General features: G+C 70.9%; 21 protein-coding genes (2 of these 21 only partly in view). 3 read left to right on the top strand and 18 right to left on the bottom strand.

What is annotated here, in order from left to right; translation table 11 throughout:
- From RWE79_RS01540 to RWE79_RS01565, 6 genes are all read right to left on the bottom strand, one after another.
- A protein-coding gene (locus RWE79_RS01540) for a LuxR C-terminal-related transcriptional regulator (protein WP_475938172.1) crosses the window boundary here: on the bottom strand, positions 1-2,422 show its 5' portion. Its footprint begins 236 nt before the window's first position; 2,422 of the gene's 2,658 nt are visible here — the first part of the coding sequence; its start codon is at positions 2,420-2,422; its stop codon lies beyond the left edge, outside the window.
- 458 nt (positions 2,423-2,880) lie between these two features.
- The gene (locus RWE79_RS01545) at positions 2,881-3,885 is read right to left on the bottom strand and encodes a threonine ammonia-lyase (protein ID WP_475938173.1); all 1,005 of its coding nucleotides are present in this window, start codon (positions 3,883-3,885) and stop codon (positions 2,881-2,883) included.
- A gap of 484 nt (positions 3,886-4,369) precedes the next feature.
- Entirely contained in the window at positions 4,370-5,173 is an 804-nt protein-coding gene (locus tag RWE79_RS01550) for a GNAT family N-acetyltransferase (RefSeq protein WP_475938174.1), read from the bottom strand.
- 88 nt (positions 5,174-5,261) lie between these two features.
- Positions 5,262-6,842, bottom strand: a complete 1,581-nt coding sequence (locus tag RWE79_RS01555; protein WP_475938175.1) for an MFS transporter — start codon at positions 6,840-6,842, stop codon at positions 5,262-5,264.
- Between the two features lie 398 nt (positions 6,843-7,240).
- Positions 7,241-7,621: an ATP-binding protein gene (locus RWE79_RS01560; protein WP_475938176.1), complete on the bottom strand. Its 381-nt coding sequence runs from the start codon at positions 7,619-7,621 to the stop codon at positions 7,241-7,243.
- A gap of 293 nt (positions 7,622-7,914) precedes the next feature.
- Positions 7,915-8,748, bottom strand: a complete 834-nt coding sequence (locus RWE79_RS01565; protein ID WP_475938177.1) for a LysR family transcriptional regulator — start codon at positions 8,746-8,748, stop codon at positions 7,915-7,917.
- Positions 8,749-8,978: 230 nt separating this feature from the next.
- Between RWE79_RS01565 and RWE79_RS01570 the strand changes: the two genes are divergently transcribed.
- Complete coding sequence (locus RWE79_RS01570) at positions 8,979-9,485, top strand: DinB family protein (RefSeq protein ID WP_475938178.1); 507 nt, start codon at positions 8,979-8,981, stop codon at positions 9,483-9,485.
- A gap of 712 nt (positions 9,486-10,197) precedes the next feature.
- On the opposite strand, the gene RWE79_RS01575 is transcribed toward RWE79_RS01570, so the two are convergent.
- The 11 genes from RWE79_RS01575 to RWE79_RS01625 all read right to left on the bottom strand — a co-directional run bounded on the left by RWE79_RS01575 (position 10,198) and on the right by RWE79_RS01625 (position 54,243).
- A complete protein-coding gene (locus RWE79_RS01575; RefSeq protein ID WP_475938179.1) occupies positions 10,198-11,373 on the bottom strand; it encodes a branched-chain amino acid aminotransferase in 1,176 nt (391 codons plus the stop codon).
- 33 nt (positions 11,374-11,406) lie between these two features.
- Positions 11,407-11,760, bottom strand: coding sequence for a nuclear transport factor 2 family protein (locus RWE79_RS01580; RefSeq protein ID WP_475938180.1), 354 nt, complete (start codon positions 11,758-11,760; stop codon positions 11,407-11,409).
- A gap of 82 nt (positions 11,761-11,842) precedes the next feature.
- On the bottom strand, positions 11,843-13,006 hold the full coding sequence (gene ispG, locus RWE79_RS01585) for a flavodoxin-dependent (E)-4-hydroxy-3-methylbut-2-enyl-diphosphate synthase (protein ID WP_475938181.1): 1,164 nt from the start codon (positions 13,004-13,006) through the stop codon (positions 11,843-11,845).
- A 45-nt stretch (positions 13,007-13,051) separates the two neighbouring features.
- A complete protein-coding gene (locus RWE79_RS01590) occupies positions 13,052-14,887 on the bottom strand; it encodes a 1-deoxy-D-xylulose-5-phosphate synthase (protein ID WP_475938182.1) in 1,836 nt (611 codons plus the stop codon).
- 17 nt (positions 14,888-14,904) lie between these two features.
- Positions 14,905-15,939, bottom strand: a complete 1,035-nt coding sequence (gene ispH, locus RWE79_RS01595) for a 4-hydroxy-3-methylbut-2-enyl diphosphate reductase (protein ID WP_475938183.1) — start codon at positions 15,937-15,939, stop codon at positions 14,905-14,907.
- A complete protein-coding gene (locus tag RWE79_RS01600) occupies positions 15,936-19,649 on the bottom strand; it encodes an ABC transporter ATP-binding protein (RefSeq protein ID WP_475938184.1) in 3,714 nt (1,237 codons plus the stop codon). The genes ispH and RWE79_RS01600 overlap by 4 nt, the downstream gene beginning before the upstream one ends.
- 43 nt (positions 19,650-19,692) lie before the next feature.
- A complete protein-coding gene (locus tag RWE79_RS01605; RefSeq protein ID WP_475938185.1) occupies positions 19,693-20,304 on the bottom strand; it encodes a 4'-phosphopantetheinyl transferase family protein in 612 nt (203 codons plus the stop codon).
- Positions 20,305-20,333: 29 nt separating this feature from the next.
- The gene (locus tag RWE79_RS01610; protein WP_475938186.1) at positions 20,334-20,543 is read right to left on the bottom strand and encodes an MbtH family protein; all 210 of its coding nucleotides are present in this window, start codon (positions 20,541-20,543) and stop codon (positions 20,334-20,336) included.
- A gap of 84 nt (positions 20,544-20,627) precedes the next feature.
- The gene (gene ccrA / locus RWE79_RS01615; protein ID WP_475938187.1) at positions 20,628-21,872 is read right to left on the bottom strand and encodes a crotonyl-CoA carboxylase/reductase; all 1,245 of its coding nucleotides are present in this window, start codon (positions 21,870-21,872) and stop codon (positions 20,628-20,630) included.
- The gene (locus tag RWE79_RS01620) at positions 21,872-40,018 is read right to left on the bottom strand and encodes an amino acid adenylation domain-containing protein (protein WP_475938188.1); all 18,147 of its coding nucleotides are present in this window, start codon (positions 40,016-40,018) and stop codon (positions 21,872-21,874) included. The genes ccrA and RWE79_RS01620 overlap by 1 nt, the downstream gene beginning before the upstream one ends.
- The gene (locus tag RWE79_RS01625) at positions 40,015-54,243 is read right to left on the bottom strand and encodes an amino acid adenylation domain-containing protein (protein WP_475938189.1); all 14,229 of its coding nucleotides are present in this window, start codon (positions 54,241-54,243) and stop codon (positions 40,015-40,017) included. Before RWE79_RS01625 ends, RWE79_RS01620 begins: the two co-directional genes overlap by 4 nt.
- A gap of 207 nt (positions 54,244-54,450) precedes the next feature.
- Here RWE79_RS01625 and RWE79_RS01630 point away from each other — a divergent pair, with 207 nt between their 5' ends.
- Entirely contained in the window at positions 54,451-55,518 is a 1,068-nt protein-coding gene (locus tag RWE79_RS01630) for a polyprenyl synthetase family protein (protein ID WP_475938190.1), read from the top strand.
- Between the two features lie 129 nt (positions 55,519-55,647).
- Positions 55,648-56,751, top strand: a complete 1,104-nt coding sequence (locus RWE79_RS01635; RefSeq protein ID WP_475938191.1) for a glycosyltransferase — start codon at positions 55,648-55,650, stop codon at positions 56,749-56,751.
- Between the two features lie 83 nt (positions 56,752-56,834).
- Here the strand turns inward: RWE79_RS01635 and RWE79_RS01640 are convergent, their stop codons facing one another.
- On the bottom strand, positions 56,835-57,671 hold the 3' portion of the coding sequence (locus tag RWE79_RS01640; protein WP_475938192.1) for a TauD/TfdA family dioxygenase. It continues 144 nt past the right edge of the window; only the last 837 of its 981 coding nucleotides appear in the window; its start codon lies beyond the right edge, outside the window; its stop codon occupies positions 56,835-56,837.

The following is a 57,671-nucleotide window of genomic DNA, read 5'->3' on the forward strand; positions in this document are numbered from 1 at the left end:
GGACAGCAAGCCGGGCGGTCCGGTTGGCGCCGGCGGTGGACTTGCGGGACTCGCCCGCGCGCTTCCACGCCGCAGCAGCCGCCGCGGACGCCTCCGCTGCGAGCAGGTCTGCCCCCATCTTCTCGAACGAGGCAGACGCAACTTCCAGGGCGGACGGGTCGTTTGCCGCCAGCGCTCCGGCATAACCTGCCCGAGCACGGGTGAATGCCGAGTCGCAGACGTCTGCGAGTTCGCCGAGTCTTCTCACTACCTGCCGTGCGTCGCCCAGTCGGGCGACATCGGTCAGGAGCGCGGCTTCAGAACTCAGAACTCCCGATGCGCGTGCTGAAGCCGCGGCAGCCTCGAGTACCTCGCGAGCGGCGGCGAGCTTCCCATCGGCGACGTGGAGCCAGGCTGTGGCGAGGTCGTCTTCTCCGACGAACAGGCCGACGTGGGGGTACTGCGCTGCTTCGTCAATGGCCTTCCGCGCACTGACAGTGTCATTCACCTGCGCGGCGGCCGCCGCGAGGCCGCACAGGGCGGGTCGCATGGCCAGCGTCTGGCCATGCGACCTGGCAAGGGCGACCGACTCCGCGTACCAGTGCCTGGCGGATCTCGGATGACCTGAAAGCCATTCAGCACGTGCCATCTGCAGTGCCGTCCACACGTGGGGCACCTGGGCTCGCGCGGCCATGAGCTCCCCCAGAGCGAGGTTCCCCATGGCCCGGGCTTCTGACAGGCGACCGGCCTCGGCAAGCGCGAAGATCAGGCCATTGCGCTGAGCGGAAGGGTGCAGGTACAGCGCCTGATCGTGGTACTTGAGGTTGATTTTGTACGCGTCTTCGGCGGTACTGATGGCCTCGGCCGTACGGCCGGTCATGGTCAGTCCCGGGGACTGGTACATGAGACTGAGCAGCAGCACGTTGATCTCTGCTGGACCCTCGACGTCGTAGTCGATCTCGCCAAGGGCGTCCAGGCCGGCCTGCGGATCGCCGCAGGCGATGCGGATGGTGGCCTCGGCGGAACGCGTCCGGAACAGCGCCGATGAACTGCGGGCATGCCGGCCGGCCTCGGCTATCACCTCCAATGCCTCAGCCTTGCCGCCCTGGACCCAGAACAGGTTCTGCACCCGGGCAAAGGCGACGTCGAGGATCTCGTCCTCGCCGACAGCCAGCCTCTGAGCCTGAACGAGCACGTCCTCGACCTCTTCTGTCCTGCCGGCCTGAGCAAGGCAGTGCCCCAGAAGGAGGAGACAGGCGGCATTTCTCTCCGGCTGCGGCACGGCCTCCAGAAGTTGTACGGCTCGGGTGTAGCTGTGAGCGTCCCGGGCGAGTCTGGCGGCCGAGACAAGATGATCCGTCTCTGCCGATCCAGTCGCCTCGACACGCCAGGCGACAGACCGGAAGAAATCGTCACGACGCCGAAGCCCATGAGCTTCCAGCGAGGCGACCTGATTGAGGTACACGCGTCTCCTTTTGAAGGGAGGCATGTTCCTTTGGAGCACCTCACCATAGATGGGGTGCTCCAGGTCGATGCGAGTGCGCCGCCCATCGAGAGAAATGTTCACCAGGCCCTCGGACTCGAGTTCTATCAGCACGCCGTCCTGCTTTTCCCGGGATACGACACCATCGAGTGAGGCTTCGCCGCATACAGAGATCACCTCAAGAAGAGCGCGCCCCTCGGCCGAGATGGCCGAGAGCCTGGACTCGACCAGATCGGTGAGTTGCGGTGTGGTCGTAGCGGATTCTGCAGCCGGTTCCAGCTCCCAGACCTCGCCGTCATTCTTCATGAACCGAGAATCGAGTGCGGCAAAGACAAGTTCACGGAGAAACAGCGGGTTCCCTGCGCTCTTCAAGTACAACTCGTACGAGGTCCGACGGCTCACAGCTCCCTCAAGAGTGGACTCCAGCAAGCGGTGAATCGAGTCCTGGTTGAGATTCTTGAGGTTTACTCGCCGGAAGCCGTATCCCACAGTAAGGGAATCCGAGTCCGGATTTTCACGCTCTCCGTCGCGCATGGTCGATATCAGAAATATCTTCCCTGCATCGGAAAGCCGTTGAACGATGATGAGAGAGGACTGGTCCAGCAGGGGAATATCTTCCACGAGAAGCAGAGTCCCTTTTCTCTTCTTCTCATCGAGACTGGACGCAACTCCGGTGAACACCGCGGCAATATCGGTAGCGGCCACTCCGACTGGAATCAGGTGCGCGATAGCGCCGAAGGGGACAGTCGAGGCTCCCCTCGTGGCAGTTACCCGGAGCGTTTTCCATCCCTCCGCTGCGCCTACTTTGAGGAATTCATCAGCCAGTCTCGACTTTCCGACGCCTTGCGGTCCGAAGATCACGAAACCTCTGCACTCCGGGTCGGCCAGCGCAGCTCGACAGAGGCGAAGTTCTGCATCGCGCCCCGCCAGCGGACGCTGTCCGACGCCGATCTTCTTCATCCTCGACCCTTCCTTGCCGGCGGCCCGCAGAGCCGTCCCATGCAGGGCAGATAAGCACTTGCTCAGTGCCACCTCGGGGCGCACCCAGCATACGTATCCCGCTCTGCCTCGTTTCGTCATCTTTTGGTCCATGTTCCGGCAAAACATCATGGCCTTGCCGTCCCAGGGCCCGCATCCGCACCTTCGTGGCACGACGGGCGATCAGCGCGCAGCCGGTCGGCTCCCGGATCCCCGCCACGGTCTCCTCGCTCACCTCCCCCAGCCCCTGGGACCTTCACGAAAGCGCGTCGGGATCCAGAGCGCCCGGCCCAGGCCTTTGCCGGATTCCGCCCATCCGCAATCAGCTGCTGTTCGTCCCAGGTCCCAGCCACGTAGGCAGGCCACTTTGGCGCCCGGCATCCGCTTACATGATCACGGCCTACGGCCGGAGCTCTGGGCTCACCTCGGCTGCGCCCCGGCTAATGGCAACAACCCATGAACGGGAGAGGGGGTTCTTTGAGCAGCAATTCAAGGAGGTCGGAATTGACATTTCCACCACTGACTACCGCTACGTGTGCAGCACCGGCCGGAAGGTCGCGCTCGTGATACAGATATGCTGCCGTTGTGACTGCCCCGGAAGGCTCGGCGATCATGTCGGCATGACGTGCCAAGATTGCTACGCTCGAACAGATCTCCTCCTCGGTGACGGTGATGATGTCGTCAACAAGTACTTGCATGTGCTCAAAGGGGTGCACGCCCACGGTACTCATCTGCATCCCGTCAGCCAGGGTTCTACTGACGCGCTGAGTCGGCCAGGTCACTCGCCTGCCGGTGCGCAGGCTTTCCCGCGCGTCGGCCGCCAGCTCCGGCTCGACGCCCACTACTCGTACTCCGGGCCTCGTGAGCTTCAGTGCCGCCGCAACACCGGAAATCAGGCCGCCTCCGCTGACCGGCACCAGCACCGTGTCAACGTCCAGTCCCCGAGCAACCGCCTCCTCGGCGATTTCCAGGCCTACCGTTCCCTGGCCAGCGATGATGTCGAGGTCGTCGAAAGGCGGGACGATGACGAAGCCATGCTTTTCGGCCAGCTCCTCGGTCACCTTGGCGCACTCTTCGAGAGGGGCGAACTTCACCTCGGCTCCGTATTCGAGAACGCCGTCGATTTTGGCCTTGGCGGCAGTAGCAGGCATAACGATCGTGACCTTCACGCCCTCTTGGCGCGCCACGTAGGCGAGAGCCTTGCCATGGTTTCCGCTTGACCGCGCGACAACCCCTCGGGCTTTCTGGGCTTCGGACAGCCTCGACATGCGGTTGTAAGTGCCGCGGATCTTGAACGAACCTGTGATCTGCAGGTTCTCGGGCTTCAGGAGCAGGGAACGGTGGGCGCACGAGGCCCAGGGCGCCGTAAGCAACGGTGTATGGGACACCGCGTGCGCCAGGCGCTGACTGGCCGCATAGATGTCATTGAAAGTGACAAGAGCCATTAGCCGGCCTCAATTCGATGGTTGCTCATGATTTTCACTGTGGCCCGGAATCGTCGGCTATTGATCAGTAGTACGTACTCGGCCACGGGCCACGGAGAGCATTTGGGCGTCCTTGATGATGCCGCCGAGCCGGTCAAAGCTGATGCGGACCCGCACGTCTGCGCTCAGAGCTCGTGAAACGATCTCGTCGAGGTGTCCTGGTCGGGCAGGGCCGATGGGACGCTTCGCACGTTCGGGAGGGTGTGAGTGCTCTGCGGTAGGGGGAGCCGACATCGGTCCGTCGCCGGTCGGCCGGTGGAAGACGGCCGGCAGACGCCACTTGACCTGCGACGCGGCACCCCGATCAAGGCCGTCACCACCGCGGCCGACGTCAACGACGGCATCCCAACGGCAGCCGGGCGTCCCAAACGTCCACGCCGCCGCCCCGATTCGCCGCTTGGCGGCAAGGGCCACGGCTCCGACCCCGACCGCCGCGGTCCGAGGACTATGCGACGGATTCCGCATGTTGCCGGGTGAGTCGGAACTGAGCCATGCGCAGGTTGGGTGCGGGTTCGGTGGTGCCCACGCGGGAGAAGCCATGGCGCTCGTAAAGGGCGATGGCGGGAAGATTGTCGGCGCCTGTACTCACCAGCACGTGCCCGCCGGGGGCCATGTCGGCCAAGAGGCGCCCCAGCAGGCGTGATGCCAGGCCGTGCCGGAACCATGCGGGATCGACGCACACGCGGGCAATGTCAGTGCCGTCTTCCCCGGCCAGGTGCTGCCAGGCGACGAAAGCGACGATCTGTCCGCCGTCCGTCCTCGCCCCAAGCCAACGCAAAGGCTGTGCCTGCATCTCCTCCAGGCTCTCTCGCAGGGCCGGAATACGGTCGAAGCCGATCAGGTCGGCTTCGACCGCATACGCACGGCGACCGATCCGGTGCACCGCTGCCGCCGTCGTCTCGTCCGCCAGATCCAACTCGCTCACTACGAAGTCAGGACGGCTGTGTTCACCGCGCTCGGGGAGTTCGCAGGATGGCGTCCCCTTCGCAGTGATGTGGTCCCGCGCCCACACCGTCAGGGCGGCCAGGGGGATGAGAGAGGCCGCGCCAGGGGAGGAGAGTGTGCAGTGGGTGCGCGGTGACGCCCCCGGCTTGACAGCGCCGGCCACGTGGGCGAAGCCGGCCGGGCCTTTGGCCAGGGCCGCGATGATCAGGCCGCTCCAGCGTCTGCCCAGCAGAGCGAAGGCCGAGGCGAGGGCCGGAAGGGGCTCGGGCAGTCGCGGTGGCTGGGAGCGGTGCGGAGTGGTCACGGTGGGTCCTTTCTCCGTACGGCGGGAGGCGTCGCGGTACGACCCCTCGCGCCGTACGGCGTGTGGCATGCCGTCGGTCGGCTTCCGGCTACCGAACCGACCCGGCCATCTGGTGACTCGTCCCGCTGTCCGGTATCTCGCCGGCAACCGTGCCGGTCTTGCCTGCACGGCGAAGCAGGAGGGTGACGACGACGGCGGCCAGGACGGTGGCTCCGGCGCCGCTGATGAGGGCAAGGTGCATTCCGGAGGCGAAGGCGTCGCGGGCCTTGTCGATCAGTGCCGGGTTGCCCGTGGCGTGGCCCACGTGGTTGGCCGCGGCGAGGGAGGAGCGCGCCGCGTCGGCGACCTGGGCAGGAAGACCCTGGACGTCGATCTCGTCGCGGTACTGGGCGCTCAGGAGGCTGCCGAGAACGGCGATGCCCAGGGCGCCGCCGAGTTCGCGTGACAGGTCGTTCACGGCGGAGCCCACGTTCTGCAGGCGGGGCGGCAGGGCGTCGGTGATGGCGGCGGTGGCCGGGGTCGTGGCCAGACCCATGCCCGCACCGAGCGGCAGGAGCCCACCAAGGACCAGCCAGTACGAACTGCCGGCGTCGAGTTGGGCCAGCACGAGCAGGCCCGCGGCGACCAGGAGGAGGCCCACGGTCCAGGGGCCGCGGGCGCCTCGCCGGGCGACCAGTCGCGGGCTGAGCCGGGCACTGGGGATCATCGCCGCGGACATCGGCAGCACGCTCACGGCGGCCAGCAGGGCGCTGTCACCGCGCACCAGTTGGAGGTACTGCATGACGACGAAGATGAATCCGAAGAACGCGAAGAACTGCAGTGTGGTCGAAATCGATCCGGCCGCGAACGGCTTGTGGCGGAACAGCCTCGGGTCGAGCAGCGGGTGCGGGTGCTTCAACTCCCAGACGACGAAGGCGACCAGGACAGTCAGCCCGACGGCTAGGCCCGCCAGGGTGCGCGTGCTGCCCCAGCCGTGCTCGGGCGCCTCGATGACCGAGTAGACCAGCACCCCCAGGCCCGCCACCGTGAGAGCCGCTCCGGTCACGTCCACACGCTGCTTGCCCGGCTGCGCGGACTCCGGCACGAAGACGTAGGTGCCGATGAACGCCACCCCCGCCATCACTGTGTTCAGCCAGAACACCGATCGCCACGACCCCACCTCCAGCAGCGCTCCGGAGGCGAGCAGTCCCAGCGCGGCGCTGGCACCCGCGACCGCCGCCCAGATGCTGACGGCACGCGCCTGCTGGGTTCGAGGGAACGTGCTGGTGATCGTCGACAGTGTGGCGGGCATGACGAACGCGGCTGCCACGCCCAGCACTGTACGAAGGACGATCAGTGCGCCCGGCTCGCTCGTGAAGGTCGCGGCAAGCGACACTCCCGCGAACAGTCCCAGCCCGCCCAGCAGCGCCCTGCGACGGCCGAAGCGGTCGCCGAGGGTTGCCGCGAACAGCAGGAACGAAGCGAAGATCAGGCTGTAGGAATCGATGATCCACGACAACTGGGTCTGGTTGGCGTGGGTCTCACGGGCGATGTCGGGCAACGCCACGCTCAGCGATGCCATCGCCGATACAACGGTCGCCAGTGCCAGGCAGGTCACGGCGAGAACCGCACCGTGGCGCACCGCGCGTACCGGTGCGCCGGCCTGGTCTGGAATGGTGAGGCCATTCACAGGAATATCCTTAGATCGAAAACTGGTAAATAGACGGTCGCTCCGGCCGGTCCTAAGAACAGTGCTCGGCGCTCTATCTATTCGAGAGCTTTTTGCTCGCGAGGTGGTCCTCTGGACTCAGCGTGAGTGAAGCTTTTCTTTCGGCTGCCGTCCTGAGGCTCGCCCCGGTAGAGATAGTCCGCCTAACCAGGCTTACCGCTAGGGTCGCAAGGGGCTCGGCGGTTGAAATGAGTAACGGGTACTTATCTGGAGCCGGGCTGCGGTATTCACCGCCCGGACCATCGCTGGATGGGTGTTTGCCCAGGTCACCAGGTCGCCTCTGCCCGGAACAACTGCCTCTGATCGTCGGCTTGCCGCTGACGGCCGCGGAAACAGGTGAGGGACGGGCCGGCGCAGATCTACCGCCGCGGTATCAGGACCGGTTGGTCGTCCGGTGACTCCACGGCGGCCCACCGGTGGACAGACCCGTCATGCTGGTCGATCTCACCGGCACCCGCGGTCAGGGCGGCGACGATAACGCCCCCGCGCCCGTGTTCGTCGGCAGGGCGGTCTGCGGCCCACCCGTCGTCGATGAGGGAAGGGCCGCCGTCGGTCACCTCGACGCGCAGGGCCTGATCGCTGGAGAGGTGGAGAGACAGGCTGATGGGCGGCTGGGCATACTGCACCGCGTTGGTGACCGGCTCTGAGACGACCAGCAGGGTGTCATCCAGAATCTCACCTTCGAGCCCCCAGGAATGCATCACCTTGCGGGCCTCGCGGCGGGCGGTCGAGGCGGACAAAGGACTACGTTCCAGCGGCAGACCCCATTCCAGGACGGTCCGAGCTGCCGTGGACAGCCTGGGCTCCGCCATGGCGGATGAAACTCCGGCAGAGGTGCCGGCTGCAGCGTACGTGGTGGGACTCATCGTGATCACGACCGAAGGGAGTGGGTTCCGACCACTCCAGGAGACGGCCACGCACCACCGTGGCGATTGAGCAAGCAGTACTCAATCTGGCGATTTCCACCGGACTGGACACGCATGGCGCGGCGAGTCGACACCGAGTCGAGAGAGGTCATCTCCTGGGCGGGGTGTCAGATCAGGCTTTTCAGGAGTTCTTCGACCGCGTCGACCAGGGGATCGCCCTCGGTGCCCGGGCGCCGGACCAATCCGAGTTCCACGTCGGGCAATTCTGGCAGGCCGCGCACCGCCATCCCGGGCTCGACCTGGGCGGGAAGAACGGCCGCCACGCCCAGCCCGGCACGGACCGCGTTCTGCACACCGGCCAGGCTGGTGCTCTCGAAGGCGATACGCCAGGCGTATCCGCTGTCCTTGAGGGTGTCGAGCACCGGCATGCGCCAGCGGCACGGCTGCGAGAACAGCACGAGCGGCAGGGGGTCCGGACCGAGATCCACCTCGGGGCCGGCAGCCCACACCAGTGGCAGCCGTACGGTCCAGCGTGGAGGTTCGGGGAGATGGGACGGGTCGCACAGCGCCAAGTGGATGCGGTTGCTCGTGAAAGCCCTTCTCATCGCCGGCCCGTGACCGCTGACCAGCTCCAGCGTCGCTTGCGGGTGCATGCGGGCGAAGTCGGCCAGGGCCTGCGCGAGGGGCGCGGCCGTGAGGTCCTCGATCAGGCCTACGCCGCAGTGCCCGACCACGGTCTGCCCGGTGGCGGCCACGGCCTGCGCCGACAGCGCCAGGATGCGTTCCGCGTACGGCAGCAGAGTCTCCCCGGCCCTGGTCAGTGACACGCCGGTGGCAGACCGGTGCAGCAGCGGGTCCCCGATGGAGCGTTCGAGTTTCCTGAGCTGCTGGCTGAGTGCCGGCTGGCTGTGCCCCAGTGCGGCCGCGGCTCTGCTGATGCTTCCCGACCGGGCGCAGGTGACGAAGGCACGTAGCAGCGACGTCTCCAGATCCAAGCCCATAACCGCAGCCTATATCCACCCCTCAAAGGTCGCCGGTCCCTTCCGCCTGCGGCAGCCCGTACCGTCCGGAACATGCGCTATCCCCATGTCGATGTCTTCAGCCCCAGCCCTACAGCGGCAACAGTCCGGCGGTCTTCCCCGACGCCGCAGAGTTCAGTGAGAACAGATGACCTTGGGCCCGTCGATAAATACCTCGACATCGGTCGCGGTGATCGGGGACGCTTCGCGCGATGACCAGAATCGACGACACGCCGCCCGCGTGGGACGAGCGCACCCAGCTCACCACGTTCCTCGACTACACACGTGACACCGCCCGCGCCAAGTGCCAGGGCATCTCCGCGGAGAACGCACGTAAGGCCCTCCTGCCGGGCTCACCGCTGATGACCATGAGCGGAGTGATCAACCACCTCCGCTGGGTCGAGTACTACTGGTTCCAGGTGGTCTTCCTCGGCGAGGAAGACCGGGGCCCCTGGACCGAGGAGGACCCCGACCGCGAGATGCGTATCGCCGTCGACTTCCCACTCACGCAGTTGCTCGACGAATACGCCGAACAGAGTGCCCGCTACCGCGAACTGGTCGCCGCGAATGGCCTGGACGGCCAGGCCGGGCGAGCCGTCCGCAACGGCCACCACGTCGACCTCCGCTGGATCCTCCTTCACCTCACCGAGGAGACAGCCCGCCACAACGGCCACCTGGACATCCTGCGCGAGATGCTCGACGGCACGACCGGCAACTGAGTGACGCCCCGTAACTGATCGTTTCAGATGCCGTCCGCCGGAGACGTTGGCGGCCCCATGGAACAATCCCTTCGACTACGGGCCCAGAGGGGATGACGCCGTATGGAACGGGCTGAGGCTGCGCGAGAACTCGTACTCTCTTACGTGTCCATGGGGCAGGGTGCCGCGTCGTCAGTGGCAACGGCACTGAGGTCGATGTGGACTTCGCAACCGACGGGAGGGAACAACTGATCGTCTCAGGGTGAGGTTCGTAGGCTACGGAGACCTGTGAGGCGCAGGCCAGTTCGAGTGGAACTGGTGCAGCCAGGCGAAGGCGCCGCGGTTTGCGGCGGGGGCGTCCCCGCAGTCCCCGCATCGACGGGATGGCGTTCAGCAGCGGCAGGAGCCGGGTGACGTCGTACCGGTTGCCGCAGCACGTACATGACGCCGGCGAGTGCCACTCGGTCGGGAACACACAGCCGCCCGGGGTAGCGACGGCGCCGCTCGGGAGCAGGCGGCAGCACTGGGGCTACCCGCCCCCACAGGTCGTCAGGAACAAGTTCAGCGCGCACTGCGGTGTTGCAACGACCCCTTGCACCTGAGCAGTACACCTCGATCGTCTTCACCGAACGCCTGGCCCAGGCCGGCATCGCGCCCTCCATCGGCAGCGTCGCCGACGCCTAGGACAACACACTGGCGGAGTCCACGATCGGGCTGTTCAAGACCGAGCTGATCAAACCCCACGGCCCCCCCAACAAATCCGGCCGCTGTCCGAGCGAGGGGTGACCGCAGCGGCTGTGGGCGGGGCGGTCACCTGGGCGCTGCGTGCGGAGAGCAGCCCATCGCCGAGGGGTGCGTCGTCACCCCCGCCCACCGCACAGGTGCGCAGCCATCCATGCGGGTCCACGGCACGTCCCCGATGGAGATCGCTGAGCGCGTCACGCAGCTCCATGGTCACCTGTCCCGGTTTCCCACACCCGATCAGCCATCGGTCGTCACCGTCGTGCACCTCACCGACCGGTGTCACGAGCGCCGCCGTTCCGCACGCGAACGTCTCCGTGATGACGCCGGACTCGCTCTGCGACCGCCACTGATCGACGGAGATCCGCTCCTCGCGGACGGTATGCCCGCGCTGTGCGGCCAGCGTGAGCAGCGTGTCGCGGGTGACACCGGGGAGCAGTGTTCCGGTGAGCTGCGGGGTCACCACTTCGGCGGCCGGGCCCGTTCCGCGTACGAAGAAGAGGTTCATGCCGCCCATCTCCTCGATCCAGCGGCGCTCCACCGGGTCGAGCCACACCACCTGCTGGCACCCCGCTTCGACCGCTGCCTGCTGCGCCAGGAACGCTCCCGCGTAGTTCCCCGCGCACTTGGCCTGACCTGTGCCGCCGGGTGCGGCCCGGGAGAAGTCCCGGGTGATCAACACCGAAACCGGGTCCGGGCGATCGGAGAAGAAGCCGCCCGTGACAAAGCCCATCAGCAGGAACGTGTACTCGCGCGCGGGCCGCAGCGCCAGGCACGGCTCGCTGGCGAACAGCACCGGCCGCAGGTACAGGCTCAGGGTCGGGTCGCCGTCGGGCAGCAGATCGCCGTCGCGGCCGACGAACGCGTCCACGGCCTCCAGGAACAGTTCATCGGGCAGCTCGGGCATGGCGAGCCGGCGGGCGGACTGCCGGAAACGGCGTGCGTGGGCATCCGGCCGGAACGTGGCGAGCGTCCCGTCCCCTCGCCGGTGGGCCTTGAGGCCCTCGAACACCACCTGACCGTAGTGCAACCCCGCCATCGCCGGGCTGAACGCCAGGTCGCCGTAGGGCAGTAGTCGCGGACGGCCCTCCCAGCCGTGGTCGGCGGTCCACTCCAGCATCACCATGTGGTCGGTGAATCGCTCCCCGAAGCCGTGCCTGGGCGTCACAGCGCATTCCTCTCGTCGGGCTCTTCGGATCCGTCAGACCAGCGGGGCGTAGAAAAAGGTGTCACGGCTTCGGAACGTCCCGGTCTCGGAGAACGTGAAGAAGTCAGCGAAACGCAGCGAGACCGACCGGCCGTCGTGCAGTGTCCCCTCGAACGTGCCGTGCACCGCCGCGCCGTCCTCGTGCACCAGCGTGGTGGAGAGCGTGTGCCGGCCCTCCTTGATCACGCGCTCCTCAAGATAGAAGCGCTCCAGTTCCGCCCTGCCGACCAACGGGTCGTAGCCTGGACGGCAGTAGACGGCCTCCTCGTCGAAGAGCTCGACGAGAGCGGGCACGTCGCCCACGTCCACCAGCTCGTAGTAACGGCGAATGCGCTGTTCGGTGTCCACCGGTGGCCTCCTCGGGCTCATGACGTCATCGGACTGGCATGCGTGCGGTTGCAGGGAGTCGCTGCGAGCTGTGCGGGCCGGTTCAGCCGGCCGCGAGCACCGCGACCTGAGGGGCGCCCTGGCCGGTCCCGGCCGGGTCGTATGCCTCGGCCAGACGCAGTGCCTCCTCGATCAGCGTTTCGACGATCTTCGATTCCGGTACGGTGCGGACCACTTCGCCCTTGACGAAGATCTGGCCTTTGCCGTTGCCGGAGGCCACACCGAGGTCGGCTTCCCGGGCCTCGCCGGGACCGTTGACCACGCAGCCCATCACAGCGACGCGCAGCGGGACCTCCATCCCCTCCAGGCCGGCGCCGACCTCGGCCGCGAGCTTGTAGACGTCCACCTGGGCGCGGCCGCAGGAGGGGCAGGAGACGATGTCGAGCTTGCGGGGGCGCAGGTTGAGCGACTGCAGGATCAGGTTGGCGACCTTGACCTCCTCCAGCGGAGGCGCGGACAGCGAGACGCGGACGGTGTCGCCGATGCCCTGGCGCAGTAGCGCCCCGAAGGCGACCGCGGACTTGACCGTGCCCTGGAAGGCCGGGCCGGCCTCGGTGACGCCCAGGTGGAGGGGGTAGTCGCAGGATTCGGCGAGCAGCTCGTACGCGCGGACCATGACGACCGGGTCGTTGTGCTTCACGGAGATCTTGATGTCGTGGAAGTCGTGTTCGGCGAACAGGCTCGCCTCCCACAGGGCCGACTCCACCAGGGCCTCCGGGGTGGCCTTGCCGTACTTGGCCAGCAGCCGGGCGTCCAGCGAGCCGGCGTTGACGCCGATCCGGATGGGCGTGCCGTGGTCCTTGGCGGCACGGGCGATGTCCTTGACCCGATCGTCGAACTTCTTGATGTTGCCGGGGTTGACCCGGACCGCGGCACATCCCGCCTCGATCGCGGCGAAGACGTAGCGCGGCTGGAAGTGGATGTCGGCGATCACGGGGATCTGCGACTTGGCGGCGATCAGCGGGAGGGCGTCCGCGTCGTCCTGCGAGGGGCAGGCCACCCGCACGATGTCGCAGCCGGCCGTCGTCAGTTCGGCGATCTGCTGAAGGGTGGCGTCGACGTCGGCGGTGAGAGTGGTCGTCATGGACTGTACGGAGATCGGGGACTCGCTGCCCACCCCCACTTTGCCGACCCGCAACTGGCGGGTCGGGCGGCGCGGCGCGAGGACCGGCGCGGGCACCGGCGGTATTCCGAGCGAGACGGTCATGGTCGTTCTCCTGGTCTGGTGGGAGCGCGGGATGGTTCTGCCGGACTACTGGTCCGCCCAGACGGGCTGCGGGGCCAGCTCGTCGATGCGTACGGCGTCGTCGCGCCGGGCGAGCGCCTCGACGACGACCCGCGCGATGCCGCGTCCCGTCAGACCGCACTCGGCGAGGATGTCGGCGCGCCGGCCGTGGTCCAGGAAGCGCTGGGGCAACCCGAACGTGCGCACCGGGGTGCGCGCGCCCGCGTCGGCGAGCGCCTGGGCGACCGCGGATCCGGCTCCGCCGGCGCGTCCGCTGTCCTCGACGGTGGCGACCAGGCCGTGGTCCAGTCCCATGTCCACCAGGGCCGCGGGCACCGGGGTGAGCCAGCGCGGGTCGACGACGGTGACGCCGAAGCCGTGCTCGGCCAGCCGGTCGGCCGCTTCCAGGCAGACTCCGGCCATCGTGCCGACGGACACGAGCAGCACGGCGCGTTCCCCGGTCTCGGCGCGGCGCAGCACGTCCATGCCGGCGACGGTGTCGACCGCCGGGATGTCGTGTCCCGTGGTGCCCTTGGGGAACCGCAGCGCGGTGGGTCCGTCCTGGACGGCAACGGCCTCACGCAGCGCCCGGCGCAGTGTGGCGCCGTCGCGCGGGGCCGCCACCCGCAGGCCGGGCACCATCTGGCACAGCGACAGGTCCCACATGCCGTTGTGGGACGCGCCGTCGTCCCCGGTCACCCCTGCCCGGTCCAGCACGAAGGTGACCGGTGCACGGTGCAGGGCGACGTCGAGCAGCATCTGGTCGAAGGCGCGGTTGAGGAAGGTGGCGTAGATCGCCACCACGGGGTGCAGGCCGCCGAGGGCGAGGCCCGCCGCCGAGGTGACGGCGTGCTGTTCGGCTATGCCCACATCGAACGTGCGCTCCGGGAAGCGGTCGGCGAACCGGGACAGGCCGGTGGGCGCGAGCATGGCCGCCGTGATGGCGACGAGGTCTGGGTGCTGTGCGCCGAGGTCGGCCAGTTCCTCACCGAACACCGCGGTCCAAGCGGGCGAGGCGGGCGAGGCGGGCCCGTCGGTCCGCGGAATGGCGGGGGTGGCGGGCCGGGGGCGCACGGCGTGGAAGCGGTCGGCCTCGTCCTGTTCGGCGGGGGCGTGGCCGCGGCCCTTCTCCGTCAGGCAGTGGACGACGACCGGTCCGCCGAGGCGTGCCGCGTGGTTCAGGGCCCGCTCCAGGGCGGCGATGTCGTGTCCGTCGACGGGGCCGACGTAGGCCAGCCCCATGTTCTCGAACACGCTGTGCGGAGGGCGTTCCCCGGTGCGCAGCCGGGCGAGGTGCTCGGGGATACCGCCAACCGTGGGGGTGTAGGAACGGGTGTTGTCGTTGAGGACGACGACCACCGGGCGCCGGCGCGCCGCCGCCAGGTTGTTCAGGCCCTCCCAGGCCATGCCGCCGGTCAGTGCGCCGTCGCCGATGACCGCCACGACCGCGCGGTCGGTGATGCCTTGGATCTCGTACGCCTTGGCCAGTCCGTCGGCGTAGGACAGGACCGTCGAGGCGTGGGAGTTCTCGATGATGTCGTGCTCGGACTCGGTCCGGGAAGGGTATCCGGAGAGGCCGCCCGGCTGCCGGAGCGTCCCGAAGGCTCCGGCGCGGCCGGTGATGATCTTGTGGGCGTAGGTCTGGTGCCCGGTGTCCCACATGATCCGGTCGCGTGGGGACTCGAAGACCCGGTGCAGGGCGATGGTCAGCTCGACGACTCCGAGGCTCGGCCCGAGGTGCCCGCCGGTGCGGGTCACCTCCTCCACCAGCAGCCGCCGGATGTCGGCGGCGAGCTGCTCGGTCTGCCGCAGGGAAAGGGCACGCAGGTCGTCCGGTCCGTGGACCGACTCAATCGACGTCATGACGGATCCTGTTCTGGTCACAGGGCTTCATCGGCCAGTGGGGTGCGCGGTACGCGATCCGTGCCCGGGGCGGCGAGCCGGGCGGGCATGGAGAAGACGACGTCCTCGGGGGTTCCCTCGTCCACCTCGACATCGGTGTGGCCGAGGGAGGCCAGCCGGTCGACGAGTTGGCGGACGAGGACTTCCGGGGCGCTGGCGCCGGAGCTGATGCCGATACGCGACACCGAGGTGAGCCAGGACTCGTCCAGGTGACCGGCGTCCGGTACCAGGTGTGCGGCGGCGCCGTGCTCCCGGGCGACCTCCACCATGCGGGTGGAGTTGCTGGAGTTGCGCGAGCCGACCACGAGGACGAGGTCGTTGCTCCGGGCCAGCGCCTTGACGGCGTTCTGACGGTTCTGGCTGGCATAGCAGATGTCGCTGCCGGCCGGGCCGACGATGTCGGTGAACCTGCGGCGCAGCGCCTCGACGACCCGCTCGGTCTCGTCGAACGACAGGGTGGTCTGGGTGAGGAACGCCACCGGCGCGTCGGCCGGAAGGTCGAGCTGCTCGACGTCCTTCTCGGTCTCGACGACGAGGGTGCGTTCGGGGGCCTCGCCGCGTACGCCCTCGACCTCCTCATGGTCGGCGTGGCCGACCAGCAGGATGGTCCGTTCCTCGCGGGCGTGGCGCAGAGCCGCCTGGTGCACCTTGGCGACCAGCGGGCAGGTCGCGTCGATCACGTCGAGCCGGCGGTGCGCCGCTCCCGTCCGTACCGCCGGGGACACTCCGTGGGCGGAGAAGATGCAGACCGCGCCCTCGGGCACCTCCTCCTCACTGTCCACGAAGCGCGCTCCGCGCTTTTCCAGTTCGGCGACGATGTGGTGGTTGTGCACGATCTCCTTGCGGACGTACACCGGCGCGCCGTGGAGGTCGAGGGCCCGCTCCACGATGCCGATGGCGCGGCGTACGCCGGCGCAGAAGCCGCGCGGCTGGGCCAGGGCGATGCGCTTGGCCGGCGCGTCGGGAGCACCGTCGGCGGCTACTCCTGGGATCGGCGGGCTGGTGGTGCTCATGGCGCGCTCCGTTCGTGGGAGAGGGAGAGGATGCGGGATGCGGGGGCCGCGGGCGGGTGTCCTTGGGACGCGCGCCAGAGTCCGGCGTACTTCCCGTCCAGGGCGAGCAGTTCTTCGTGCGTGCCGTCCTCCAGGACCCGTCCCTGGTCGATGACGACGATCCGGTCGGCGCGGGAGGCGACGGACAGACGGTGGGCGACGACGAGAGTCGTACGGCCGGCGGTGAGCCGCTCGGTGGCCCGGTTGACCAGCGCCTCGGTGGCCAGGTCCAGGGCGGCGGTGGCCTCGTCGAGCAGGAGGACGTCCGGTCGGACGAGTTCGGCCCGGGCCAGTGAGATCAGCTGCCGCTGTCCGGCTGAGAGGTTGCGTCCGCCTTCGCCGACGGGGTGGTCGTAGCCGCCGTCGAGTGCGGTGATCGCGTCGTGGGCACCGACCCGCCGCGCCGTCTCGATCACCTCGGCCCCGGTCGCGTCCGGCCGTCCGTAGGCGATCGCCTCGCGGACGGTGCCGGCGAACAGGTACGGGTCCTGCGGTACGACGCCGAGCCGCTGCCGGAAGGAAGTGAGGTCCAGTTCGCGCAGGTCGGTGCCGTCGATACGGACGGCACCGTCCGTCGGGTCGTAGAACCGGGCGACGAGCTTGATCAGCGTCGACTTGCCGGCCCCCGTCTCGCCGACGAACGCGACCGTCTGTCCCTGCCGGATGCGCAGCCGTACTCCCGTCAGCGCAGCCCCGCCGGTGCGGTAGTGGAAGTGCACGTCGTCGAAGACGATGTCGCCACGCAGGGACCGTACGGGCAGCGACCCGGCGGTGGCGGGCGTGGAACTGGGCACCCGCAGCAGGTCCCGGATGCGCAGCAGGGACACGCGGGCCTGCTGGTAGCCGTCGAAGAGCTGGGAGAGCTGCTGGACGGGGACGAAGAACAGGTCGAGGTAGAGGAGGTACGCGACGAGAGTGCCTACCGTCATCGTGCCGGCGCCGACCCGGGCCGCGCCGGCCCACAGGATCACGGCGGTGGCGAAGGTGGCGAGGAGCTGGATGAACGGGAAGTACACGGCCATCAGGAACTGTCCGCGGACGCGGACGCGCCGGTAGTCGTCGCTGTGCCGGGCGAAGCGGCGCACGACGGACTCCTCACGGCGGAACGCCTGGGTGGTCCGCATCCCCGCGGCGCCCTCCTGGAGCGCGCTGTTGACGAGGGCCATCCGCTCCCGTGCCTCGGTGTAGGACCGCGCCGACTGTCTGCGGAACAGCGCCGTGGCGAGGACCACCACCGGCACGATCGCCAGGACGACGAGCATCATCCCCGCGTCGGCGACGCAGAGGGCCACGAGGACGCCCACCAGGGTCAGCGCGCTGACCAGCACACTGACCAGACCGGTCTGGAGGAACGAGGACAGCGCGTCGACGTCGGTCGTCATCCGCGTCATGGTGCGGCCCGCCGCCTCGTTCTCGAAGTGGTCGAGCCCGAGTCTGTGCAGGTGCGCGAAGACGCGCACGCGCAGCGCGTACAACAGCCGTTCCCCGGTGCGGCCGGTGACCCTGATGGCAGCCCGCTGGACGATGTACTGCGTCACGACCAGGGCGAGGCACACAAGAGAGGCCGTCCACACGGCGTCGAGGGCGAGGCGGCGTGTTCCGCCGTCGATCCCGTTCCGCATGACGAAGGGCAGGGCCAGGCCGGCGAGCGCGTCGGCGACGACCAACGCCAGTCCGAGGACGAGCGGCAGGCGGAACCCGCGCAGCAGGTGGCGCAGGCCGAACGGGCGCCCGGCCGTGCCCGTCAGATCCCGTGCGGCCGCGTCCTCATCGACAGCGGGCAGGTCGGTGGCCGGTGGGAGGGCCGCGATCCGGGCCCGCATGCGGGCGGCAGACGCGGACTGCGGGGCGGGCGCGGACCGTTGGGCCGGAACGGCGGCCCGCTTCGTTCCGGTGGGGCCGGAGACGGGGGCGCAGGGCTGCGCCGTACCGTCGGCGGGGTGGTCCTGGACGACGGTGCGGTAGTGGGCGCAGCGTGCCCGGAGTTCGTTGTGGGTGCCGATGTCGACGATGCGGCCGCGGTCGAGGACAGCGATGCGGTCGGCGAGGGCCAGGGTCGACCTGCGGCGGGCGACGAGGAGTGTGGTGCATCGCTCGACACGGTCGCGCAGCGCGTCGTGGATGTCCCGCTCGACCTGGGCATCGACGGCGGAGGTGGCGTCGTCGAGGACGAGGATGCGGGGCGCGGTGACGACGGCCCTGGCGAGTGCGAGGCGCTGCCGCTGTCCTCCGGAGAGGGCGCCACCGCCTTCCCCGACCTCGGTGTCGTAGCCGTCCGGGAGTGCCGAGACGAAGTCGTGGGCCCGGGCCGTGCGGGCGGCGGTCTGGATCTCCGCCTCCGTCGCGTCGGGTCTGCCGTAGCCGATGTTGTCGCGCACGGTGCCGGTGAAGAGCACCGTTTCCTCGGGCACGGTGGCCACGGCGCCCCGCAGGGAGTCGAATTCGAGGTCGCGTACGTCGGTGCCGCCGATGCGGACCGCTCCGGCCGAGACGTCGTGGAACCGCGACAGCAGCTGGGCGAGCGTGGACTTGCCCGCTCCGGGGGCGCCGACGACGGCGACCGTCTCGCCGGGGGCGATGCGCAGGGACACATCGGTCAGTACCGGCCGTCCCGTCCCGTAGGCGAAGGTGACCCGGTCGAACTCGACGTCGAAGGGCACCTGGTGGGGCAGGCGTGCGGAGCCCTCCGTCAGCACGGGCCGGGTGTCGATCATTTCGAGCACCCGCTCGATGCCCGCCCCGGCCTGTTGGCCCACGGTGAGCAGTGCGGCCAAAACCTTGATCGGGCCGACGAGTTGGGCCAGATAGGCCGAGAAGGCGACGAAGGTACCGAGGGTCATCTGGCCGCGGACGGCCAGCCAGCCGCCGAGGGCCAGCACCCCTACCTGCCCGAGGGAGGGCACGGCCTGGAGGGCGGGGGCGTAGCGCGCGTTGAGCCGTACGGCCCGCATCCGGCCTGCGAACAGCCGCCGGGCGGCCGCCGTCAGTCTGGCCATCTCCTGGCGTTCCTGACCGAAGCCCTTGACGACGCGGATGCCCGCGGTGGAGCTCGCGACGACGCCGGCGACGGCGGCCGCCTCGTTCTGGGCGTACCACGTCGCGGGGTAGAGCCAGGTGCGGCTGCGCCGCCCGATGAACCACAGCGCCGGTACCAGTACGAGCGCGACGAGCGCGAGCAGGGGGGACAGCACGGCCATCAGGGCCAGGGAGACCAGGAGCATGCCGGCGCCGGCGATCGCCGTGGGAACGGTCGAGACGAGGCCGAAGACCATGTTGAGGTCGCCGGATGCGCGGCCGAGCAACTGCCCGGTGTTCAGCTCCTCCTGGCGGACGCCGTCCAGCGCCGACAGTGAGCGCAGGAGATCGACGCGCAGCTCGTGCTGGACGTCGGCGGCGAGCCGGCCGGCGTACAGGCGCCTGAGGAAGGCGGCGAGATATCCGGCCGCGGCGGCGGCCAGGAGCAGTCCCGTCCACAGCGCGGCCGAGCGGGTGTGGCGGATGACGACGTCGTCGACGATCACCTTCGTCGCGATGGGGACGAGCGCGCTCACCGCCGTCCCCGCGCCCGCGGCGAGGACCGACACCAGCACGCTGCGGCGGTGGCGCAGGCAGCGACGGGTCAGCCGCCGGGCCCAGGAGCCCTGGTGCGTACGGTCGTGCTTGGTGGTCATCCCGGGTCTCCTCTCGTGGTGTTGGGTGGGTGAGGTGATGCGGTCAGCGCTCGCACCGCCGCAGGTCTATCCGGATGTCGGCGCCGTCGAGGCAGGCGACCGCCAGAACGTGGGGCCCGCGCCCGGTCGGGAGTACCGCGCAGGCGGTTCCCGTCCCGTCCGGCAGCGGGTTGAGCGCGGGCAGCGTGCCGGGGCCGCCGGGCCGGGGGTGCGGCGGCCAGTGCGCGGGGGCCGGCAGGCGCTGGGTGAGGCCGCCGTCGGCCAGTCCGTGACCGCGGGCCTTGCCGACCGCTTCCTTTTGGGTCCAGAGCCAGTAGAACGCCCGGACCCGTTCCGGGTGTGGCAGCCGGGTCAGCCAGTCGGCGTCCGCGGGGGCGAGCCAGCGCCGCGCCATCCGCAGCGCCGGGAGCGGCCGTACCGTCTCGACGTCCACCCCCACCGGTGCGTGGGTGCTGAGCGCCACCGCCCGCGCTCCCCGGCTGTGGCTCACGCTCACGTGGAGTCCCGCGGCCGGGCCGGTCAGCCGGGGCCGGCCCCCGGCTTCGTAGTCCATCCCGATCCTGTGCGGCGGGCTGCCGGACAGCTCCGCGGCGGCGCGCAGCAAGGTGGCGTGGGCGGCGCGCCGTTCGCCCGAGGCGACGGGGCCCCAGAGCACCGTGACGACGTGGGGGCCGGTCCTGGCGGTCAGGCCGCCATCTCGCGGACGAGGCTCTTGGGCCGCATGTCGGTCCAGTTGGCCTCGATGTAGTCGAGGCAGGACTGGCGGTCGTTCTCGGGGTACGCGACGTCCCAGCCGGCCGGCACCTCGGCGAAGTCGGGCCACAGGGAGTGCTGCCCCTCGTCGTTGACCAGCACGACGTAACGGCCCTCGGCGTTCTCGAACGGGTTTGTCATTTCTTTCACCTTTCCTTTTTGCATTTCTACTGAGCTATTTCTACCCAACCGGCGCAAGGGTCGGCAACCTTTTTCGAAAAGATTTCATGGAACATCCCTGAGTCCCAGCTCGGGAGAATTCACAAGGATCGCCACATTGCCCGGCGGCTGTTTGCCGTCGTAAACAATCTGATGCGCCTGCCCGATGTCCGTGAAAGGCATGGTCAGACTCAGGCAGGGATCGACGTGCCCTGCCGCGACGAGATCGACGATGGCTGCGGTCTGGCGCACGTTCGCGGCGTGGGAACCCTGGAGGCGCTTCTGGAACATCCAGAGGAAGCGCAGGTCGAGGGTCCCGTCGTAGCCGCTGGTGCCAGCGCAGGTCACGACCATGCCGGCCCGGTCGCAGACATAGACCGAGGTCGGCAGGGTGGCCCGCCCCGGATGCTCCAGGACGATGCTCGGGGATCTGCGCTCACCGAGCGTGTCCCAGAAGGCGCGGCCGAATTCACGGACGCCCGACATAAGTTCCCGATAGGCGACCGCATCGTCCGGATCCGGCAGTCGACCCCAGTGGTCAAAATTGCTCCGATTGATGACCCCGCGGGCTCCCAGACGCTTACAGTAGTCGAATTTGTCGTCGTCCGAAACCACGGCGACAGGAATTCCGCCGAAATACTTTGTGATCTGGATCGCCATGGAACCCAGGCCGCCGGCGCCGCCCCAGACGAGCACGGGGTCTCCCGGCCGCACGGTGTGGGGGTGCCAGCCCAGCAGCATGCGGTAGGACGTGGAACCGCCCCCCAGGAAACAGCCGGCCTCCTCCCACGTCAGGTGCGGGGGCTTGCGGTGGCACTGGTACTCGTCGGCCACGGTGAACTGCGCGAACGATCCGAAGTTCGACTCGTAACCCCAGGCCCGTTGGGACCGGGAGGCGGTCGGGTCGACACCGAGGCGGATGTCCGGGGCCGACTCGTCCCAGGCGACGCCGCCGACGATGACGTGGTCGCCCACCCGCAGCCACTTGACCCCCTCGCCCACGGCCCAGACCACACCCGCGCCCTCGGAGCCCGCGATGTGGAAGTCGTGCGGGTCGCCGGCGCGCTGCCGGTCCGCGATGACGTCGGCCGGGGTGCCCAGCCCCGCCCAGATGCCGTTGTAGTTGATCCCGGCCGCCATCACCATGATGAGCACCTGGCCGCGGCCGACCTCGGGCACCTCGACCGTCTCGACCTGCATGGACCGCGCGGGCGGGCCGTACCGATCCTGCCGGATCACTCCGGCGTACATGTAGCGCGGCACTTCACCGAGCGGCGGTATCTCGCCCAGCTCGTACAACTCCCGAGCCATCAGTCGTCCTTCCGTGTGTCACAGACCTTCAGGTGCGCCGCGATCGCCGTGCCGATCGCGGTCAGCGGGACGGGCCGCAGCATGTCCTCGTGGCGGCAGTCGACCGGGTGGACCTCGATCCCGCCGCCCACGTACGGGCGCCACCGGCCCGCCTTCGCATCGGCCGCATCGGCGTCGCCGCCCGCCACGAACAGCAGCAGGTCCCCGCGGAGTTCGCGCGGCACGTACCGCGAGCGCAGTTCGATCCCGGAGCGGAAGGAGTCCACGACCGTCTCCACCCGGTCGGCCAGCAGCGCCGCGAGCGGTCCTCCACGGCCGCGCAGCAGTGCCGCGCCGGCCTCGGGGGTCAGCTCGGCATCGCCCCGGTCAGGACCGACACCGGCCGCGTCGAGCAGCGCGCCCAGAACCTGCACGGTCGGCGGGACCACGGCCCGCTCGCCCGGCGTCGCGGGGTAGGAGTCGAGGACCGCGACCATGGCGACCTCATCACCGTCCTCTTCCAGCAGCACGGCCGCCGCCTGGGCCACCAGCCCGCCGAACGACCAGCCCACCAGGTGGTAGGGGCCGGACGGCTGCACGCTCCGGATCCGCTCCACGTAGTCGGCGGCCATCTCCTCCACGCTCGCCGGCCGGTGGCCGGGTGAGCTGAAGGCGCGGGCCTGCAGTCCGTAGACCGGGTGACCGGCCGGCAGGTACCGCAGCAGTGCCGCGTACCGCCAGCTCAGGCCGCCCGCGGCATGGACGCAGAACACCGGCGGCAGGTCGCCCTGCAGGCGCAGCGGCACCAGGACGTCCAGGCCGTTGTGGGCGTCCTGGCCGGTGCTCTCGTCGACGGCGGTGACGACTCCGGCTACCGTCGGGGCCAGGAACAGGGCCTGGATGCCCAGTTCGACACCAAGGACCTTACGGATCCGGCTGACCAGCCCCGCCGCGAGCAGCGAGTTCCCCCCGAGGGCGAAGAAGTCGTCGTCGAGGCCGACCTCGGGGACCCCCAGGGCCTGCGCGAACAGCGCGCAGACCAGCTCCTCCTGCGGAGTGCGCGGGCCCCGGGACAAGCCGGCCACCCCCGCCACCGGGCCGGGCAGCGCCGCCCGGTCCACCTTGCCGTTCCTGGTCAGCGGCAGGGCGTCGAGCACCACGAGCGCGGACGGCACGAGGTAGTCCGGGAGCGTGCCGGCCAGCAGACCCCGCAGCTCCCCCTCGTCCGGCGCCGGACGGCTCGGCGCCGGCACCACATAGCCGACGAGCCGCTTGTCACCCGGCCGGTCCTCCCTGATCAGGGAGACGGCGTGGGCCACCCCCGGAAGGGCCATGAGCGCGGCGTCGACCTCGCTCAGCTCGATCCGGAAGCCGCGCAGCTTCACCTGGTCGTCCACGCGGCCGGCGAACTCCAGGGAACCGTCGGGGAGCCGTCGGGCCAGGTCGCCCGAACGGTACATCCGGGAACCGGCCGGGCCGAAGGGGTCGGCGACGAAGGAGGCCGCCGTGCTCCCCGGGGCGTTCTCGTAGCCGCGGGCCAGTCCGGAGCCCGCCAGGTACAGCTCGCCGACGACGCCGGGCCCGACGGGTTCCAGCCACGGGGACAGTACGTACGCGGCGGTGCCCGCGAGGGGAACACCGATCGGCACGTTGTCCGGCACCGGGTCGCCCGACCGGATCATGTTGTGCACGGCGAAGACAGTGGCCTCCGTGGGACCGTAGCCGTTGGTGACGAGCGTGTCGGGGCAGGCCGCCAGCACCTTGCGCACCGCGTCGGCCGGCACGACGTCGCCACCGGTCCGCACCTCGCGCAGCCCGGCGAAGCAGCCGGGCTCCTCCTCCGCCAGCCAGCGGAACAGGCCGGCCGACAGCCACAGTCCCGTGATGCGTTCCTCCACCAGGAGCCTCGCCATGGCCCTGAGGTCCACCTCTCCGGGCGGGGCGACGACCACCGTGCCGTGGTTGAGCAGGGGCACCCACAGCTCCAGGGTCGAGGCGTCCCAGGCGTGCGGCGAGTGGAACAGCACCCGCTCCTGGCTGCCGCCGCCCCAGCATGGGTCGGCGGCCAGCTCCATCACGTCGCGGTGGGTCACCGCGACGCCCTTGGGCAGGCCGGAGGAGCCGGAGGTGAACATCACGTACGCCAGCCTGTCCGGCTGCACGGCCACGTCGGGTGCCGTCGGCTCCTGCCGTGCCAGACGCGGATCGGTGTCCACCGCCACAGTTCGCCACGCGTCGCCCGGGGCGGCCGACCCGCCGCCCGCCCGAGCCGCTTCGGTGAGCAGCACCGTCGCGCCCGCGAGTCCGAGGACGGTCCGCTGCCGCTGCTCGGGGTGCCCGGGATCCAGCGGCACGTACACCGCACCGGCCTTCAGCACGGCCAGGAAGGCGACGCCGAGGTCGAACGACCGGTCGAACAGGAGGCCCACCCGGTCCTCCTGGCCGACACCGAGTTCGAGCAGCAGCCGGGCCAGCCGGTTCGCCCGCTCGTCCAGCTCCCGCCAGGTCATCCGCTCACTGCCGAGGCTGAGCGCCACGGCGTCCGGAGTGCGCGCGGCGAGGGCCGCGAGCCGGCCGTGCACGGTGGCGGGCGCCTCCTTGCCGTCAGGGGCGGCCCCGGGAAGCACCGCCCGCGCACCACCGTCCGCCAGGTCCGCCAGCTGCCCCCGGGGCAAAAGGGGGATGCGTCCCACCGGCTGGTGCGGGTCGGTCGCGACCGACTCCAGGAGCCGGGTCAGGCGCTCCAGCAGGACCGCGGCGAGCGGTCCGCCGAGCACGTCGGGCCGGTGGTCCAGCCGGAAGCGCAGCCCCCGGTCGCGCAGCGACGCGACGAGGACCAGCGGATAGTGCGCCGCGTCCCGGCCGTGCACCGCCGTCGCACGCAGCTGCGAGGGAGCCCTCCCGGTGCTCTCGGGCAGCGGGTAGTTCTCGTACACGAAGGCCGTGTCGAAGAGCGTCCTGTGGCCCGCGATCCGCTGCACGTCTGCCAGACCCAGGTACTGGTGCCCCTGGAGTGCGGCCTGTTCGCCCTGGACCCGGGCCAGGGCGGCGCTCCACCCCTCCGAGGGGTCGAGCCGCACCCGGACCGGCAGGGTGTTGATGAACAGCCCGATCATGCTCTCCGCACCTGGCAGCTCCGGCGGGCGCCCGGATACCGTGGTACCGAACAGCACGTCGTCGCGGCCGAGGTGACGGCCCAGCACCAGCGCCCAGGCCGTCTGGACCACGGTGTTCATGGTGACGCCTGCGCGCGCCGCGTGCCGCCGGAGCTCCGCGGTGAGTCCGGGCGACAGGTCGTGGACGATCTGCTCGGGCAGGGCCGGGCCGGTCGGCGTCCGGGCCGGAGCCAGCAGGGTGGGCTCCTCCACTCCGGCGAGGGCCTCACGCCAGATCGACTCGCTCACCGCGCGGTCCTGCTCGGCCAGCCAGGAGACGTACGAACGGAACGGAACGGGATCGGGCAGCGCCGACGTGTCACCGCCGTTCTCGTACAGGGTCACCAGTTCGCGCAGGAACAACGGCATCGACCAGCCGTCGAGCAGGATGTGGTGCTTGGTGATGACCAGCCGGTGCCGCTGCTCGCCAAGACGGATCAGCAGGAACCGGACCAGCGGGGGCCGGCCGAGGTCGAACCGCCGCGCACGGGCGGCCTCCGTGAGCGAGGCCAGGCGCTCCTGCCGCACGTCCTCGGACAGTCCGCTCAGGTCGGTCTCGTCCCAGGGAAGTGTCACGGCGCGCGGCACGATCTGGACCGCCGGTCCGGCGACTCGGTGGCGGAAGCTCGCCCGCAGGTTGGGGTGACGCTCCAGCACGGCCTGGCCGGCCCCGCGCAGGGACTCGGCGTCCAGCGGTCCTTCGAGGTCGAGGACAAGCTGGACGGTGTACACGTCGGGCCCGTCGTCCGCTTCCAGGGCGTGGAAGAGCAGCCCTTCCTGGAGCGGGGTGAGCGCGAACGCGTCCGCCAGCCCCTCCGGAGCCGCCGCCAGCTCGTCGATCTCGGGCTGCGTCAGCCCCGACGACGGCAGGTCGTCCGGCGTCAGCGCGGAGCCCACACCGCCGTTGCCAGGGTCGGCCAGCGCGCGCAACGCCTCGAACCACAGGTCGGCCAGCTCCTGGATGTCGGCGCGGCCGAAGATACCGGCCGGCCAGGAGTACGTCACGTTCAGACTCGGGCCGTCGGCCTGCTCCCGGGTGACCGCGTTCATCTCCAGGGAGTGCCCGAAAGGCATCCCTGGGTCGGCGGGCAGCAGCGGGATCCTCAGGTTGGACGCGCTCAACCAGCCCGAGGACGATCCGTCGTCGCCGAGCTCCCCGGCCCCGGCGCCGACCCGCCCCAGGTAGTTGAAGCCGATCTGCGGGGTGGCAGCGCCGGCCAGGGCCGCGGCCGTGTCGGCGTTGAGGTGGCGCAGCAGGCCGTAGCCCAGTCCGTTGTCGGGCAGTGCCCGCAACTGCTCCTTGATCCGCCTTAGGGCGGCGACCGTCGCGGCGCCGCCGGCGAACGCGTCGTCCAGGTCGACCTGGCCCGGGTCGAGCCGGACCGGGAAGCGGCTGGTGAACCAGCCGACGGTCCGGGACAGGTCGATGCTCTCGTCGAACTCCTCGCGGCCGTGGCCCTCCATGTCGACCAGGAGGGCGGGCGAACCGTCCTGGGTCCGGCGCTCGCGCCAACGGGCGACGGCGAGCACCAGGCCGGTGAGCAGCACCTCGTTGATCTGCACGTGGTGGCGCGCCGGGACTCCGGTCAGCAGGGCCGCGGTCACGTCCGCCGGGAGCGCCGCCGTCAGGTGCTGCGCCGTCTCCCGGGTGTCGACCGCGGGGTCGAGCCTGCGGGCGCCGAGCAGCGGATCGGCCTGCTGCGTCTGCGCTCGCCAGAGCGGGAGTTCGGCAAGGCGGACCGGGTTCTGGGCCTCCATGACGAGTGCCTGGGCCCAGCGGCGGAACGACGTGCCGACCGGCGCGGGCGCCGGCTCGCGGCCGTCACGGACCGCCTGCCAGGCCGAGACGAGGTCGGGCAGCAGGATCCGCCAGGACACGCCGTCCACCACGAGGTGGTGGAGTACCACCAGCAGCAGGCCCCGCTCCTGCGGTCCCGCGTCGAACCACACGACCTGGAGCATCACGCCGTTGCGCGGGTCCAGACGGCGCCTGGCCGCCTCACCGTGTTCCGCCACCGCGGCGGCCACGTCGGCGTCGGCCGGCAGCTCCACCCGCGTGACGCAGTCGGCCGCGGCCACGCTGCCGCGGGCGGTGGTCTCCAGGTTCCAGGGCAGCCCCGGTTCGGTACCCGTCAGCCGGGCCCGGAGCACATCGTGGTGGTCGAGCACGGACTGGACGGCGCGGGTCAGCGTCGCGCCGCCGGCACCGCCGGGAACCCGCAGCAGCACCGACTGGTTGAGGCCCTCGAAGGGGCCGCCCAGTTGGTGGAGCCAGCGGACCACGGGGGTGCCCGGAACGGCTCCCACGCCGTCGTGCACGGCGGACCGGGCGGTGCCGGTGGCCGGCACCGGCCGGATCGCGGGAACCAGTTCCGCGACGGTCTGGTTCCGGAAGATGTCCCGGGGGGTGAGGACGAGACCGGCCTGCCGGGCGCGGCTCGCCACCTGGATAGCGTTGATGCTGTCACCGCCGATGCCGAAGAAGTTGTCGTGGGCGGCGACCTCGGCGAGGCCCAGCACGTCGGCGACGATCCGGCACAGCAGCGCCTGCACGTTCTCCCCGGCGGACGGGACCGCGGACGGCGCGCCGGTGCCGGACCCCGGGCGGGCCGCCGGGGCACTGTCCTGCTGCTTGGGCGCGGGCAGCGCGGCCTTGTCGACCTTGCCGTTGACAGTCAGCGGAACGCGCTTGAGCTCCATGAGCACCGACGGCAGCATGTGCGCCGGCAGTGTGGAGCGCAGGTGCGTCCGGACGGCGACGAGATCCAGTTCCGTGCCGGCAGCGGGCACCAGGTAGCCCACGAGCTGCCGTACGCCGGGGCGGTCCTCGCGCACGGTAGCGACCGCGTGGCCGACACCGGGTGCGGCTGTCAGGGCCCCCTCGACCTCGCCGAGTTCGATACGGAACCCGCGCAGCTTCACCTGTCCGTCGGCGCGGCCGACGAACCGCAGTCGGCCGTCCCGGAGGCGGCGGACCACATCACCGGTGCGATACATGCGGGAACCGTCGGGCCCGAAGGGGTCGGCGACGAAGCGCTCGGCGGTCAGGCCGTGCCTTCCGAGGTAGCCGCGCGCCACGCCGATGCCGGCGACGTACAGCTCGCCCGGGACGCCGACAGGGACCGGCCGCAGCCGGTCGTCCAGCACATAGGCGCGCATGTTGGGCAGCGGACCGCCAATGGGGGGCACACCCGCCTCGGGCGCCAGCGGGCCCGCCATGGTGCAGGACACCGTGGTCTCGGTGGGGCCATAGGCGTTGAACATCCGCCGTCCGCCCGCCCACTTGGCGACCAGACCGGCCGGGGCCGCCTCTCCGGCCGTCACCAGGGTGCGTATTGTGCGCAGGCTCCCCTGTGGTAGCTGGGCCAGCACGGCGGGCGGCAGCGTCGCGTGTGTCACGCCTCGCTCGCGCAGCAGTTCGGGCAGTTCGGCGACCTGGAGCAACATGTCGGCCGGGCCGAGGACCAGGCACGCACCGGCGGACAGCGGCGTGCAGATCTCGGACATCGCGGCGTCGAAGCTGAGCGAGGCGAACTGGAGCGCACGGCTGCCGGGGCCCATCGCGTACGGTCCGGTCCTGGCCAGGACCAGGTTCGGGATGCCTGCGTGCTCGACCACCACGCCCTTGGGGCGGCCGGTGGAGCCGGAGGTGTAGATGACGTACGCGGGAGTGCGAGGCATCAGCGGGCCCGTGCGGTCCGCGTCGGTCAGGTCGGCGGCCGGCACGGCGGCCAGATCGGCCGCCGTCGCGGGAGCGTCCAAGACGACCCGGCCCGCGGTCACCGAGCCGGGGAGGCTCGCCTCGGCCGCGCGGGTCGTCACGACGAGCCGCGGACGGGCGTCCTCGAACATGTAGGCGATGCGGTCGGCGGGGTACTCGGTGTCGATCGGCAGATAGGCGGCACCGGACTTCAGCACCGCGAGGACCGCGACGACCATCTCCGGGGAACGCGGCACGGCGATCGCCACGATCGACTCCGGACCCGCACCCCGACCCACCAGCAGCCTGGCCAACCGGTTCGCCCGCTCGTTCAACTCCCGGTACGACAACACCACATCGCCACCGGACACCGCCGGCGCATCCGGCGTACGCACCACCTGCGCCTCGACCATCCCCGGCACCAACAGCCCCGGAAGCTCCCGAGCCGTCTCGTTCCACCCGAACAGCAACTGCTCACGCTCACCCGGCGCCAGGATCTCCAGATCCTCCACCCGCCGGTCCGCATCCGCCACCACCGCCCGCAGCACCGCCACCAACCGACCCACCATCGACTCCACTGTCACCCGGTCGAACAGATCCGTGGCGAAGGCGGCGGTTCCGTTGAGACCCGCCGGAGCGCCCTCGGGAGAGAAGCGCTCGGAAAGCCTCACCGAGAAGTCGAACTTGGCGCGCCCCGAACCGTCGCCCGCGGGCTCGCCCACCTCCCCGCCGGCCAGCCCGGGGAGGGCCACGTCGGCCCGGCTGACGTTGTCGAGGGACAGCATAATCTGGAAGAGCGGGTGGTACGCGGCCGACCTGCGCGGGCTCACCGCGTCCACGACGCGCTCGAAGGGGACGTCCTGGTGGGCGTAGGCGGCCAGGTCGGCCTCCCGGACCCGGTCCAGCAACTCACGGAACGTGGGGTCCCCTGACGTGTCGGTGCGCAGCACCAGCGTGTTGACGAAGAAACCGACCAGGTCGTCGAGCGCCTCGTCACCCCGCCCGGCCACCGGCGTGCCGATCGGGATGTCGGTGCCGGCGCCCAGCCTCGTCAGCATGGTGGCCAGCGCCGCCTGCAGGACCATGAAGACCGTGGTCCTGCTGGAGCGCGCGAGGTCCAGCAGACCCGCGTGCAGTTCGGTGTCCAGCTCGACCGGCACCAGACCGCCCTCGTGTCCGGCCTCTTCCGGCCGCGGCCTGTCGGTCGGCAGCATCAGCTCGTCGGGCAGGCCGGCGAGGGCCCGCGTCCAGTGGGCGAGCTGCCGCGAGATCTCGCTGGCCGGGTCGGTCTCGTCACCCAGCAGCTCACGCTGCCACAGCGCGTAGTCGGCGTACTGCACCGGCAACGGAACCCACCGCGGCTCGGACCCCTCGCAACGGGCCGCGTAGGCCGCCGCCAGGTCACGGACGAGCGGCCGCATCGACGAGGCGTCGCCCGCGATGTGATGCAGGACGAGGACGAGGACATGCTCGTCCGGACCCATGACCAGCAGCTGGGCGCGCAGGGGCAGATCCGTGGCCAGCGCGAAGTCGGCCCGCCGTGCGGCGGTGACCGCCTCGTCGACACCGTCCTCCGTCACCTGCACGACGTGCAGGTAGGGACGTGCCTCGGCAGGGTCGAGGACCATCTGGCGGGGGTTGCCGTCGGTGGCGGGGAAGACCGTGCGCAGGCTCTCGTGGCGGGACACCACATCGGCGAGCGCCGCCTCCAGCGCGGCCGCGTCCAGCGGACCGCTGAGCCTGGTAACGAGCGGGATGTTGTACGTACCGGCCGGGGCGCCCAGCTGGCTCAGCACCCACAGGCGGCGTTGGGCGAAGGACAGCGGGATCTCCGCCGGCCGCTCCTGCGGGACCAGTGGCGTACGCGCCGCCGCACCACCGTCGAGACGCCAGGCCAGACCCGCCACCGTCGGGGTCTCGAACAGCGCCCGAATCGGGAGCTCGACACCCAGCACGGACCGCGCCCGCGACACCAGACGCGTCGCCAGCAGCGAATGACCACCCAACTCGAAGAAACCGTCGTCGACACCGACCCGGGCAACACCCAGAACCTCCGCGAACAAACCGCACAGGAGATCCTCCTGCACCGTCCGCGCCTCACGACGCACACCCCCCACCACAGCCGGCGCCGGCAACGCCCCGCGGTCCGTCTTCCCGTTCGGCGTCAAAGGAACGGAATCGAGAGCCACGACGGCGGACGGAACCATGTACTCCGGCAGCAGCTCCCCCACCACACGCCGCACGGCCTCCCCGTCCACGTCGAGCCCCTCAGCGGGAACGACGTAACCGACCAGACGGCGATCGCCGGGTGTGTCCTCCCGCACCGCCGCGACCGCACGAACGACCCCCGGCACCAAAACCAGCGCGGACTCGACCTCACCCAACTCGATCCGGTGCCCCCGCACCTTCACCTGATCATCGACACGCCCCACAAACTCCAGCGTTCCTTCCAAGGTCCACCGCACCACATCACCGGTGCGATACATCCGGGACCCACCAGGACCAAAGGGAACAGCGACAAACCGCTCGGCCGTCAGACCAGGCCGGCCCAGATAGCCACGAGCCACACCCTCACCCGCGATATACAACTCACCACGAACACCGACAGGAACCGGGTTCAACCGGCCGTCCAGCACATACACCCGGGTGTTCGCGATCGGAGCACCGATCGACACACGCCCATCACCCGCCAGCAGCGCACTCGTCGACCAGACCGTCGTCTCCGTCGGCCCGTACATGTTCCACACCGACACACCCGCACCCGCCAGCACCCCAGCAAGCCCACTGTCCAGCGCCTCACCACCCACCAGAATCCGCAGCCCCTCGACCGCCCCCGCATCCGCCTCCACCAACGCACGCCACAAACCAGGCGTCGCCTGCATCACCGACACACCCTCAGCACGCACCAACCGGCCCAACTCCACCGGATCACGCACCACATCACGATCGGCAACCACCACCACCCCACCCGACACCAGCGGCAGGAACACCTCCAGCAACGAAATATCGAACCCGAACGTCGTCACCGCCAGCCACCGCTCCCCCGCGGCCAACCCCACCCGCGAACCCATCGACCACAAAAAATTCCGCAGCGCACCATGCGGCACCACCACACCCTTGGGCCGACCCGTCGAACCCGACGTATACAACACATACGCCGCATCATCAGGCGACACCTCGCAGGCGCTCAGCAACTCGGCGGCCGGCTCAATGTCATCGAGGAAGGCCACTGGGGCGGCGACGCCCTCCGGGAGGGCATCGGCGCAGTCACGCGTCGACAGCACCACCGCCGGGGCGGCGTCCGACAGGATGTAACCAATCCGATCCGCAGGGAAATCGAGATCCACCGGCAAGAACGCCCCACCCGCAAGACCCACACCCAGCATCGCCACCACCGCATCCACCGAACGCGGCACCGCCAACGCCACCACCGAACCACGACCCACACCCACACCCACCAGCTCATTCGCCACACCCACCGCACGCGACCACAACTGCGCATACGACAGCGACACACCACCCCCCACCACAGCCACCGCATCCGGAGAAACACCAACCCGCTCCCCGAACCACACCGGCAACACACCCACCGGCACCACAACACCCGTCGCATTCCAACCACTCAACAACCGACCACGCTCAACCCCGTCAAGGATCTCGATATCCCCGACCAACCGCTCAGGGTCAACCACGACAGCACGCAACACCCGCTCCAGGCGGGCGACGACGAGTTCGACGGTGTCGCGGTCGAAGAGGTCCGCGGAGTAGTCCGCGACGCCCTCCAGTCCGTTCGGAACGCCGTTGGCGGTGTGCCGCTCGCCGAGGCCGAGGGACAGGTCGAACCTGGCCCACGGCGACTCGTCGGCCTCGGCGCTGACGGCCAGGTCCGGCATTTCGAGGGACGCGTCCCCCGTGTTCTGCACGGTCAGTGTCACCTGGAAGAGCGGATGGCGGGCCAGGGACCGCTGCGGGTTGAGCGCCTCGACGAGCCGCTCGAACGGCAGTTCCTGGTTGGTGTAGGCGGCGAGGTCGGTCTCCCGCACGCGGCCCAGCAGTTCTCGGAACGTAGGGTCGCCCGACGTGTCGGTGCGCAGCACCAGGGTGTTGAGGAAGAAGCCGACCATGTGGTCGAGGGCGTCGTCGGTCCGGCCGGCGATGGGAGCGCCGATCGGGATGTCGGTGCCGGCGCCCAGCCGCGTGAGGACGGTGGCAAGGCCGGCCTGGAGCACCATGAACAGGCTGGTGCCCGTGGAGGTGGCCAGCGACAGCAACTGGCGGTGCAGCTGCGCGTCGAAGGAGAACCGATGCTTCGCCCCGCGCTGGGCACCGGCCGGCGGCCGCGGCCGGTCGGTGGGCAGTGCCAGTTCCTCGGGCAGGCCGGCGAGGGCCTGCGTCCAGTGGGCGAGCTGCCGCGAGATCTCGCTGGCCGGGTCGGTCTCGTCGCCCAGCAGCTCACGCTGCCAAAGGGCGTAGTCGGCGTACTGCACCGGCAACGGAACCCACCGCGGCTCGGCGCCCTCGCAACGGGCCGCGTAGGCCGCCGCCAGATCCGCGGCCAGCGGCCGCAGGGACCAAGCGTCACACGCGATGTGATGCAGCACCAGAACGAGGACGTGCTCCTCCGCACCCACCGCCAGCAGCCCCGCACGCAGCGGTATCTCCTCGGTCAGGTCGAAGCCCCGGCCGACGAACTCGGCGATCCGCGCGTCGACGTCGGCCTCGCCCGCATCGTCGAGCACGGTCAGGCCGAGTGGCTGTGCCGAGGCGTCGCACACGGCCTGGCGGGGTTCGCCGTCCGTGGCGGGAAAGACCGTACGCAGGCTCTCGTGGCGGCACACCACATCGGCGAGCGCCGCCTCCAGCGCGGCCACATCCAGGGCGCCGCGCAGCCGCAGCACCATGGGGATGTTGTAGAGCGGACTCGTCCCATCCATTTGGTTGACGAACCAGAGGCGGTGCTGCGCGAAGGACAGCGGGACGGCCTCCGGCCGCGCGACAGGGGCCGGCGCGGGGCGGGCCGACGCGGCCCGGTCGAGTCGCTCGGCGAGGCCGGCGACGGTGGGGGCCTCGAAGAGGGCCCGGATGCCGGGCTGGGCGGACAGTACCGAGCGGATACGGCTCAGCAGCCGGGTGGCGAGCAGCGAATGGCCGCCCAGTTCGAAGAAGTTGTCGTCGATCCCGACCCGGCCGACGCCCAGAACCTCCGCGAACAGGCCGCAGAGAATGGCCTCCTGCGGGGTGCGCGGCTCGCGCCCGCGCTCGGCCGTGGTCTGCTGCGGCGCCGGCAACGCCTTGCGGTCCGTCTTCCCGTTCGGCGTCAAAGGAACGGAATCGAGAGCCACGACAACAGACGGAACCATGTACTCCGGCAGCACGGCCGCGAGATGACGGCGGATCGCCCGGACATCCGGCGTCACCCCCTCGACCGGCACCACATAACCGACCAGACGGCGATCGCCGGGTGTGTCCTCCCGCACCGCCGCGACCGCACGAACGACCCCCGGCACCGAACCCAGCGCGGACTCGACCTCACCCAACTCGATCCGGTGCCCCCGCACCTTCACCTGATCATCGACACGCCCCACAAACTCCAGCGTTCCTTCCAAGGTCCACCGCACCACATCACCGGTGCGATACATCCGGGACCCACCAGGACCAAAGGGAACAGCGACAAACCGCTCGGCCGTCAGACCAGGCCGGCCCAGATAGCCACGAGCCACACCCTCACCCGCGATATACAACTCACCACGAACACCGACAGGAACCGGGTTCAACCGGCCGTCCAGCACATAGACCTGGGTGTTGCCCAGCGGCCGGCCGATCGGGACGGCTCCGTACGGCAGTTCCTCGCCGGGCCCGATGCGGTGGTGCACGGCGCTCACCGTGGTCTCGGTGGGGCCGTAGACGTTGAACAGCGTTCCCTGCGGGCACAGTCGGCGCCAGGGCTCGACGGCGCCCGAGGCGAGGGCCTCACCGGCGACGAGAAGCTCGGCGTCGTCCGCGGCGCCTGCGACGGAGTCCGCCAGGATGCCGAGGTGGCTGGGCGTCACCTTCAGCAGGTCGAAGTGCTTCTCGACGGCGTTCTCCAGGAAGTCGGTCAGCTGGATGTGCCCGCCCGCGGTGAGCGGCACGTGGAGCGAGGTCACGGTGGTGTCGAACGACACCGAGGAGTGCAGCACGACCTCGCCACGAACGTGCTGGTAGTCGGTGACGGCTCCCGCGACGTAGTCGGCGAGGCCGGCGTGGCGTACGACGACTCCCTTGGGGGTCCCGGTGGAGCCCGAGGTGTAGGTGACGTACGCGGCATGGTCGGGCAGCAGCACGGCGGTGCGGTCCCCGTCGGCCGGGTTCCCCGAGTCGTGCCGGGCGAGGTCGGCGACCGTCGCGGCATCGTCCACGGCGAGGACGGGCTGCTCGACGCCCTTCGGCAGGTGCGGCTGGACGTCACGGGTCGTGATCACCAGGGACGGCGCGGCGTCGGCCAGCATGTAGGCGATGCGGTCGGCGGGGTACTCGGTGTCGATCGGCAGATAGGCGGCACCGGACTTCAGCACCGCGAGGACCGCGACGACCATCTCCGGGGAACGCGGCACGGCGATCGCCACGATCGACTCCGGACCCGCACCCCGACCCACCAGCAGCCTGGCCAACCGGTTCGCCCGCTCGTTCAACTCCCGGTACGACAACACCACATCGCCACCGGACACCGCCGGCGCATCCGGCGTACGCACCACCTGCGCCTCGACCATCCCCGGCACCAACAGCCCCGGAAGCTCCCGAGCCGTCTCGTTCCACCCGAACAGCAACTGCTCACGCTCACCCGGCGCCAGGATCTCCAGATCCTCCACCCGCCGGTCCGCATCCGCCACCACCGCCCGCAGCACCGCCACCAACCGACCCACCATCGACTCCACCGTCACCCGGTCGAACAGATCCGTGGCGAACTCCGCCAGGGCGTCCAGACCGGCGGGTGAGCCGTCGGCGGTGAGGCGCTCGTTGAGGCCGAACGACAGGTCGAAGCGGGCCACCCCACCGCTGCCGGGCTCGGCGCCGATGGTCAGGCCCGGGAGGTCCAGGGTGGGCTGCGCCATGTTCTGCAAGGCCAGCACGATCTGGAAGAGCGGGTGGCGTCCGAGCGAGCGGGACGGGTTGACCGCTTCCACGACGCGCTCGAAGGGGACGTCCTGGTGGGCGTAGGCGGCCAGGTCGGTCTCCCGGACGCGCCCCAGCAACTCACGGAAGGACGGGTTGCCCGAGGTGTCGGTGCGCAGCACCAACTCGTTGATGAAGAAGCCGACAAGCTCCTCCACGGCCTCGTCGGTGCGGCCCGCGATCGGGGTGCCGATCGGGATGTCGGTGCCGGCGCCCAGCCGGGTCAGCAGGGTGGCCAGCGCGGCCTGCAGGACCATGAACAGGCTCGTACCGGACTCCCGCGCGAGGGCCAGGAGTCGCCGGTGCAGCCCGGCGTCGATCTCGAAGCGGATGCGCTCGCCCTGGTGGGAGGAAGTGTCGGGGCGGGGCCGGTCGGTGGGCAGTGCCAGTTCCTCGGGCAGGCCGGCGAGGGCCTGCGTCCAGTGGGCGAGCTGCCGCGAGATCTCGCTGGCCGGGTCGGTCTCGTCACCCAGCAGCTCACGCTGCCACAGCGCGTAGTCGGCGTACTGCACCGGCAACGGAACCCACCGCGGCTCGGACCCCTCGCAACGGGCCGCGTACGCCGCCGCCAGATCCGCGGCCAGCGGCCGCAGGGACCAAGCGTCACACGCGATGTGATGCAGCACCAGAACGAGGACGTGCTCCTCCGCACCCACCGCCAGCAGCCCCGCACGCAGCGGTATCTCCTCGGTCAGGTCGAAGCCCCGGCGCACGGTGTCGGCGACGGCCGCTGCAACATCGTCCGCCATGACGTCGGCGGTACGGAGAAGCTGATGCCCGGCGGCACGGGTGTCGAGGACGATCTGGCGGGGGTTGCCGTCCGTGGCGGGGAAGACCGTGCGCAGGCTCTCGTGGCGGAACACCACATCGGCGAGCGCCGCCTCCAGCGCGGCCGCATCCAGCGGACCGTGCAGGCGCAGACTCAGGGAGATGTTGTAGAGCGGGCTCTCGGTGTCGAGCTGGTTGATGAACCACAGGCGGCGTTGGGCGAAGGACAGCGGGATCTCCGCCGGCCGCTCCTGCGGGACCAGCGGCGCACGCGCCGCCGCACCACCGTCGAGACGCCAGGCCAGACCCGCCACCGTCGGAGTCTCGAACAGCGCCCGAATCGGGAGCTCGACACCCAGCACAAACCGCACCCGCGACACCAGACGCGTCGCCAGCAGCGAATGACCACCCAACTCGAAGAAACCGTCGTCGACACCGACCCGGGCAACACCCAGAACCTCCGCGAACAAACCGCAGAGAATGGCCTCCTGCGGGGTGCGCGGCTCGCGCCCGCGCTCGGCCGTGGTCTGCTGCGGCGCCGGCAACGCCTTGCGGTCCGTCTTCCCGTTCGGCGTCAAAGGAACGGAATCGAGAGCCACGACAACAGACGGAACCATGTACTCCGGCAGCACGGCCGCGAGATGACGGCGGATCGCCCGGACATCCGGCGTCACCCCCTCGACCGGCACCACATAACCGACCAGACGGCGATCGCCGGGTGTGTCCTCCCGCACCGCCGCGACCGCACGAACGACCCCCGGCACCAAAACCAGCGCGGACTCGACCTCACCCAACTCGATCCGGTGCCCCCGCACCTTCACCTGATCATCGACACGCCCCACAAACTCCAGCGTTCCTTCCAAGGTCCACCGCACCACATCACCGGTGCGATACATCCGGGACCCACCAGGACCAAAGGGAACAGCGACAAACCGCTCGGCCGTCAGACCAGGCCGGCCCAGATAGCCACGAGCCACACCCTCACCCGCGATATACAACTCACCACGAACACCGACAGGAACCGGGTTCAACCGGCCGTCCAGCACATACACCCGGGTGTTCGCGATCGGAGCACCGATCGACACACGCCCATCACCCGCCAGCAGCGCACTCGTCGACCAGACCGTCGTCTCCGTCGGCCCGTACATGTTCCACACCGACACACCCGCACCCGCCAGCACCCCAGCAAGCCCACTGTCCAGCGCCTCACCACCCACCAGAATCCGCAGCCCCTCGACCGCCCCCGCATCCGCCTCCACCAACGCACGCCACAAACCAGGCGTCGCCTGCATCACCGACACACCCTCAGCACGCACCAACCGGCCCAACTCCACCGGATCACGCACCACATCACGATCGGCAACCACCACCACCCCACCCGACACCAGCGGCAGGAACACCTCCAGCAACGAAATATCGAACCCGAACGTCGTCACCGCCAGCCACCGCTCCCCCGCGGCCAACCCCACCCGCGAACCCATCGACCACAAAAAATTCCGCAGCGCACCATGCGGCACCACCACACCCTTGGGCCGACCCGTCGAACCCGACGTATACAACACATACGCCGCATCATCAGGCGAGATCGTCAGTTCGACCGACAGCTCGGAAGCAACACCGACCTCGTCCAGGAGGACGACCGGAGCATCCACGCCTTCCGGCAGCCGCTCCACAGCCCCGCGCGTCGACAGCACCACCGCCGGGGCGGCGTCCGACAGGATGTAACCAATCCGATCCGCAGGGAAATCGAGATCCACCGGCAAGAACGCCCCACCCGCAAGACCCACACCCAGCATCGCCACCACCGCATCCACCGAACGCGGCACCGCCAACGCCACCACCGAACCACGACCCACACCCACACCCACCAGCTCATTCGCCACACCCACCGCACGCGACCACAACTGCGCATACGACAGCGACACACCACCCCCCACCACAGCCACCGCATCCGGAGAAACACCAACCCGCTCCCCGAACCACACCGGCAACACACCCACCGGCACCACAACACCCGTCGCATTCCAACCACTCAACAACCGACCACGCTCAACCCCGTCAAGGATCTCGATATCCCCGACCAACCGCTCAGGGTCAACCACGACAGCACGCAACACCCGCTCCAGGCGTCCCAGAACGAGTTCCGCCGCAGGACGGTCGAAGAGGTCTGGGCGGTAGTCGACACGCACATGCACGCCGGCGGCCGTCCGGGAGACGACCAGGGTCAGCGGGTAGTGCGTGGCATCGCGCCCCTTGGCGCCGACCAGGCGCAGCCCGGACTCCGACCGCGCGGCGGCAGCCGGATCCACCGGGTAGTTCTCCACGAGCACGGTCGTGTCGAACAGCTCGCCGATGCCCGCGACCGCCTGGATCTCGGCAAGGCCGATGTGCTGGTGGGGTCCGAGATCGGACTGTTCGCTCTGCACCCGGGCGAGCGCCTTGGACCAGGGCTCGTCCGGATCGAGGGTGATGCGCACGGGCACCGTGTTGATGAACAGGCCGACCATGGACTCGATCCCCGGTACCTCGGCCGGGCGGCCGGCCACGGTCGTCCCGAAGACGACGTCGTCGCGTCCGGTCAGCCGTCCGAGGACGACCGCCCAGGCCAGCTGGGTCACCGTGTTGAGGGTCACCGATCCGGCCGCGGCCAGTTCGGCGAGGCCGTCCCCGAGCTCGGGCGGGAGCAGCCGCTCGACGCGCTCCGGCATCAGGGCGTCGCGACGGGCGTCGGCCGGGGCGAGGCGGGTGGCCTCCTCGACGCCGGACAGGACGCGGCGCCAGGCGTTCTCCGACCGGCCGCGGTCCTGGGCGGCCAGCCACTGGAGGTAGTTCTTGTACGGGGTCACCGGGGGCAGGGCGCTCTCACCGTGCTCGTACACGGTGAACAGTTCGCGCAGCACCACCGGCATGGACCAGCCGTCGAGCAGGATGTGGTGGTTGGTGACGACCAGCCGGTGCAGGTCCGCCTCGCGGCGAATCAGCAGGCAGCGGATCAGCGGCGGCTGTGCCAGATCGAAGCGCTCGACGCGGTCCTGGTCCGCGAGCCGGACCAGCTCGGCCTCGCGGTCGGCGGGGGCGAGCGACGTCAGGTCGGCCTCGCGCCAGGGCAGTGCGGCCTCGCGGAGGATGAACTGCACCGGCTTCCCGGACCGGACGGACCGGAAGCCGGCCCGGAGGTTGGCGTGCCGGCGCAGCAGGGTTGCCATGGCGTCCTTGAGCCGTCCCGCGTCGAGCGGTCCTTCGAGGTCCACGGCCAGTTGGACGGCGTAGACGTCGGGACCTTCCCCGTCGTCGAGGAGGGAGTGGAAGAGCAGGCCCTCCTGCAGGGGGGAGAGCGGTAGGACGCCCTCGAGTCCGGACTGCTTCCGCGCCGGTCGCCCGTTGTGCGTCACGTCAGTTCCTCCAGGTCGGCTTCGAGCTCGTCGATCTCGTCCTGGTGGAGGTCCACCAGGGAGAGGTCGGATGTCATCAGGCTGTCGGTGCCGCCCGGGGCGGCGGAGTGTGCGATGCCGTACCGCGCGAGGGCGTCGAGGGCCTCGAACCACAGACCGGTCAGTGCCCGGATGTCCGGCTCGTCGAAGAGGTCCGCGGGCCAGGTCCAGGTCACGCTCAGCTCGGGGCCGGCCGCCCGGTCGTGGGTGACCGCGTTGACTTCCAGGCAGTGGGCGAACGGCAGCTTTGGATCGGCCGGTGCGATGCGGACGTCCTCGGGCGCTGCGCCCCAGTCGGCCGGGCCGGCGTTGTCGGTGCGGACGCGGCCCAGGTAGTTGAAGCCGATCTGCGGTTCGGCGCCGGCAGCGAGAATGCCGGACGTCCCGGGGTTGAGGTGGCGCAGGAGTCCGTACCCGGTGCCCTTGCCGGGCACCGCGCGGATCTGCTCCTGGACGCGGCGCAGCGCGGTGCCGGCGGCCGGTGCGCCGTCGCGGATCTCGTGCCACTTGACGCCCGGGTCGAGGCGTAGTGGGTGCATGGCGGTGAACCAGCCGACGGTGCGGGAGAGTTCGGCGTCGCCGCCGTCGCCACGGCCGTGGCCTTCGAGGTTCAGCAGGACCGGGCCGCCGCCGGCCGCGCCGCGCCTGCGGGTGCGCCGCCATTCGGCGACGGCGAGCGCGAACCCGGTGAGCAGAACCTCGTCGGGGCCGGCCCCCGTGGCGGCCGGCACGGTCGTCAGCAGTTCGTCCGTGCGGTCCGTCGGGAGGGTTGCCGTGTGGTACCGGACGGTGGCCCGGGTGTCCACGGCAGGGTCGAGGGGACGGGCGCCGAGCTGCGGGTCGGCCTCCGCTGTCATCCGTTCCCACAGGGGGAGTTCGGCCTCGACGGCGCCGGTGAGCGCGCGGGCGGCCAGCTGCTCCGCCCAGGTCCGGAAGGAGGTGCGGACGGGTTCGAGGGCGAGCGGACGGCCCGCCTCGGCGTCGGCCCAGCAGCCCATCAGGTCGGGTACGACGACCCGCCAGGACACTCCGTCGACGACGAGGTGGTGCAGGAGGAGCAGGAGGCGGCCCGGGCGGTCGGCGCCCGCGTCGAGCCACACGACGCGGACCATGACGCCGTTGTCGGGATCGAGGTCCCGGCGGGCCGTCTCGGCCTCCATGGTGAGGAGTTCCGTGAGGGCGCTGTCCGGGACGGCGGAGACGTCGACCCGGCGGACGGCGTCGGCGGTCTTGCCGGCCGGCGGGACGTCCAGGTGCCAGGCGTCGGGGTCGGTCCGGTCGAGGCGGGCCCGCAGCAGGTCGTGGCCGTCGAGGACCGCCTGTACGGCGGTGAGCAGGGACTGCTCCCCGAGGCCGGGTGGGGTGCGCAGGAGGACGGACTGGTTGAAGCCCTCGATGGGGCCGCCCAGTCCGCGCAGCCACTCCATGATCGGGGTGAGCGGGACGATGCCGGTGCCGTCGTCCGGCGCCCGGTCGGTGTCCGCGTCCGCGGTGGTCGCCACGGGGGCGAGGGCCTCGACGGTCTGGTACTGGAAGATGTCGCGCGGCGTCAGCACCAGGCCCGCCTGGCGGGCCCGGCTGACCAGCTGGATGGAGACGATGCTGTCGCCGCCCATGGCGAAGAAGTTGTCGTCGATCGCCACGTCGGGCACGCCGAGCAGGTCGCGGAAGAGCCCGCAGAGCAGCTGCTCCCGCTCGTTGCGCGGGGCGCGCCCGCCGCCGCCCGTGTAGTCGGGCGCGGGCAGCGACCTGCGGTCCAGCTTCCCGGTCCGGGTGAGCGGCAGCGCCTCCAGCGGTACGAAGGCGGCGGGGACCATGTAGTCCGGCAGACGGTCGGCGACGTGGGTGCGCAGCGCCTCGGCGTCGGCCGCGGCGCCGGCCACGGGTACGACGTAGGCGACCAGGCGTCGGTCCCCCGGCCGGTCCTCGCGCACGACGACGACGGTCTGGGCGGTGTCCCGGTGGGATGCCACCGCCGACTCGACCTCGCCGAGCTCGATCCGGAAGCCGCGCACCTTCACCTGGGTGTCGGCGCGGCCGGCGAATTCGAGGGTGCCGTCCGCGCGCCACCGGACCCGGTCACCGGTGCGGTACATCCGGGAGGCGGCGGGACCGAAGGGGTCGGCGACGAAGCGTTCCGCGGTCAGGCCGGGCCTGCCGAAGTAGCCGCGCGCCAGGCCCTCGCCGGCGATGTACAGCTCACCGGTGACCCCGGGCGGGACCGGTCGCATGTGCTCGTCGAGGACGTAGACGCGGGTGTTGTCGAGCGGACGGCCGATCGGGAAGGAGCTGCGGGCGATGTCCTCGGCGCCGATGGCGTGGTGGACCACGCACAGCGTCGTCTCGGTCGGACCGTAGCTGTTGGTCAGCCGGGCGGCGGACGCCTGCTCCAGGACCTTGCGGACCGCGGCGGCCGAGGACGTGTCACCGCCGACGTAGATGTCGCGCAGGTCACGGAAGCATTCCGCGTGGTTCTCGGCGAGCAGCCGGAACACACCCTCGCTGAACAGGCCGACGGTGACCCGGTGCCGGGTCATGGTGGCGGCCAGGGAGGCGATGCCGGTGGCGTCGCCGTTCGAGGCGACGATCCGCGCCCCGCTCAGGAGTGGCCCCCACAGCTCGTACGTCGAGGCGTCGAAGGAGGGCGGCGAGTGCATCAGCACCCGGTCGTCCGTGCCGTGGCCCCAGTAGCCGTCGCGGGCCAGGCCGACGACGTTGCGGTGGGAGACCGCGACGCCCTTGGGTTCACCGGTGGACCCGGAGGTGTACATGATGTACGCCAGCTGGTCCGGGTGCGGCAGGGTCCAGGAGTGGTCACCGGCCGCACCGGACGGGGGCAGTTCGCCGTCGACGAGGAGGACGGCGGCCGTTCCGTCCGGCACCCCCGCGGCGGTCGTGCCGTCCGCGAGAACGAGGACCGTCCCGGTGCCTTCCAGGATCTGCCGGGTCCGGGCCTCGGGGCTGCGGGCGTCCAGCGGTACGTAGACACCGCCGGCCTTGCTGACGGCGAGCGTCGCCACCACATGGTCGGCCCTGTCGCCGAGCAGCAGGGCTACCCGGTCCTCCGGCCGGACGCCACGGGAGAGCAGGGCCAGCGCGAGCCGGTCGGAGCGGTCGTCGAGCTCGGCGTAGGTGAGCTCCGACTCGCCGCGCACCAGGGCGACGGCCCGCGGGGTACGCGCCACCTGCTGCCGGAACAGCTCGGGCAGCGAGGCGTCCGGCCGGGCGGCGGCCGTGTCGTTGCGGATCACGAGAAGCTCGTGGAGTTCCTCGTCGGAGAGGATTTGGAGGCGGCTGATCGGCACGTCCGGGTCGGTCGCCGCAGCCGTCAGCAGGCGTTCGAGGCGGGCCGCGGCGGCCTCGGCGGTGGACCGGTCGAACAGGTCGAGGGAGTACTCGATCCGGCCGAGGATGCCGTCCGCCGCACCGGTCTCGGTGTGGCGCTCCCACAGACTGACGGAGAGGTCGAACTTGGCGACGGGAGCGTCCGCGCCCTCGACCGTCACCCGCAGTCCGGGCAGGTCGATCTCGGGGCGGTCGGTGTTGTGCAGGATCAGCATGATCTGGAAGAGCGGGTGCCGTGCGAGCGACCGCACCGGGTTGAGCTCCTCCACCAGCCGCTCGAAGGGCAGATCCTGGTGGGTGTAGGCGGCCAGGTCGGTCTCCCGCACCCGGGCCAGCAGTGCCCGGAACGTGGGGTCGCCGGAGGTGTTGGTGCGCAGCACCAGGGTGTTGACGAAGAACCCGACCAGGTCGTCGAGGGCGTCGTCGGTGCGGCCCGCGATCGGGGTGCCGATCGGAAGGTCGGTGCCCGCGCCGAGCCGGGTCAGCAGGGCGGCCAGGCCGGCCTGCAGCACCATGAAGACGCTGACGCCGTTGGCCCTGGCCAGTGCCGCGAGGCCGGCATGCGCCTCGGCACCGAGCTCCAGCGGCACATTGTCGCCGCGGTAGGTGGCGACCTCCGGCCGCGGACGGTCGGTGGGCAGGTCCAGCTCCTCCGGAAGGCCGTCGAGGGCCGCCTTCCACTGGTCGAGCTGCTCGTTCAGTCGGCTGTCCGGGTCCTTCTCGTCACCCATGACCCGGCGCTGCCACATGGTGTAGTCGGCGTACTGCACGGGCAGCGTCTGCCAGTCCGGCGCCGTGCCGCCGCAGCGTGCCGTGTACGCCTGGGACAGGTCCCTCAGCAGCGGGGTGAGCGACCAGCCGTCGGCGGCGATGTGATGCATCACCAGGACCAGGACGGCGCCGTCCTGGCCGGCGTCGCCGGCCGGGGTGAGCAGCCGGGCACGCAGCGGCGCCTGGCAGGTCAGGTCGAAGCCGCGCATCACGGTCTCGGTGACGGCCGCCTCCAGTTCGCCGGGGGCGACCTCGGTCTCCTCCAGCGTCGGGGCACCCTCGACCGGGCCGAGGACGTGCTGGCCGGCCACGCCGCCGGTTTCGGGGAAGACCGTGCGCAGGCTCTCGTGGCGGCCGGTGACGTCGCGCAGAGCGGCGCGCAGCGCGGCCCGGTCGAGGTCGCCGGTCAGGCGCACGACGAGCGGGATGTTGTAGGTGGCGTTGGCTCCTTCGAGCCGGTTGAGGAACCACAGTCGGGTCTGGGCGTAGGACAGCGGGACGCGCTCGCCGCGATCGGCCGGGGCCAGCGCGGGCCGGCTGTCGTCGGGGGTGGCGAGCCGGGCCGCGACGCCGGCGACCGTCGGGGTGTCGAAGAGCGCTTTGACGCCCACCCGGACGCCGAGGGTGCCGGCGATGCGGCTGAGCAGGCGCATGGCGAGCAGCGAGTGGCCGCCCAGGGCGAAGAAGTCGTCGTCGACTCCGACGCGTTCCACGCCGAGCACGTCGGCGAAGAGGCCGCAGAGGATCTCCTCCTCCGCGGTGCGGGCGGCGCGGGCCGACGCGGTGCCGGCGACGGCCTCCGGAGCCGGCAGGGCGGCCCGGTCGACCTTGCCGTTGGCCGTGAGAGGGAGTTCGTCCAGAACGACCACGGCGGTGGGGGTCAGGTACTCCGGCAGCGTCCCGGCGACGTGGGCTCGCACCTGGTCGGGCGCCACCCGCTCGCCGGGGGCGGAGACGACGTAGGCGGTGAGCCGCTTGTCGTCACGCCGGTCCTCGCGGACCAGCGCCAGCGCCTGCCGCACTCCGGGGGCGGACAGGAGGGCGGCCTCCACCTCGCCGAGCTCGATCCGGAAGCCGCGCACCTTGACCTGGTGGTCGCCGCGGCCCACGTACTCCAGGACTCCGGCGGAGTTCCAGCGGACGCGGTCGCCCGTGCGGTACATGCGTGTTCCGGGCGCCCCGAAGGGGTCGGCCACGAACCGCTCGGCGGTGCCCGCGGGCCTGCCGAGGTACCCGCGGGCGAGGCCGGTGCCGGCGATGTAGAGCTCGCCCACGACACCGTCGGGCACCGGCCGCAGGGCCGCGTCCAGGACGTAGGCGCGGGTGTTCCACATGGGGCGGCCGAGCGGGACCGGTCCGGCGGGCAGCGGCGTGCCGGGCCGGATCCGGTGGTCGAGGACGCCGACGGTGGTCTCGGTGGGGCCGTAGTGGTTCACGACGGTGACCTGCGGGTGCCGGGTGCGCCAGGCGGCGAGTTGCTCGGCGTGCAGCGCCTCGCCGCCGGTCATCAGCTCGACGGCCGGTGAGCAGTCGTCGGGCAGGGTGTCGAGGATGGGCAGGTGGCTGGGGGTGACCTTGAGGAAGGTCAGACCGCCGGGGACGTCGAGGTGTTCGTCGAGGTCGGCGACGTACAGGCAGCCGCCCGCGAGCAGGGTGCCGTAGAGCGTGGTCAGGCCGAGGTCGAACGAGAGCGGCGAGTGCAGCAGGGTGCGCCCGCTCAGGCCCGGGTACTCCGTGGCGCAGCGCACCACGTAGTCCACCAGCGCCCGTTGATCGACGACGACGCCCTTGGGGGTGCCGGTGGATCCGGAGGTGTAGACAACGTACGCGGCGTCGCCGGGGCCGACGGGCGCGGTCCGGTCGGTGTCGCGGGGGTCGGTGTCACGGCAGCGGGCGAGGGCGGCGGTCACCTCGGGGGCGTCGATGACCAGCAGCGGGGCCGGCCCTTCGGCGAGGTGCGGGGCGTTCCGCAGGGTCTCCGCCGTGGTCAGCAGCAGACCGGGGCGGGCGTCGGACAGCAGCTGTGCGACGCGGCCGCCCGGGTGCTCCGGGTCCAGGGGAAGGTAGGCCGCACCGGCCTTGCCGACGGCGAGCATCGACTCGACGGCCGTCGCGGACCGGGGCAGGGCAAGGGCGATCAGTGTGGCGTTGTCCGCTCCGCGCTCCAGTAGCAGGTGGGCGAGCCGGTTGGCGCGGCTGTTGAGCGCGGCGTAGTCCAGCTTCACCGGGCCGCAGACGACGGCGGGCGCATCAGGGGTGCGGGCGGCCTGCGCTTCGAAGAGCCGCACGAGGGTGGCGTCCGGTGTGTCGTGCCCGGTGTCGTTGCGGGTGACCAGCAGGTCGTGGCGTTCGGTGTCGTCCATGACGGCGAGGCGGCCGATGGGCCGGTCGGGACGGGCCAGGGCGGATTCGAGCAGCCGGACGAACCGGCCGGCGAGCGCCTCGACCGTGGACCGGTCGAACAGGTCGGCCGAGTAGCCGGCCGCCGCCTCGACGCCCTGCGGCTCACCGTGCTCGTCGTACCGCTCGGCGACACTGAACAGCAGGTCGAACTTGGCCATGTCGGGGTCGATGCGGGCGACCTCGGCGCGCAGGTGGGGGAAGTCCAACTGCGGGCGGTCCAGGTTCTGCAGGACCAGCTTGACCTGGAACAGTGGGTGGCGGTTGAGCGAGCGGCGCGGGTTGACCGCCTCCACCAGCCGTTCGAAGGGCAGGTCCTGGTGGGCAAAGGCGGCGATGTCCGCGGCGCGGGTGCGCGCCACGAGTTCGCCGAAGGTCGGGTCGCCGCCGGTGTCGGTGCGCAGGACGAGCGAGTTGACGAAGAGTCCGACCAGGTCGTCGAGGGATTCGTCGGTGCGGCCCACCACGGAGCCGCCGATGGGCAGGTCGGTGCCGGCGCCGAGCCGCGTCAGCAGTGCCGCGAGCGCGGCGTGCAGCACCATGAAGGTGGTGGCGCCGTGGGCGCGGGCCAGTCGCAGCAGCGAGCGATGCGTCCGAGGCCCGAGGCCGAACGGTACGAGTCCTCCCCGGCCGCTGGGCAGCGCGGGCCGCGGCCGGTCCGTGGGCAGCGCGAGTTCCTCGGGGAGTCCGGCCAGCGTACGTTTCCAGTAGGTGATCTGACCGGAGATCACGCTGTCGGGGTCGGTCTCCTCGCCGAGGGCCTCGCGCTGCCACAGGGCGTGGTCGGCGTACTGCACCGGCAGCGGCGCCCATGCGGGGGCCTGTCCGCCGAGGGCCGCCGCGTACGCCTGGCTCAGGTCGCGGGCCAGTGGCGCGGTCGACCAGCCGTCGCTCGCGATGTGGTGCACGACGACGACAAGGATGTGTGTCTGCGGGCCCAGCACCAGCAGCCGGGCGCGCAGCGGTGCCTCATGGACGAGGTCGAAGCCGCGGCCGACGGCCTCGGCGATCAGCGCGTCCGCGTCCCGTCCGGCTGCGTCCACCACGTCCAGTCGCGGACGGGCCTGGGCGGGGCCGAGGACGACCTGCCGGGGCATGCCGTCGAACTCGGGGAAGACGGTGCGCAGGCTCTCGTGCCGGTCCGTCACCCGGACCAGGGCCTGGTCCAGGGCGGGGATGTCGAGGTCGCCGGACAGCCGCAGCACCAGGGGGATGTTGTACGTGCCGTCGGCCGGGTCCATCCGGTTGAGGAACCACAGGCCGCGCTGGGCGTACGACAGCGGCAGCACCTCGGGCCGGTCACGGCGCACCGGCCGGCTGCGGGCCGGACCCGCGGCCGGGAGCCGGGCGGCCAGCCCCGCGACGGTGGGCGTCTCGAACAGCGCGGCCACTTCCAGGTCCACGGCGAGGGCGGCACGGATCCTGGCCACGAGACGGGTGGCCAGCAGCGAGTGGCCGCCCAGGCTGAAGAAGTCGTCGTCGACGCCGACGCGGTCGTGTCCGAGCATCTCCGCGAAGATCCCGCAGAGGATCTCCTCCTCCGGGGTGCGCGGCTCGCGGCGCACCCCCGTGGAGAAGTCCGGGACAGGCAGGGCCTTTCGGTCGGTCTTGCCGTTCGGGGTGAGCGGCATCGCGGGCAGTGGCACGAGCACGGCCGGCACCAAATGCTCGGGCAGTGCGGTGGCCAGCGCCTCGCGGACGCCGCGGACGTCCTGTGTGCCCACCACGTAGCCGACGAGCTGGGGGTGCCCGCCCGGGCCGGGGACCACGGCGGCCACGGCGTCGGTCACGCCGTGCTGGGCGCGCAGGTGGGCCTCGACCTCGCCCAGTTCGATGCGCTGGCCGCGGACCTTCACCTGGGCGTCGCGGCGGCCGATGAACTCCAGCTGGCCGTCGGGGCGGTGGCGGACCCGGTCTCCGGTGCGGTACATGAGGCCGCCGTCGGCGGCGAACGGGTCGGGGACGAAGGCGGCCGCGGTCCGGCCGGGGTCGCCGAGGTAACCGCGGCCGACCCCGACGCCCGCCGCGTACAGGTCGCCGGGGGTGCCGACCGGGACCAGGTCGAGTTCGTCGCTGAGGACGTACAGCCTGGTGTTGCGGACCGCCCTGCCGATCGGGGCGGTGATCCGGTTCTCGTCCAGGGTGTCCGGCGTGATGACGGCGTGGGTGATGTCGTCGGAGCACTCGGTGGGCCCGTACGCGTTCATCATCGGGATGCCGGGGAAGCGCGCGAACCAGCGCCGGCACAGCTCGGTCGGCAGTTCCTCGCCGGTGACGACCAGCCACCGCAGGGCGGGCAGCTCCGGGGCGTCAGCGCCCTCGTCCCAGATGTCGAGCGCCGCCCGCAGCAGGGACGGCACGACCTCCAGGACGGTGACCTCGTCGTGGGCGACCATGCGGAACAGGCCCAGCGGGTCTGCGGCGAGGAGCTGGCCCACGGCGAGTACGCGGCCGCCGGTGAGCAGCGGGGCGATCATCTGCCAGACCGAGACGTCGAAGGTCAGGGGCGCGTTCTGGACGAGCGTGTCGGCGGCGGTCAGGGTGAGGTCGTCCACCTTGGCGAGCAGGTGGTTGTTCATGCCCCGGTGGTGCACCATCGCGCCCTTGGGACGGCCCGTGGAGCCGGAGGTGAAGATGACGTAGGCGAGCTGGGTCTCGGCAGGGGTACGGGACGCGCCGTGGGAGGTGCCGTCGGAGGGGTCGTCCACGGGCATCGCCTCGGCTGTCGCGCCGCCGTCGGCGACGATCAGGTCCGCCGTCTCCTCGTGTCCGGGTCCGGACAGCAGCCATCCGGCGTGCGCGTCGGTGAGCAGCGTCGCCGACCGCTCCACGGGGGCCCGGGTGTCGAGCGGGAGGTAGGCGGCGCCGGCGGCCTGAATGCCGAGGAAGGCCGTGATGGCGGCCCTGCCGCGGTCGGCGAGGACGGCGACCACCGCGTCCGGTCCCGCACCCCGTGTGCGCAGGCGCGCGGCCAGCCGGTCGACGCGGTCCATGAGGGCCCGGTAGGTGATGTCTCCGTCCTCGTCGGTGACGGCCACGGCGTCGGGGCGCCCGGCGGCGACCTCGCGGACGCGGGCCACGACATCGGTCATGGACTCGGGTGCGGCGGTGTCGTTCCACTCCACCAACAGCCGGTGAGCCTCGTCGGCGGAGAGAATCGGGATGCTGCCGATACGCGTTCCGGGGGCCGCCGCGGCGGCTTCGGCGAGCCTTGCGAAGCGTGCCAGGAACGCTTCCGCGCTCGTCCGCTCGAACAGGTCGGTACGGAACTCCAGCGCCAGGAGGATGCCGTCCTCGGCGCCGTCCGGGGTGCGGTTCTCCCGTACGTTGAACGACAGGTCGAACTTGGCGGTGCCGGTCGGCACATCGAGCAGGCCGAGTGCGAGGCCGTCGACGACGGGCAGGGCGCGCTGCGAGCTGTCCATCGCGATCATGACCTGGAACAACGGGTGCCGGGACGTCGAGCGGGCGGGGTTGAGCACCTCGACCAGCCGCTCGAAGGGAAGGTCCTGGTGTTCGTAGGCGCCGAGGTTGCTCTGCCGGATCCGGGCGAGCAGCTCCTGGAACGTGGGGTCGCCCGAGGTGTCGGTGCGCAGGACGAGGGTGTTGGTGAAGAAGCCGACGAGGTCGTCGAGGGCGTCTTCGGGGCGGCCGGTCACGGGGGTGCCGACGGCGATGTCGGTGCCGGCGCCCACTCGGGTCAGGAGAGCCGCCACGACGGCCTGGACGACCATGAAGGTGCTGGTGCCGGTCGCGCGGGCCAGCTCGCCGAGCCGGCGGTGGGTCTGCGCGCCGAGGTCCAGCGTCACGAGGTCCGCAGCGGGCGCCGCGGCGACCGTCCTGGTGCGGTCGGCAGGCAGCTCCAATTGGTCGGGCAGACCGTCCAGCCGCTGTGACCAGAAGGCGATGTGGCGGGCGGCCGAGCTGTCCGGGTCGCTCTCGTCGCCCAGGGCCAGGCGTTGCCAGGCGGCGTAGTCGGCGTACTGCACGGCGAGCGGGTCCTGTCGCGGCGTCGTCCCGACGCGGCGGGCCTCGTAGACGGACATGAGGTCACGTAGCAGCGGGCCGAGCGAGCCGGCGTCGGCCGCGATGTGGTGCAGCAGGAGCAAAAGCAGGTGCCGCTCGGGGGCGATGGCGAACAGGGTGGCCCGCAGCGGGGCTTCGGCGGCGAGGTCGAAGCGGTGGGCGACAGCGGCGGACAGCTCGTCGGCGAGGGTGTCGTCGGTCACCGGCCGGACTTCGAGCCGCGTGGCGCCGTCGGCGGGCAGGATGTGCTGCGCGGCCACGCCGTCGGTCTGGCGGTAGACCGTACGCAGGATCTCGTGGCGGCCGGTGAGGTCGCCGAGCGCCGACTCCAGTGCCTGCCGGTCGAGTTCGCCGTCGAGGGTGAGGACCAGCGGGATGTTGTAAGCGGCGCTGGGGCCCTCGAACTGGTCGAGGAACCACAGGCGCTGCTGGGCGTAGGACAGTTCGAGGTCGCCGGTCCGCGGCACCGGGGTCAGCGCGGCCCGTCCGGTCGCGGGGCCGCCCAGTCGTCCGGCGAGCTGCCGCACGGAAGGTGCGGCGAAGATCGCCTCCACACCGCAGGCGACCCCGAGCTCGGCGCTGACGCGCCGGGCCAGCCGGGCGGCCATGAGGGAGTGGCCGCCCAGCATGAAGAAGTCGTCGTCGGTACCGACGGTCTCCAGGCCGAGCGCGTCGGCGAAGAGCGCGCACAGCGCGTGCTCGCGCGGGGTGCTCGGCTCCTTGCGGGTACGGGTGGCCGGAGTGCCCGGATCGGGCAGCGCCCGGTGGTCGGCCTTGCCGTTCGGGGTGACCGGAATCGCGGCGAGGGCGGTCAGGGTCGCGGGCACCAGGTAGCCGGGCAGTACCTCGGCCAGGGCGTCGCGTACGGCGCCGAGGTCCAGCTCCGCGTCGGCGTCGGCGGGGACGACGTAACCGGCCAGGGCGTGGGCCCCGGTGGCGTCGCGGCGCACCGTCACCGCGGCTTGGCCGACAACGGACAGCCGCAGCAGCGCAGCCTCCGCCTCACCGGGCTCGACGCGGTAGCCGCGGATCTTGACCTGGTCGTCGGCGCGGCCGACGAACTCCAAGGAGCGGTCCGGCAGCCGGCGGACCAGGTCGCCGGTCCGGTACATGCGCTCGCCGGGCCGGCCGAAGGGGTTCGCGACGAACCGCTCGCCGGTCAGCGCGGAGCGGCCCAGGTAGCCACGGGCGAGGCTGGGTCCGGCCACGTACAGCTCGCCGGTGACGCCGGGCGGCACGGGCAGCACGGAGCTGTCGAGAATGTACACCCGGGTGTCGGCGACGGGGTCGCCGATGGGGGGCGTGCGGGTGCCGTCGAGCGCCTCGCTCATCGTGGCGCACACCGTGGTCTCGGTCGGCCCGTAGCCGTTGACGAAGACCCGGCCCGGTGCCCAGCGGGACACCAGATCCTCGGAGCTCGCCTCGCCGGCGACCAGGATGGTCATGCCGGCCGGCAGGTCGCCCTCCGGGTTCATCACGGCGAGCGACGACGGCGGCAGGATGGCGTGGGTGATCCCGGCCTCGCGGGTGAACGCGGCCAGCGGGTCGCCGGGCAGCAGCCGCTCCCCCGGAGCCAGCACGAAGGTCGCGCCGGAGAGCAGGCCCATGCACAGCTCGGGCACCATGGCGTCGAAGCCCATCGACGCGAACTGCAGGACCTTGCTGCCGGGGAGGACGCCCAGGCGTCGGATGAACGTCTCGGCCAGCCCGGGGATGCCGGTATGGGTGACCAGTACGCCCTTGGGACGGCCGGTCGATCCGGAGGTGTAGATGACGTAGGCGGTGTTGCCCGCGGTCAGCGCTGCCGTGCGGTCCTCGTCCGTCGGGTCGGTGTCCGCCGCGGCGGACAGTTCGTCGAGGGTGGCCGGGTCGTCGAGCGCGAGCGTGGTGAGACCCGCGGCCCGTGCCACGTCGCCCGTACCGGTGTCGACGAGGACGCACACGGGGGTCGCGTCGCCGAGGATGTGCTCGATCCGTGCCGCGGGGTAGGCCGGGTCGACAGGGACGTACGCGGCGCCCGCCTTGACCACGGCCAGGAGCGCGACGACGAACCCGGCGGAGCGGGGCAGCAGCAGGGCGACCCGGTCCTCGGGGCCCACACCGCGCGTGATGAGGAGCCGGGCGAGCCGATTGGCGCGCCGGTTCAGCTCCGCGTAGTCGAGGACCGTGCCCTCGTACTCCAGCGCGGGGGCGTCGGGCGACTCGAGGACCCGCCGCTCGAACAGGCCGGCCAGTGTGGGCGCGGGCCGGCCGTCGGCCGGACCGTCCACCGCTGCGGGGCGGGCTACGACGTCCGCGAGCTCTTCCTCGCCGAGCAGGCCCAGTCGGCCGACGGGTGTTGCGGGCTCCTGGAGGGCCTTGGCCACCCGGCCGATGAAGGCCAGGTAGCGGTCCTGGTGGGCGGCGAGCTCGGCGGAGTGGTACAGCTCGGGGTGGGCGTCGAAGTCCACCCGGATGCCGCCGCCGTTGCCTCGGTCGTAGACCGAGATGGCGAGGTCCTCGATGAGCCGCAGCGACATGTTGTGCGCGTCCGCTCGGCTGCCCGCGAAACGCAGGTCGTAGTCGAAGGGCACGACGTTGATCAGCGGCCCGAAGAACCGCCGGTGGTCGATGGGCAGGCCCAAGTCGCGCCGCAGGTCCTCACCGCGGTAGCGCTGGTGCGCCGAGACGCCGCGCAGGGCGACGCGGGTCCGGTCCAGCAGCTCGGCCACGGTGGTGGCGTCGTCGACGGTCACGCGCAGCGGCACCACGTTCGCCGCCATGCCCGGCGCCCGGCGTGACTGCGGACCCGGCCGCGCGGTCACCGGCAGGCCGAGCACGACGTCGGTGCAACCGGTCATGCGGTGCAGGTACGCGACGGTGGCGGCGATGACGATCCGGGACCGTGCGGTGCCGGCCCGCTCCGCCGCCCGCACCAGCTCGTCCTGGACGTCCTGCGGCAGGTGCGCGCTGCGGCGCACGAAGTCCGCGGAGGGCGCGAGAGGGCGGGCAGACAGCGCGATCGGCTCCGGCTGGTCGGCGAACTGCCCGCGCCAGAACTCACGGTCGGTGGTGAACTCCTCGGACGCCCGGTAGGAAGCGTCCTCGGCGAGGAGGGTGCGGACGGAGGTGAACGGGCCTGGCTCTGGCGCGGTGCCCGCGACGAGCGCGGTGTAGAGGTCCGCCACCCGGCGGACCAGCAGTGCGGCGCCCACACCGTCCAGCAGGATGTGGTGGTAGGCGTGGTACCAGAACCAGCGGTCCTGCGCGACGCGGAAGAGCGCGTAGGTGAACAGAGGGGAGGCGGTCAGGTCCATCCGTCTGCGCAGATCGCGGCCGATCCACTGCTCGGCCGCGCGCCGGGGGTCGTCCTCGCCGGAGAGGTCGACGATCCGCAGCTGCCAGTCCGGCTCGGCGCCGACGAGCTGGCGGGGGCCGTCCGCGGTGTCGACGAACCTGATGTGCAGCGCGTCCGCCTCGGCGGTCGTCCGCCGCAGCGCCTGCTCGAAGAGCCCGGTGTCCACGGGGCCGTGGATCTCCAGATACTCCGCCGCCCGGAAGATCGCGCTCTCGGGCTCGACGGCCTGCGCGAACCAGACCCCTGCCTGTGCGCCCGTCAGCGGAAGCAACTGCGCGCCGTCGGCAAAAGACCGAGACAGATCCATGATTCCTCGCCATTCACCTACGGTTGCGCAGGAGTGGGATTTTCTTGCGGTTTTCGGCGGACAGTCTCCGCAGACCTTGATGGAGATTAGTTCGTCCCCGCCCCACCGGGCTGGACAGCGGCTGTACGCCAACCTGCCCCTTTCCAGGGAAGCTTGGGTGTGCAAGAAAGGGCAGGTTGAGGTCACCTCTTGAGCAGGAGATCAACCATGTCCACAAGCCTCCCGATGAGCCATCAATTCATCGGTGACACCGCCCGCGACAGACGCGACATCCTATTGGCGCGAGTGGAGCGGCGTATTCATGAATTCCTCACCGAGGAGCGCCGCGAATGGGCGGCGCTGAACCCGGATTCGACAGAACTGATCGACTGTGTGGCCCGGATGGTGGGCAGCGGCGGCAAACGGCTCCGTCCCGCCTTCTGCATCGCCGGATACCTGGCCGGCGGCGGCGACCCGGACGCCGAGGTCATCGTCGACGTCGCGGCGGCCCTGGAGCTGCTGCACACCTTCGCGCTGCTCCACGACGACGTCATGGACGACTCGGGGCTGCGCCGCAACGAGCCGACCGCGCATATGCTGCACTCCGCGCTGCACGAGGAGCGCGACTGGCGGGGGGAGCCCCGCCGGTACGGCGAGGGTGTGGCCGTCCTCGCGGGCGACCTCGCCCTCGTCTACGCGGAGCGTCTGCTCGCCGACTGCCCACCGCACGCGCGCCGCATCTGGGGCGGCCTGTGCACTGAACTGATGATCGGTCAGTTCCTGGACATCAGGGCCGCCGCCCGGTTCGTGCCCGATGCCGAGCTGTCCAGCTGGATCGCACTGTTCAAATCGGGCCGGTACACGGTCTACCGCCCGCTGGCGATGGGCGCCGAACTCGCCGGTGCCGGGCATCTGCTGGGCCCCTTCGAGGAGTACGGGCTGGCCGTCGGTGAGGCGTTCCAGCTGCGCGACGACCTGCTCGACGCCTTCGGCAGCCCGGAGGTGACGGGCAAGCCGGCCCAACTGGACTTCAAGCAGAACAAGATGACCCTGCTGATGTCGTTCGCCCTGCGCCACAACGCGGAGATCAGCGCTCTGGTCGGTGACGACCTGGCGGGCACCGACCCCCAGCAGTTGCACGACCTGCTGCTCGCCAACGGTTTCCGCGACGACATCGAGTCGACCATCGACGAGCGGCTGCGCAGCGCCGAGGCGGCCGTCCGGCGCGCCCTCGACCCGGCCTGGTCCGCGGAGCTGCGCGCCATGGCCCGGCAGGCCGTCCACCGCACCAGCTGAGGGTGGCCTGGTCCCCTGCCGGTGAGGCCCCAGGAAACGTCCCGCGCTCTGATTCGACCAACGCAAAGGAAACAATCCGTCATGCGTGTCCTGTGTACCGTTACCGGAAAGCCTTCGCACGCGCGAGCCATGCTTCCCCTGGCTCGCGCGCTCGCCGAGGCCCGTCACGAGGTACTCGTCGTCGTACCGCCGGAGCTGACCCACGTCTTCGCGGACGAACCGGTCTCGATCCTCGGGGCGCTGCCCGTTCCGGGGGCGTCGTCACGGGTCGGCCCCAAGCTCGCCGACACGTACCGGGCGCTGGCACCGGTCGCCCGTGATTTCCGGCCCGACCTGATCCTGCGGGACGGCACGGAGTTCGCGGCGTCCTTCGTCGGGGAGGAACTGGGCGTGCCACACGTCCCCGTGCCTTCCGGCAGCGGCAACGTCTTCGATCCCGCCCTCGTCCTGAAGCCGCTGAACGAACGGCGCGCGGAGGTGGGGCTGCCCACCACGGACGACCCGCAGGCGATCTTCCGGTACGGGCGGCTCGACTGCATGCCCTCCGACTGCACGTTCATCGCCAACCCGACTCCGCACACCTTCACCTACCGGCAGCCCGCCACCGTGAACCGGGACGAGCGCCTCCCGGAGTGGGTCGCCGAACTCCCCGCCGGCAAGCCGCTCGTGGTGGCCGCGATCGGCACCGCGCTCCCCCAGTTCAAGGACCTGCGCCCCGAGGAGCACAACATCCCCGCCGAGCGGTGGGAGAAGTACAACCCCACCACGCTCCTGAACACCATGGTCGCCGGCCTGGCCCGGGTCGACTGTGTCGCGGTGGTCGCGACCGGGGGCGTTCCGGTCCACGAGGAATCGCTGAGCGACCACATCCACCTGGTCGAGTCGTTCGCCCAGCCGCTGCTGCTGCAGTGCGCGCAGATGCTGCTCACTCACGGCGGCTACAACAGCATCCGCGAGAGCATCGGAGCCGGGGTGCCGATGACCGTGCTGCCCGTCTTCGGGGATCAGCCGCAGAACGCGGACCGCGTGGAGGAGCTCGGTCTGGGGGTGCGGGTCCAGGACGTCGACGCCGCCCACATATCCAAGGCGTGCGACCAGGTGCTGCACGACCCCGGCTTCGCGGAGCGGGCGCGGCGTGCGCAGCGCCGGATGCTGGCACTGCCGAGCGTCGCCGGTGCGGTGGCGGAGCTGGAACGGGCCGCGGCGAATCGCTCCCCGCTGCGGAACGCATAGTTCCGCGCCGAGCAACGAGGAAGCCCGTCGGCCGGTACGGCCGACGGGCTTCCTCGGTGGGGATGGCGTCGGGACGCCGCGAGCTACGACATCGCCACGAGGATCCGGCGCTGTCCGGTGAACGCCCGGCGGCCGTGCGCCACCGAGACGTTGTCGACGAACAGCAGGTCGCCGGCCTCCCAGTCGACGTTCACCGCCTTCCGCATGCCCACCTCCTGGACGTGCCTGATGTACTCGGCCGGAATGGGACTGCCGTCCGCGAAGAAGGCGTTCTGGGGCAGCTCGTCCTCGGGCACGATCTCGGCCAGCGCGGCCGCGTCCTCGCCCAGTCCGGCGACGTGCCACTGGTCGGCCTGGTTGAACCACACCTCGGTGCCGGTGACGGGATGCTCCAGCGTCGCCCGGCGCAGCTGGGTCACCCGCAGCGTGCCGTCCGGCTGCCAGCTCCATTCGGCCCCGGCCCCGTCGAGGAACGCCTCGACCTCGGCGCGGTCCTCGGTCTCGAACGTCGCCTGCCAGCTCTTGCCGAAGCCCACACCGTCATGCAGGTTCTGCGTGTACCGGACGCCGGCTGCGAAGGCCTCCCGCACCTCGGGGTCGATGGACTCGAGCCAGAGCCGGCCGTCGACCACCGGGGTGGCGCCGCCGGTGGCCGCCGCCACGTCGCAGAAGAAGAGGATCCTCGACGGCCACGCGTGCGCGTACGACATCTCGTTGTGCATCGAGATCTCGAACTCCGCCGGGTACTCGGTCGACGTGTAGAGGTTGCGGCCGACCTTGGTGCGCGGCGAGTTGCCGTGGACGTAGGCCAGCCGGTCGGGCAGCAGGAGGTCGGCCACGCCGTCGTAGGTGCCGGTGGAGACACCGAATCCGCGGAAGACGACGGCCCGTTCCCCGACGAGGAGCCCGGCGATGTCCGT

This window comes from Streptomyces sp. RLA131 (assembly GCF_056270125.1).

What these genes read in the sequence shown, in the direction of transcription:
- RWE79_RS01545 (WP_475938173.1), bottom strand. Translation starts at nt 3,885, where the DNA reads ATGGCTCTTGTCACTTTCAATGACATCTATGCGGCCAGTCAGCGCCTG.
- RWE79_RS01565 (WP_475938177.1), bottom strand. Translation starts at nt 8,748, where the DNA reads ATGGGCTTGGATCTGGAGACGTCGCTGCTACGTGCCTTCGTCACCTGC.
- RWE79_RS01570 (WP_475938178.1), top strand. Translation starts at nt 8,979, where the DNA reads ATGACCAGAATCGACGACACGCCGCCCGCGTGGGACGAGCGCACCCAG.
- ispG (WP_475938181.1), bottom strand. Translation starts at nt 13,006, where the DNA reads ATGACCGTCTCGCTCGGAATACCGCCGGTGCCCGCGCCGGTCCTCGCG.
- RWE79_RS01590 (WP_475938182.1), bottom strand. Translation starts at nt 14,887, where the DNA reads ATGACGTCGATTGAGTCGGTCCACGGACCGGACGACCTGCGTGCCCTT.
- ispH (WP_475938183.1), bottom strand. Translation starts at nt 15,939, where the DNA reads ATGAGCACCACCAGCCCGCCGATCCCAGGAGTAGCCGCCGACGGTGCT.
- RWE79_RS01600 (WP_475938184.1), bottom strand. Translation starts at nt 19,649, where the DNA reads ATGACCACCAAGCACGACCGTACGCACCAGGGCTCCTGGGCCCGGCGG.
- RWE79_RS01610 (WP_475938186.1), bottom strand. Translation starts at nt 20,543, where the DNA reads ATGACAAACCCGTTCGAGAACGCCGAGGGCCGTTACGTCGTGCTGGTC.
- ccrA (WP_475938187.1), bottom strand. Translation starts at nt 21,872, where the DNA reads ATGGCTCGGGAGTTGTACGAGCTGGGCGAGATACCGCCGCTCGGTGAA.
- RWE79_RS01625 (WP_475938189.1), bottom strand. Translation starts at nt 54,243, where the DNA reads ATGGATCTGTCTCGGTCTTTTGCCGACGGCGCGCAGTTGCTTCCGCTG.
- RWE79_RS01630 (WP_475938190.1), top strand. Translation starts at nt 54,451, where the DNA reads ATGTCCACAAGCCTCCCGATGAGCCATCAATTCATCGGTGACACCGCC.
- RWE79_RS01635 (WP_475938191.1), top strand. Translation starts at nt 55,648, where the DNA reads ATGCTTCCCCTGGCTCGCGCGCTCGCCGAGGCCCGTCACGAGGTACTC.